This is a genomic window from Helicobacter magdeburgensis (assembly GCF_000765825.2).
Taxonomy (GTDB): Bacteria; Campylobacterota; Campylobacteria; order Campylobacterales; family Helicobacteraceae; genus Helicobacter_C; species Helicobacter_C magdeburgensis.
In genome coordinates, this window is record NZ_JRPE02000011.1 from 1 (window position 1) to 57671 (window position 57671).

Sequence of the window (57671 nt, forward strand, 5' to 3'; positions counted from 1 at the left end):
TAAAAACATCATATAGAAATAAAAACCTAAGAGAAGAGACTAGAAGCTCAATCAAATGGGAGTGAAATAATACAGATTTAAAGCTTAAGGGGGGCTTAAGTGAGTAAAGATTCTATGAAGCACGGCAAAAATAGAATCTAATGCGTATAAATCTCCTGATAGGCTGATTTAAAACGCTTATGAAACCAAAACCAATCCTGCGGTTTAGTCCTTATCGCCTTTTCAATCGCGTCAGCCTGTGCCTGTGTCGCCTCTAAAATATCCTGTGTGCTATCCTCACTTTTTTTACAATAAATAGGCGGATAGAATCTCGCCTCAAAAGATTTGTAGTTTTCTTTAATCTCTATCATCACCGGCACTATCCCTACATTAAAACGGCGTGAGAGCACTGAAGCAATGGTCGTATGCGTTGCCTTTTTGCCAAAAAACTCAACCCACACACCCTCACTCGCAGATATATTTTGATCCACCAAGATTCCAGCCAAGGCATTTTCTGCCCCATAAAGCTTGAGCAAATGTTTAAACGCACCTTTTTTATCAATAAACTTGACATTTTGCATTTCACGCCGCTGGATAATAAGCTCATTAATCGCGCTAAACTGCGTTAAACGCCCCAAAGACGCCATATTACACCAATGATAACGCGGTGGCAATACACTCGCCATAGCCTCCCAATACCCATAATGCGCAGAAATCAGCACCGCCCCCTTATCTTTTTCCAAAGTCTGTAAAATATACTCTTCATCAATGAATCTAAATCGCTTTGTATGCTTATCTAACGGGATAAAAGGCACTCGTATCGTCTCAAGCAGCACGAAAGCAAAGTTTTTATAGCAAGTTTGAATCAAAGTCTTTTTATCCACTTCACTCATCTGCTCCCCATACACAAAATCCAAATTCGCCTTTGCGTCCTTATACCTGCGTCTATCCACAGCTCTCATTATAAACGCCAACACCACAATATGCCATACAAAAAACCAATGTGGAATCTTGCTAAGATAAAAGCCTAAACAACTCACAATAGCTTTTAATATTTTTGTAAAAAACTTCATATATCCCTCTCACAAGCCAAACTATGCTGTTTTTGCAAAATCGTATCAATCTCTCCCACAATCGCACGAGGAGCAATCTTTGCAATAGAAAAATCATTCTTTTGATAGCGTGGATTCTCACTCCCACTTAAAAAGACATTTTGCTCCCCCACAAGAGCAAAACGCGAAGCAGGAGTATTGCCATAAAGTGTTACTGAAGGTTTTTGCATAGCCCACGCCAAATGCGTAATGCCCGTATCTCCACCCACTACAACACTCACTTTTTGTATTAATGCCTTTATCTCACTCATACTTAAACGCGGTAAAAGCACAACATCTTTACTTTCAAAACAAGCTTTAATCTCTCGTGCCTTATCCGTGCTATACCACAGCAAAAGCACTTGAATCTGCGATTGAGATAAAAGCATTGTAATCACTTCAACAAATAAATCCACCGGATAGCTTTTAGATTCTAAAGATGATTCAAGCACAAGTAGCACCAAATGCTTTTTGCTATCAATCCCGCATTCTCGCATCATTGTAACCACTTGCTCTTTTGCCTTATCATTTAGGCTAAACGCCTCTTTTCTCCTTGTATATACACGCTCTAGATTCACATCATCAAGCCCCAAAGCCTCACGCATAAGCACAAAATTCCGCTCTAAAATATGATTTTCATACGGAATCCTTACTTTTTTCTTGTAAAACAAGCTTGCCGCCCTCTCTTTGATAGAATCTTTATCAAATCCCCACAGCTCACCACTTTTAAGGAATCTCCCGCATACAGCTGACTTGATAAGCCCTTGCATATCTATAACCTTATCATAATAAGACAGAGCTTTTAGCCGATTAATAATCTTAGGAATCGCTCTTATTCCACCTTTTTTTAAAGGTATTACAACGAGCCTATCCACACAAGGACTATCCTGCAACACTTCCGCAAAGACATTATCCACAATCCAAGTAATCTCTACTTCCTGCCCCAACTTCTCTTGTAGTTTCTCTCGCACAAAGGGCAACACACAAGCCCCCACAATCACATCTCCTAGCGAGCTTAGCCGAATGATTGCTACTCTAAGCCCCACATCACACCTTGATAAACTCAATCTGCAAAGGTTCAGGCTTATGAAGCTTGGCTATATTCTCTCTAGCCAAATACAAATCCGCGCTTGTATAGATTCTTAGAATCTTAGACTTCACATACTCATAGCGTATCTGCAAATTCCCTTCACTCCTGCAAAGCATTTCTGCTAAGGCTAACATAAAGCTTAGCCATTGCAAACTTAAAAGCTTAGGCATAAAATCGCTGATATGTTCTATACTCCCATCTTGTGGGATTTTCTTACCACTATATTCTACAAGCAAACAGATACTTAAACGCTCTGTGTGTGAAAACCCATACTCCAAGGCATTAAGCAGCATATATGAGCCGTGCAGTTCAGCATTATAAAAATTTAAAATCCGCCCAACACTTGATAAGTATGACGCGATATTTAAAAGCTTCTTACATTGCTCATCAAGCTTATGCAGGGGGAATAGGGCATCAAAAATCTTTAAAGATTCTCTTCTTGTCATCTCTGCATAAGTCTTATCCAGCATAAATCTATCTTCAATCGCACTGATAGAAGGATTAAAAGCTTTTGGGAAAGTATTTTTATGTCCGCGTAATAAATCGCTCAAATACACGCCCTCACGCACCCCAACACCGCTTGTAACAATCTGCTTTGCCCCAAAGTGAGCCAAAAACATTTGCAAAATAAGGCAACCACTGCGGATATTATCAATCCTATCTTGTGGCACTCCCATAGATTCCAGTTTATCTTCACTTGCTTGAGAGATTTTTTCAAAAAACTTAAGATTCTGTGCGACATCTACTTCATAGCCGTGAAGCTCGGCAATAGGATATTTCTTATATTTCATAATCATCTTTGACAAAGCGCGTATCGTCCCACCAACGCCAAAAATGCGATTATGTTGAAAATGCGATGGCACACTTTTTAACTGCTCTTGGATAAATCTCCTTGCCCCTTCAATATTATTTTTCTTATCAAAAAACAGCTCTTTTAGCCGAATCGTGCCAATATCAAGTGAGACTAAATCTATAATTTTACCATCTCTAATAAACGCACACTCCGTGCTTCCACCGCCTATGTCCATTGTTATACCATCTTTATAATGCAAAAGATTAGCACAGGCTATACCACCATACAGGGCTTCCTTCTTCCCATCAATGACTTTTACAGACAAGCCACATTCTTTTTTTACCCTATCTACAAATATCTTTGAGTTAGGTGCATCACGCAAGGCAGAAGTCGCTACGCAAAACACCTTCCTTGCCTTGTGTGCTTTTGAAATTTGAGCAAACTCCTTCAGTGCTGACACCGCCCTATTCATCGGCACTTCACCCAAAACACCCCCAGATTCATAGCAGCCCTCTGAAATTCTCACCTTAGACTTAATCTCATAAATAAGATGAAAAGCAAAACGCGAAGTCTTACGAAAAATCGCCATACGCACAGAGTTTGAGCCAATATCTATAACGGAGGTAATTTTTGCCATTATTCCCCTTTTTGTAGGGTTTCAAACTTATATCGTAGCTCCTCCATCGTCTCCATATTATCAAGATCTGGCACAATCGCATCAACGGGGCAAACAGACAAGCAACTTGGCTCATCATAGCTTCCCACGCATTCTGTGCATACATCAGGGTCTATGCTATAAATGGGATCGCCCTCTTCAATCGCTCCATTTGGACATTCTTCAGCACACGCATCACAAGCAATACATTCATTATTTATCATTAAAGCCATCTTACCGCTCCAAAACTATTTTTACAGATAAAAAGCTTAGCCTTTTAACTGAATATTCTTTAAAAAGAGCTAAAATCCGCCCCGCTATCAAAAATCTGCACATCTACGCCGTAATCATTGTGGTGATTTGTAGCAATGATTTGGGAATTTGGCACAAGTGATAAAAGTGCCTCAAAAGAATCTTTATGTATAAATAACATACTTGCTCCACTAAAAATCGCCCTTTTTAGCTCATCTTTATCACACACTTCAACAAAAGGCTCTAAATTTAACCGCCTAGCAAATTGCAACAACTCACTTAAAGTCTTAGCCGAATGCAACCCACAAGGGATAAGCAGACTATCCGCCCCAAACAACGCCGATTCCAGAATCTGATACGAATCTACAAACAAATCCGCGTGGATAATAGGCAGAGTGCTATGACGGCGGAGCAAAGAGATAGATTCTAATGCCATACCCAAAGTGCTAAAATCCACTTTAGAATCTACACAATCCCCACTCACACAAGGCATATATTGCATTCTTAAATCAAGCAAAAACATCTCATTGCCCCCATTTTGCTTACCATTTTTAATGCTATTTTGCTCCGTCTCACTTGCCATTTCCAAAAACCCAACCTCATCAAAATTGCCTTGAATCTCAAACCTTATAGCATTTTTAGGCGGATTTGCCCTTGCACGAGCGAAAAATTCCCGCTCAAATCTTGGCAGAAAAGGGCTGTATGCTAATGTCCTGCCCAAAGTCTCAAAGTCAATCACGCTCTTGCGTTTGGCTAAATGTGCTTGAAGATTGCGTTTGCATTTTTCTGTAAAAATAACGCTTGATTGTAAAAAATTAGATTCTATACTCTTCACTTTTGCTCCCCACATCTTAAAGATAAGCCTATGAAAAACGCCGATTTTAGCATATTCCACATTTAAAAACACTTGCTACAATCCCAGCTTTCATTTTCTTAAACCACATCACACAAAGGACATTACACGATGAATAATTCCGCTTTGATTATGATTACAAGTGCGTGGAGCAATAAGATTCCAAGTGAGGCAGCCTTTATGCTTCAAGGGAGATTAGAAAAAATCCCTGAAGATAAGATTCAAGTCCTTAGCTTTATACCGCTCAAAGACCCTATAATCGGGCTTATTTTGGGGCTTTTCTTTGGTGCTCTTAGTGTAGATAGATTCTACAAAGGCGATATTGGACTTGGTATCTTAAAGTTCCTATCCATTTTTATTGTTATCGGCATTTTTTGGGCATTGGCAGATTTATATTTTGTATGGCAAGGAATCAAAAAAGATAATCTCAATAAAATCAACCAACAGCTTATGATTCTAGGCGTATAGCTAAATCTTCTATGCCCAAACAACTATAAAGGGAGTGATAAGTTCATTACACTGCACGAATAACAGATGATAATTCTCATATTTATGTTGAGATTCTTGATATACAAGATTAAAATATAATCATCTTAGCAACTTAGGATTCATCAAGAATCCTAAGTTGCATTTTAAGCTACATTTAATCATTTTCTTTATAATTGCGACTTTTAACATTATCCCAAAATCTCAAAAGGACAAAAATGTTCTCTAGCTTTATACGCAAACTTCAAAAATTTTTAGAATCTACTTCTTGGAGTGTGTTTATCACAAGTGTGATTCTTATTAACTCCGCGTGTTTGGGACTAGAGACGATTAAGTTTATTCATAAGCATTTTGGCGAGATTCTTAGCATTATTGATTATATATGCCTTGGGATTTTTATTGTGGAGTTGGGATTGCGGATTTTAGCTTTTAGGCTAAAGTTTTTTATCGGCAAGGATTGGGGCTGGAATTGGTTTGATTTTATCATCGTAGCAGTAAGTCTCTTTGCTGTTGGCGGACTAGCGGTGCTTAGGGCATTTAGGGTAATTAGAATCTTCCGTTTGCTTTCCGTCATTCCCACTATGCGTTTAGTTTCTGCGGCAATGCTTCACACAATCCCCTCAATGATAAGCATAATGGTGCTTTTAATCATCTTTTACTACATCTATGGGGTGCTGTGTGTCAATCTCTTTGGCGAGGCGTTCCCGCAGTGGTTTGGGGATTTAGGCGATAGCTTTTATACGCTCTTTCAAATTATGACTTTAGAATCTTGGTCTATGGGGATTGTGCGTCCTATTATGGAAGTGTATCCTTGGGCGTGGGCGGTGTTTGTGAGCTTTATTTGCATTGTGAGCTTTATCGTGCTAAATCTCGTTGTAGGTGTTGTGGTAGAGAGCATAGCTGAAATGAAGCAAATGCGTGAAGAAAACACTAAAGATTCTAAATCCAGCACAGAATCTAAAGCAAAGGATTAGCACAAATGCCAATGCGATGTGCGGTTATTGGCTATGGATATTGGGGGCGGAATGTCGCTAGGGCTTTGCATAATAGCACAGAGTTTGCCCTGCATACCATTTATGATGAAGATAAAGCCGCACAGGCAAAAGCAAAAGAAGATTATGAGATTGTGCCCTATGTCAGCTATGAGGCGATTTTAGCAGATTCTAAGATTCAAGCTATTTTTATCATCACTCCGCCACAAACGCACTTTGCCCTAGCAGAATCTGCGTTAAAACATCACAAACACACCTTTGTAGAAAAGCCCCTAACCACACAATACACACAAGCACAACAGCTTTATGCCCTAGCTAAAAAGCAAAATAAGATTCTTTATTGCGATCATATTTTCCTGCATTCCCCAGCGGTGCAGTATCTCAAAGAGCAGATAAAAAGCTTTGGCGAGATTGTCTATATCAACGCAAGGCGGATAAATCTAGGGCTATTTCAAAGCAATGTAGATGTGATTTGGGATTTAGCTATCCACGATTTAAGTATTATTGATTACCTTGTGGGGCTACATATCAAGGAGGTTTCTACCTTTAAGACACGCTATTTAGACTATCCTAATGACGCTCTGGCTAATATCAATCTACGATTAGAATCTGACATTATCATAACCCTTAGTGTATCGTGGCTAAGCCCCATTAAAGTGCGTGAGATGATTATTGGAGGGAGTAAAAAAACAGCCATTTATGATGAGACAAAGAAAGATAAAATCGCCCTTTTTGACACGGGCGTTGTGATTAAGGATACTTTTGATACAAATAGTCTGTATCAAAAAATGGTAGAATACAAGCTAGGAGAACAGCTAACGCCCACTCTGCCAAACACAATGGCACTTGATAATTCCATTGCCTACTTTGCTTCACTCATTCTTAGCGATAATCTTAGGCAATCTCAAAGCGTAAAATCTAAATGCGATGAAGGACATATCTTACGCGTGATTAAGGCTATTGAGATAATCCAAGATTCACATACACAATCATAGTCCTACATACTCTATTGTGTCATTCACAAACTTATTTTGCTAATAAGACAAAAACAGACTTTTTTCTTTAAGGGGGGGGGGTTTGAATTGCAAAACCCCCCCTCCCCCTTAAAAACCCCCCCCCCGATAACGCTTTATAGGTTTGCGTTTCACGCGATTTTATTTTAATCAGCTTAAGGACGTGCCTTAAGCGTAAGGCTACCGCCACTTTTCTTATAGTTTGCCACAACTACGCTAATATGAAATCTTGGAGTAACAAAACAGACAAAGGCAGATTCTACTCCACTACGCTAAAACTAAGCTCTAAAATCTCTTTATGCGACTTGATATAGGCATTTAGCTCTTCTAGCTTTAGCTCCTTAATCTGCTCCAGCTCTCGCTTGTGATTATCCAAAGGCAAATCCCTAAAGTAGTTTAAAAACTTCGCATTTAAGCGTTGCGATAAGCTCTCTTCACGCAATGGCTCACTCCCTAGCAGAAACGCCTTAGCCGCATTTAGCTCCTCCTCACTCACGCCATTTTCTACAAACTCTTTTATCACTTCTTTGACAACTTTTATTGCTTCATCTTTATTCTCAAGCTTTGTTTGCAGATAGCCGCTTGTATATTCCGCTGCACCGCCGACATTCACACGCATATACGCCGAGTAGGCTAAGCCCCGCTTCACACGCACTTCCTCCATCATACGCGAGCCAAAGCCACTACCACCTAGGATAAAGCTCATAACCCTTGCCATATAGTTCTTGCTCTTATCTGTATTAGTAAAGCGTGAGCCAAAATACACAAATGCCTGTTGCGTGGGCTTTTTGACACTTATGCTATCAGGCTTTTGAATGGCTTCAAATGATAGTTTCTCCTTAGATTCTCCCACAGGCAGAGTGCTTAGAGCTTTTATCAAAGTAGCCTTAAACTCATTCTCTTGTAAATCCCCACCAGCCACGATAATAAGCCTTTTTAACACGAGATTGCGTTGTAAAAACTGCTCCACATCTTGCAAACTTACAGATTCCACACTTTGCTTATCCCCAAGCAGTGGGATTGCCATAGCTGTGCCTTTGAATAGAATCTTATAGAGATTCTTTTCAGCAATGCTATCAAAATCATCTTCTTGTTGGGCTAGTTTATTAAGGGTTAGCGTTTTAACTTTAGATAGGGCTTCTTGTGTGAGATTTGGCTGTTTTAAAAGCTCATTAAGTAGCGTAAAACTCTCATTTTGAAACTCTTTCAAATAAGAAAGCTCAAGATTCAAAGTCTGCAATCCCACACTCGCATATAGACTAATGGCTTTGCTCTCTAGTCTTTTGGCAAACTCCACACTGCCTAAATCTTTTGTGCCTTCATTTAAAATCTTAGCACTCAAATTCCCTAGCCCAGCCTTAGCTCCATCGGCACTGCCACCGATAAACACAAGCTGCACACTCCCCACAGGCAGATTCTTACTTTGCTCAAAAAGTAATGGCACTGCCACGCCATTTATCTCTACGCTTTGTATTTTTGTCTCTGCGCTCATATTGCCTCCTACTAAAGCCATAAAAAATAATATACAAAAAAGCTGTGAGAATAACCCACGATTATTGAATCTAAGCATTGATTCTAGCTTTGGTATTATTTGCATTGCTCTAAGCATCAATACCGCTCCAAAATCTCATAAGCCGTGTTGCGTTTAGCAGGATTTTCGCCTACATCTTTAATCAAAGCTATCATCTCTTGTGCGTTTATAGAGTTACACACACCAGCGGAAGATACGACATTTTCTTCCATCATTGTGCTACCTAAATCATTTGCCCCAAAGAGCAAAGCTAACTGCCCGATATGTGAACCTTGCGTAACCCAGCTACTTTGGATATTCATAAAATTATCAAGGTAGATTCTGCTACACGCTAAAAGTCGCAAATAGCGGTTTGATGAAGCCTTTTGCAGGTTTGGAAACTCCTTTTGCAAGGGCGTATTATTAGGCTGAAAGCTCCACATAATAAACGCCCTAAAGCCTTGAAACTCATCTTGCAAAGAGCGGATACAATCCCAATGGGCTACAATATCTTCATCATCTTCCACGCTACCAAACATCATCGTAGCCGTGCTTTTCATACCAATTTTATGTGCTTCTCTATGCACTTCAAGCCATTCTTTTGTATCAAGCTTTTTAGGAGCGATAATATCTCGCACTCTATCACTTAGAATCTCAGCCCCTGCCCCCGGAATAGAGCTAAGTCCAGCATTTTGTAGTCTTTTTAACACTTCAGGGATAGAAAGCTTAGAGATTTTAGCAATATAATTTATCTCAATAGCAGAAAAGCCGTGAATGGTAATCATAGGATATTTTTTAGCAATATGCCCCACAAGCTCTTCATAATACTCAATCTTAAGCTTAGGATGCACACCCCCTTGGAATAGAATCTGCGTCCCGCCAATCTCCAAAAGCTCATCAATTTTCTTATCAATCTCTTCAAAGCTCAAAATATACACGCCCTCTTCGCCCAGTCTCCGCTTAAACGCACAAAACTTACAATCCACCCAGCAAATATTAGTGTAATTAATATTTCTATCAACAACAAAAGTTGTAGTCTTGCTTGGGTGAAGCCTAGCCTTAATCGCACTTGCCATCACTCCTAGCTCTCGCAAATCCCCATAGCGGATAAGATCTAAGATCTCACTATTACTCACGCGTTTTATTGTGCTTTGCGTATCTGTGTTTGCCGCTTGAGCTGTCATTTGCTATCCTTTCTTGTAAAATTAAAATCTTAGAATCTCGTCCCCATCGTAAATTCAAAGGTTGAAGTCCTATCTCCGGGCTGTGGATTGATAGGGCGTGGGAATACAAGCACAATAGGACCCATAGGGCTTATCCACTCAACCGCAAGTCCCCACGAAGCACGGGTTGTCTCATTAAAACTACTCACGCCTATCATACCATAATCCGCAAAAAGTGCTAAACGCATTTGTGCTTTTTCCAAGATTCCATAGCTAAGCTCCGCAGAATGCGTCATCATATAATTCCCCCCGATACGAATCTGACCCGATGGATCTCGCGGGGTAAGAGAGCTTATTTGATACCCTCTCACGCTTGAAATGCCCCCCATATAGAATTTTGAAGTAATCGGCACATAGCCTTGCTCAAAAATCGCTCCCACTTGGGTTTTATACCGAGCAATTAGATCAACTCCAAAAAGTGATTTAAGATGATAATACAATGCCATTTTTCCATAAAGCTTGGTATATTTTTCATCTCCGCCAAGTCCGGCATATTCCACATACGCCGAGATAATCGCACCATTTTTAGGGAAATAGTAGTCATCAGTATTGTCAAAATACAAGCTCGGGCTAATGGCTGATTTAAGCGGATTGTCCATTGTTAAATATTGTTTATACAGCCCCTCTAGCTTTGAATCATAAAAGTCCAAAACGCGTGTGGTAGAAATCGTATAGCCCAAAGAAGCACGAAGCGTATTTGTCAGCAATCGCCCAGCTGTGATAGAAGCTCCCGTTGTTTGCTCCCTATAATCCCAATTCCAATACAGCGAGTGAAACCCACTCAAAGATGCACTATATTTAGAATCTAGCACACGCGGATTGCTTAAAGTAAGATTCACAAGTTGGCGGCGATAGCTCCAATCCGCATAGAGTTGCCCACTTTGCCCCGTGCCAAAGAGATTTCTCTCTCTAATAGAAGCATTCACCATAAGCTTATCATAGCTCCCATAGCCTAGACCAAACATCAGCTCACCTGTGCGAGTTTCCTCCACATCTACAAGCAAATCCATAGAATCTTCGCTCACACGCCGCTCTTCAATCTTTACCTTACCAAAATACCCAAGCCTTTTGAGTGCATTTTCAGATTCTCTTAAATCTGTAAGCTTGTAGGTATCGCCCGGGGCTAAAAGCAACTCTCGGCGTATGATTCTATCTGCGGTGCGAGAGTTGCCAGAGATAATGACATCGTGAATCTTAACCTTCTGCCCCACTTGTATAAGATACACAACTTTAACTTCTGCATTATCTTGATCTTTATCCAAATCTGGACTTACACGCGTAAAGGCATAGCCTAAATCCGCAATTTTCTGGCGGATAGTCTCTACATCAGCCCGAACATCTTCTATATTGAAATACTCGCCCTTCTTAATCTTAAGCCCTTTTCTTAGCTCGGATTCTTCAATCACAGGCACGTGCAGAATGATTTTAATCCCAGAAACCTTATACCGCTCCCCTTCTTTTATCTTGTAATACAAATTCGCACTATAATCGCTAAAGTTTGCATCTACAAAGGCTTGAGACACACTCGCATCTAAATAGCCCTTACGCATATACGCATCTTGCACCCTAGCACCATCATATTCTAAATCAGCAAGTTTAAGCTTCCCGTCATTTCTTCCCCACATCCAGCCCATAAACTGCCTTGCCCTATTGGCACTAAGCTCTTCTAAATCTTTGACTTTGAGCTTCTCTCGCCCATCATAAGTGGCGTTTTTGATAATGATATTTTCCCCTTGATTGACATTAAAGGTAATCGCATACGCCCCATCATTGCCCACTTCTTTTATTTCAGATTCTACCACCGTGCCATAATAGCCCTGATATTCTAAAATCGTTTTTATCACAAGCTTTGCACGATTGAGCTTTGTCTCATCATAGCTATCGCCCTTTTTGATACCAAGCTGTGAGTATAAAGTCTCTTTTTCCTGCTCACTCCCATAGCCCTTAATCTCCACACTCGCCACTTTTGGCTTTTGCTTAAAATAAAAACTTAGCACCCCACGCTCAAAGTCCGCATAAATATCTTCAAAATACCCCTGTGCGTAGAGATTCCGCACAGCTTTATCTACCTTATCCACACTCAAAGTATCGCCAACTTTAATGCCTGTAATCTCATCGGCAAGCACACTTGAGATTGAGCTTAAGCCCTCATATCTAATTTCACTAATTTCCTTTGAAAGGGCAACATTACATAATAAAAGAGCAATAATACACCAAAATTTTTTCATATATTCCTTTTCCTAAATAAAAGCGTGATTATAGTAAAAAATCCTAACAAGCCCACAATGAGCGATAAATCACAAAAATTTCTGCAAAGTATTGGCATTTGCCATAAAAGATTCTAATCCATCAAAATCATCATTTTCTAACAACACTCGTGCTTTATCAAACTCCGCTTGAAAGTGTGCCATAGCTTCAAGCACATTATGTTTGTTTTGCTTAAAGACATCTTTCCACATCAATGGAGAGCTTTTAGAGATTCTACTCATTGAGCGAAAGCCCCCGCCAACAAGAGCGAGAATGGTTTGGGGATTTTCTTGTGCGAGTGTGGCATTTGCCAAAGCATAGCTTATAATGTGGGGCATATGCGAGATAAGGGCGATATGCTTATCGTGGGATTTTGAATCCATTTTTAGAATCTTCATTCCAAGGGCAATGAAAATATCTTTTGCTAATTCCGCTTGATACGCCCCACTTTGCTCTAAATCTGTCAAAATCACAATAGCATTTTCATACAACTCGCCAAATGCTGCCTTTGGTCCAAAAAACTCCGTCCCACACATAGGGTGTGCGCCCACAAAGTGAATCCTAAGCCATTGTGGCAGAGACTGCAATATCTTTACCTTTGCTCCACCTACATCAATAAGCGTAGTCTTTGGGTTTAGCTCTCCCTCTTTTAGATCCGCCATTAAGCTTATAATCCCATCAACAGGCACACATAAAAACACCACATCACATTGCCAAATCTCTTTGAGTTCCACACACTCATCAACAAGCCCAAGATTCAACGCTTGTTGCGAATGCAAGGGGTTTTTATCATAGCCAATAATGCGTGTGATATGCTTATTTTGAATCTGCTCTACTTTCTTTAATGCTAATCCCATAGAGCCACCCATTAGCCCAAGCCCGATAATGCCTATTTTCATTCCCTGCCCTTTGCTTTATATTTGAGATTCTGCGTGTGTTAAGGTTTAATGAAGTCTAGCTAAACTTGCTAAAAACACACTTGCACTTTCACTTCGCAGAATAAGTGTATCATTTAAAGTTATGATTTTTGCAAATCTCTGCCTTTCCCTTTGGCTAAAGCCCCCTTCAGCCCCCACCATTACACGCACACTTGCATTTTCTAAACTCTTAGAATCTTGCTTAAAAGGATTATGCTCCCTTACGTCCATTCCGCCAAAATCAAAAGCATAAAAAGGTGCGTATCGCTCACACACACAATCAAAGTCTTTTAGCACTTCTAATTCCATTAAATCTATCCTGCCACATTGTTGAGATGAAGAGATAAGAATCTTTTGCATTCTCTGCAAGTTAAGGCTAAATTGCCGTTGTGAAAATTCCGCATAAAAAAAGCTAATGCGGGGGATTCCAAGCTCGTTTAAAAAAGGCAGGGTTTTTTCTATCACCTTTGGGTCAATAATCGCCCACAGCAAATGCAGGGGGCTAGAATGGCTATTTTGCGAATCCTGCTCACTTATCTTTGTTAGCAAGGCGGATTTTTTCTTAATCTCCGTAATGGCATAGGTATAAAGCTTTTTGTCCTTTAGATTCCGCATTTTAACAACAGAATCCACCCCAAAACGCCGAGCCTTAATAAGATAGGTAAAATCATCATTAATAATCTCTACTTGAAAATCCCCAGCATTTTGCTGATATAAAAACTGCATACACTAACTCACAAAATAAAACAGCACAGCAAAAAAGGCTAAATCTAGAATATAAAGCATTTTGCAGAATCTCACATAGCTTTGCATTGCCTCTAAATTTGTGCGTCTTGCTACTTTTAAAATGCGTATGCGGTAAATCTCCCCCACAAGCACAAACACACAAAATGTAATCATCGCAATAATTTCTAAGCTCAAGCTCAAACTCCCAAATACCCAAATGTTTATACCGCTTAACACGCTTACAGAAAGCAAAAAGAAAATAATAGGAGCAATAAACCAAATCTTTTTATTCATTCTCACAAGATTCTTTGAGCCAAAAAACAGCACCAAAAGATTCAGCACAAAAGGCAGGGCAAAAAACGCCGCAAATATTTTATGATAAAGCATAAGGCTCATATAGGTATCTTGCAAAATGCTAGAATCAAACTCTTGCATATTCTCTCCTTAATTCCTTGGATTAACTTTAATAGTTTATTATCACTAAAAATTTTTAACCTAAAGGATATTTCATCAAATCTCAAGCTGTTGTATTACTCAATATGGGCGCACCGAGCAGTCTATTTGAAGTGGAGAGTTTTTTAAAAAATATGTTTAATGATCCGCTCATTTTAGGTATTAAAAACAACTTTGGGCGTAAAATGTTGGCTAGTTTCATTACCCACAAACGCCTGGAAGATACAAAAAAAAATTATCAAGCCATCGGCGGTAAATCCCCCCTGCTAGAACACACCGCAAATCTTGTAAAAACGCTAAATGCCCTAGATTCTAAACGGCTTTATACTTTTGCTATGCGTTACACCCCGCCTTTTGCCTATGGCGTTTTAGATGAGCTAAAAAGCCAAAATATACAATCTTTGGTGCTTTTTAGTCTATATCCGCAGTTTTGCACCGCAACGATTCACTCTTCTTTGCTTGATGCTAAGGCTGCTTTAAAGTCTTTAAACTTTAGCCCAAAGCTCCTTGAAATCTCACATTATCACGCCCACCCTTCATATATTGCCTGTATTGTGGAAAAAATCAAACAAGCGCTAAAGGGTGAAGATTCTAAGGATTTTGTGCTTTTACTCTCTGCCCATTCCCTGCCACAATCTCGCATAGAACAAGGCGATCCCTATCAAAAGCAATGTGAAGAAAACAAAGCTGCCCTAGAATCTGCCCTGCAACAACAAGGGATTATGTTTAAAAAAATCGCCCTTAGCTATCAATCTAAAGTCGGCAAAATGAAGTGGCTAGAGCCTAGCACAAGAGATGCTATTACGCATTTTAAAAATGAAAAGCTTATTATCTTTCCGCTTTCTTTCACGCTTGATAATTCCGAAACAGATTATGAGCTTAAGATTCTCTATGCCAATCACGCACAGAATCTAGAGATAAAAGATTATCGTGTGTGTGATTGCTTTAATGCTGATGTCAGCTTTGCTAACACCATTATTGAACTTATACAAGGAGTGAGTGATGAAAAAAACTAGATTCTCTATACTCTGTGGATTCATTTGTGTATTCACTCTTTTGGGTTGCAATGATGATAATGAAGTCAAAATCTCACAAGGCAATAATGCTGCTGCCATAGACCACGCTGAAAGCCTTGATAAACAAAGCTATGCGGGGCTAGAAGATGTATTTTTAGACACAAAAAACATCTCCACACAAGAAGATAAGGTTACGCTTTTAATCTTTGGTAAAAATAACTGCGTGTATTGCGATAAGATTAAAGATGATATAAAAGCAAATAGCGAGATTAAAAGCCTTTTACAAAGCCATTTTATCCCCTACTACATTAATGTCAGCTATACTAAAATCCATAACCTAAATTTCATAGATTCTAAAAAGGAGTTAAGCAGCACTGCCCTTATGGAATCTTATGTCAAATCCCCTATGCGTCCCACACCTACGCTTATCTTTTTAAATCCTAAGGGGGAAGTCATTTTTGAATTGCCCGGCTATATGAAGCCAGATTCTATACTCAAAATTTTGCAATATATGCAAAGCAAACAATGGCAGGATAAAGACCAAACGCAAGTGGCAAGTGAAATAAATAAGATTCTGTAAATTCCAAGATTTTATTACATATAAGGAGCAAATATGCAACTTCTTAAAACACTTTTTTGTTCTATGAAAATGGTTTTATTACTCATCGCTTTATACGCTACTGCTTGTGGCATTGCAACTTTTATTGAAAAGTTTGATGGCACACTTGCGGCACGATTTTGGGTGTATGATGCGTTTTGGTTTGAGATTTTACATCTTTGGCTTACTCTTTGCCTTATTGGCTGTTTTATCACTTCAAAAGCGTGGCAGAGAAAGAAATACGCTTCACTGCTTTTACACAGCTCATTTATCGTTATCATCATAGGAGCTGGAATCACGCGGTATTATGGATTTGAGGGACTTATGAGTTTGCGAGAAGGGGAGAGTGCTAATACTATCACTACAAACACACATTATATCTTTATACAAGTGAAAAATCCCCAAGGTGAAGTAGAGCATATTAGAATCCCAACTTACATTGATGATAAGATTAACCGCCCCATTAAGCAAACCTTTAGCTTTTTTGATAAACCTTTAGAAATTGCCACAGGCAGTCTAAGTAGGGAAGATTCTCCTATGGGACGCTATGTTTTACAAGCCAACATAAAGTTTTTAGATAAAGATTTTGAAACGCTTATCCTGCGTGATGGCGATAGCACCCCTAGTAAAGAAAGCATTACCTTGCTACGCGAAGATGACTATACCATTCTCCTTGCGTGGGGGACAGATGCTATTGCCCTGTCTTTTTCACTGAAACTTTTAAACTTTGAGCTTGAGCGTTATCCGGGCTCACACTCTCCAGCTTCCTATGCTTCACAAGTAGCAGTGCTTGATGGGGACAAACCGCCATTCCTATTTAGAATCTTTATGAATAATGTCCTTGATTATGGTGGCTATCGCTTTTTCCAAAGCTCCTATCACCCAGATGAAAAAGGCTCAATTCTATCGGTGAATAACGACCCGGGCAAAACGCCCACTTACATAGGCTATACAATGCTTATCCTTGGCGTTTTATGGCTACTTTTTGATAAAAATGGACGCTTTTTAAGCCTAGGGAGATTCTTAAAAACACAGCAATTTTTATCTATTGCTTTATTTTGTGCCTTTAGCTTTTTTACTTTGCCAACGCACACTTATGCCCTGCCTAATGCTTCAAATGCCGATGAGATAGCAACACAAGATTCTAGCTTTACTCCCAAACAAGCCCAAAATGAGAATCTACAAGACATTCCTACGATGATACAATCACTCAAAAATGCTTCAAGTCTAGCAAAGCAATTTGATAAGATTTTAGTGCAGGATTTTGGCGGACGCACAAAGCCCATTCACACTCTAGCTGATGAATATATCCATAAACTCACGCAAAAAAGCACATTTTTAGATTTAAATCCTACGCAAATTTTCTTAGGTATGATTTTCTATCCACAAGAGTGGCAAACTATCCAAATGATAGCGACCAAATCGCCTAAGCTTAGGCAGATTCTGGGCGTAGATGAAAATCAAAAATATATCGCCTATGTTGATGTCTTTAGTCCAAAGGGGCAATATATCCTCCAAAACTATGTAGAAGCGGCAAATCTTAAAAACCCAGCCTTGCGTGATACATTTGAAAAAGATGTTATCAGTGTAGATGAAAAAATTAACTATGCGTTTTTAATCTATACTGGGCAAGTGCTTAGAATATTCCCTGATAGCAAAACCCCAAACAATCAATGGCTCTACCCACTTGAAGCCATTAGCTCGGCTGTGGCAGAAGGCAATATGCAAAAGGCTAAGACTCTTATGCAGGTGTATAAGGGCTTTGCGGAGGGTATGCAAATGGGGCTAGATTCTAATAATTGGCAAGAGGCACACAAAGCCCTAGAAGAGATTGATAGAATCCAAAAAGAAAATGGTGGGGCAACGCTCATAAGTGAAACAAAGGTAGATTCTGAAATTTGGCTCAATACTTACAATCCCTTTCATCAGCTCACTTATCCCTATTTAATCCTTAGTATTGTGCTATTTTTCATCGTGCTGTATTCTATTATAAAAAATGCTCCACTCAAACCCCGCACACATAAAATCTTTTATACACTTTTATTCCTGCTTTTTGTCTTGCATACTTGTGGCTTGGCGTTGCGGTGGTATGTGAGCGAACACGCTCCGTGGAGCAATGCCTATGAATCTATGCTCTATATTGCGTGGGCAGCGATTACTTCTGGAGTGGTGTTTTTTAGGCATTCTAATCTAGCTTTGAGTGCGTCTAGCTTTATGGCTGGAATCACGCTTTTTGTGGCTCATCTTGGCTTTATGGATCCACAAATTGGCAATCTCGTGCCAGTTTTAAAATCCTATTGGCTTAATATCCACGTCTCTGTTATCACGGCAAGTTATGGATTCTTAGGATTATGCTTTATGTTAGGGCTTATTACACTATTTATGTTTGTGCTAAGGAGTGATAAATTTACACAGAAAAACAACACCAAAGAACGCATTGATAGCTCTATTTTATCGCTAAGTGCTTTAAATGAAATGGCGATGATATTAGGGCTATTTTTACTCACTGTGGGGAACTTCCTAGGGGGTGTTTGGGCAAATGAATCTTGGGGGCGATATTGGGGCTGGGATTCTAAGGAGACTTGGGCATTAATCAGCATTGGCGTGTATGCGATTATTTTACACTTAAGATTTGTGGTGAAAACAAATCTGCCTTTTGTCTTTGCAAGCGCTTCAGTGGTGGGATTCTTCTCTGTGTTAATGACTTATTTTGGGGTGAATTTCTATCTTAGTGGAATGCATAGCTATGCTGCTGGAGATCCTGTGCCTGTGCCATTGTGGGTAAAGATTATGGTGATTGGAATCTTTGTGTTTATCCTTGTAGCAAGTAGAAACAGAAAACTTGAAATGCCAAAGATATAAACACGGAGCTTAAAGATTCTGTTTTGGATTATTCACAAAGCAAAAGCTTACCAAACTCATTGTAGAATCCGCACTTTGCAATTTATGCCTTAAGGAGATGTGTATGAAAAAATTTGTCCTTTGGATTTTGGGGATTATCCTAGCTTTATTTGTGCTTATTTTTTGCGTGCTTTTCACACCACCGGGCAATGCTTTGCTTAAGCCCATTATTCAAGGGCAGATTGATAAATATGCACCTATCAAACTTGATTTAGAAAAGTTCTCGCTTGGAATCTCAAGTGTTGAGCTTAAAATCGCACATAATGATGCTATCATCATCACACTTGGTGGGGATTTTTCACTCTTTTCTCAAACGCTTGATGTAGCCCTCAAAGTTGATGCACGAGATATTGCCGTGCTAGGTGAGCTTGTAGATACGCCCCTGCAAGGCTCATTTGTGATTAATACAACGGCAAAAGGCTCCCTAGAACATCTTGAAGTCAATACTACAAGCGACATTGCAAAGTCTTTTACCGATATTCGCGTTACCTTGCAGGATTTTACACCTACAGCCATTTTGGCAAACATTAAAGACGCACAGATTAAAGAGTTTCTTGCAATGGCTGGGATAAAGCCTTATGCGAGTGGCTCACTTAGCCTTGAAGCGGACATTAAAGGCGATCAAAATATGAACTTTAATGGCAATGCGCTTTTACAAATCGCTCAAGGCTTGGTGGATAGCACACTGATTAAAAAAGATTTTGATATAGATGTGCCAAAGACGACTTTTGTAACTACACTTAATGCCCTTTTTGATATGGATAAGCTTAATCACGACTTTAGCTTCAATGGCAATATTGGCAATATCCACTCAAGCGGACAAACGCTCCTTAAAACTCTTAGCACAAATACAAGCTATGCAGTAGATTTGAGCGATTTATCCGCTTTTACGCCGCTTTTTAGTATGCCTATACGCGGGAGCTTTAATACAAAGGGCGAAGTGAAAGGTGGAATGGAATCTTTAGAGATTAAAGGCAACTCAAATATCGCAAGTTCAAACACAAGCTATGAAGCCCTGCTAAAAAACCTAGCCCCAGATACTATTAAAGCACAAGTAAGTAATTTAAAGCTTGATACATTGCTTTGGATGATTTATATGCCACGATATGCGGATATGAGATTAAATCTCAATGCGGTTGTAAGTGAGCTTGATAAAGGCTTGAGTTCAAAGACAGATCTTACGCTTACAGGCACAACAAATAATGCGGTGATGAAAAAGGAATTTGACCTTGATATGCCAAATACGAAATTCAATCTCACTTCAGGCGTGGTGCTAAAACAAGGCATAGGAGAGGCAAACTCAAAGCTAGATTCAGATATTGCTAATCTTAATCTTGCTAAAACCCAAATCAACCTTAAAGATTCTAGCTTTGTTGTCCCCTATGTTGCCACTATCCCAAATCTTAAAAAGCTTAAATTCCTTACCGGTATGGAACTCGCAGGGGATTTTAAAGCTCAAGGCACAGCAAAGCTTAAAGACACGCTATATGCGGACTTTAGCACACAATCCCTTGGCGGAAGCATTGATGCTAAACTTGATCATAATAAGCTCATAGCCTCGCTCAAAGATGTCAATACGCTCAAGCTTTTTAGTATCGCTCAACTTAAGCCTGTGTTTAGCTCAAATATGAGTGGGGATTTTAACTATGACACGCTTACAGAAAAAGGCACACTTAAAGCGGTTTTAAGCAATGGTAAGCTTATGCCAAATGAAATTACACAACTCGCAGAAAAATACCTTAAAACTGATATTACAAAAGAAGCATACGAAGATGCCGGACTTAATGCCACCATTGACAAAAAGCTTATCACCACAGATATAGGGCTAAAAAGTAATAATACCGCCATTTACGCACAAGGGGCGAGTATTGATACAGAAAAGGGCAAGATTAATGCGGATATAAAATTCCAAATCAAAGATAAATATATTTATCTTAAAGCAAGGGACAATCTCGCCTCGCCAAGTCTTAGCATTGATGCGAGTGATTTGATCAAAGCTGAAGCGAGTAAGGCTCTAAGCAAGGGAGCAGAACAAGCCATAGATAAATATATAAAAGATGATAAGATAAAAGAGGGTGCGGGGAAACTACTCAACAATCTTTTCAAATAAGATTCTAAGGGGGGCAAACTTAAAAGTGATACCCCACAAATGGGACAATAAGATGAAGTATAAGCAATTTTTCAAGGCTTTTATGTTTGCTTTTCTTATCTCTTTTGCTATAAGTTGTATGTATTTTCTTTTTCAAAAAATACATACCATCTAAATGCCAAAAACCGATAAAAGAGCCTAAATAAAATTACGGAATATCTTTTGCTTTTTTACTTTAGATTCTCTATAAAAGGCTAAAGTATGCAAAGTGGATATTACAACACCACCGGCGGTATGGTAACGCAATTCAGTAGGCTTGATCTCATCTCAAATAACCTTGCTAATCTCAACACCACAGGATTCAAACGCGATGATGTGGTTATTGGTGATTATTTGCGATTGTTTGAAACACACAAAGAACAACTCCCTATTGAAGACCACACACGCAAAGCCGCTAAGTTTCTTAACCGCACGATGAATCGTGTGCCAATTATCAGTGAAGAATATACCGATAGAAGTGTAGGCAGCCTAGCCCAAACGGACAATCCGCTTGATTTTGCCCTGCAAAGGGATAATGCCTTTTTTGTGATTAAAACGCCTGATGGTATCCGCTACACACGCGATGGCAACTTTAATATAGACAATGATGGACACTTAGTCAATAAAGATGGACACCTTGTGCTAAGTCGCGATGGGCTAGATTCACAAGAAGGCATTATTATCCCCACAGGAATGCACTTAGAGAGCGACAACAATGGCAATCTCTACTTGCGAAATATCAATAATGATGCTATTGCGGAGCAAATCAACATCGGTGCGTTGGCCGTTGTGGGCTTTGAAAATCCGCGTTATCTTAAAAAAGTTGGCAAAAATCTTTATGAATATCCACAAGATAGACTAGATGAACGCGATATTATGCAAAATAGTGCTATGATTGCACAAGGATTTTTAGAAAAAAGTAATGTCAATGCCGTGCTAGAGATGAGTTCTCTCATAGAGACAAATCGCCTTGTAGATATGTATTCTAAAGTAATGAAAAGTCATATGGACGATCTTAATACTGAAGCCATTACAAAACTTGCTGTGCGTGCTTAGATTCTAAAAATATATTTTCACACCACTTAGGAGCATATATGCCAGATTCTCACGCGTCAAAAGAGCTGCTAAATTGTTTTGAATACATCAAACGCTATCACACTGATATGCTAGATTCTATCGCGGTTATGCTTGAGTTTTTTTGGCTGAAACGCTACTCTGCCCCATTTATAGAATCTCTTATCATTCTTGCTAATAAACGCAAGCCTATTTATGAGAGCTTCTCTCAAGCTCTGCAAGAAGCCTTTGGAGCAGAGCTTTACACCCCTCTTAATCCAAATGCGAATCTTTTAAAGATTCTCAAAGTCATTCACGCACAAACCATCACAAATAGCGTTATTGAAGAGTTTTTGCATATCATTACGCAAAAAAAGACAACCCACAAGCTTTTTTCCTACTCTACGCCACTAGAGATTAATGAACTGCTTGTAGGAATCTTAGATATTAAAGAGACAGAGAGCGTATATAATCCCTGCTATGGTATGGGGAGCTTGTTTTTTGCCATTTGCAATCACGCCAAAAATGTAGAACTTTATGGCGAAGAGCTAGAATCTACTTTAGCAAAAATCGCCAAAATTACTTGCAAGATTCTAAGTCTTAGCCCCCAACATCTCGTGCTAAATAATATTCTCACAAACGCACAATTTAAACATCATAAGTTTGATAAGATCATTTGCAATCCCCCGCTTGATAGCCACGTAGGCACAAAATTTCTCAAAGAAGATGAACGCTTTTCTTCTTATGAAACACTCATTAAAACCTACCCAGAATTGCTTTTCCTTATCCATTCTCTCTCGCACCTTAAGGATAAAGGCGTGTTTATTCTCCGCACTCAAACCCTGCTTAAGTCCTCGCTTGAAGGGCGTTTGCGTGAAAAGCTTTGTGAAGATAGGCTGATTGAAGCCATAATTGAGCTGCCTAAAAACATCTTTCCCCACCAAACGCAGGATTTTTCAATCATTGTGCTTTCACAAAATAATGATTCTATTTTGCATATTAATGCCAACACACCACATTTCTACCGCAGAGATGGCAAATATAACCGCCTTATCAATCTTAGCTCACTCCTTGCCCTTTATAAGCACAAAGCTACAAGTGAGCATTCCACTCTAACGCCATTAAAGCAGATTAATCCGCACGATTTAAGCGTGGGATATTATCTGCATAAGCCAAAGCAAGAAGTGGCAGATAGCTTATATCTTAAAGACTTGCAAGTAAGCATTTTCCGCGGACAGCGTGTCTATGGTAGTCCAAAAGATGAAAAAATCACCTTTTTTGATTTGGGCGTGGCGGATTTTGCGGAGTTTGGATTTTGCGATGAGTTTTCCACTCAACGCTTTAAAGGCGATAAAACTAAGATTCAAAAATATGCTTTAAAGCCCTATGACATAGCCATTTCTTTGCGTGGCAATACGCCAAAATTCACCATTCTTAGCCCTGAAGCTAAAAGGCACATTATCGTGGCAAATGCAGGCATAGTCGTACTTCGCGCTCCAAGCACGGATATTGCCATAGGGATTTATTGCTATCTTTTTTCGCATAAAGGGCAAAAGGCTCTAGGCAACATTTATGAGCGACTTGGCGCACTTAACCCAAATGATTTAGAGAATCTCCCCATTCCGCGTGATTTCACACAAAATAGTCAAAAGACTTTTACTAAGATTCAAGACTACGCCTTGCAATTAAGAGAGATAGAATCTCAACTTCAAAAGCTAAGGGACTAAATGCAGATTCTACACTCCGGGCTTAAAAATGTAAGCTATGGTAAAAATGTCAAGGTTGTTAGCCCTAGCAATTTGTATGACTGCACACTAGAAGATGATGTGTTTGTGGGACCATTTTGTGAGATTCAAAGCCAAGTTAAAATCGGCAGGAGAACGCGGATTCAATCACATAGCTTTATTTGCTCCCTTGTGGAGATAGGGCAGGATTGCTTCATAGGACACGGGGTAATGTTTATAAATGATAGATTTACTGAAGGCTTCCCAGCTCAAAGTAAAGATTTGTGGGAAGGCACACGCATTGGTAATAATGTCAGCATTGGCTCAAATGCCACAATTTTACCTGTAAATATTTGTGATAATGTGGTGATTGGGGCAGGAGCGGTTGTTACACGCTCTATCACACAAAGTGGAATCTATGCGGGCAATCCCGCCTCCTTACTCCGCAAACTCCCACAAGAAAATACAGCAAAAGGACAAAATAATGAATCTTAATAATGCCCTGCCCCAGCATATCGCCATTATAATGGACGGCAATGGGCGTTGGGCAAAGCAGCAGGGTAAAAAACGCACACAAGGACATAAAGAGGGTGCAAAGGTTGTGCGGGAAATCACGCAATGGTGTGCCAGCCAAAAGATTCCATTTCTCACACTCTATGCCTTTTCCACAGAGAATTGGAAGCGTCCAAAAATGGAGATAGACTATCTTATGAAACTTTTAGAAAAATATCTCAAAGAAGAAAGGGCAACTTATATCAAAAATAACATTAGATTTCGTGTCATTGGCGACATTGACGCCTTTAGCACGCCACTTAAAAATGCCATTTTTGAGTTGGAGCATTTAACGCAAAATCATACAAATTTAACGCAGATTCTAGCTCTAAATTATGGCTCACATAATGAAATTGCCCGCACTTTTCTTAAACTTGCTAACTCCCAAGCTCAAAGGCTAAGTAAGCTTACCGCACAGGAAGTTATAGAGCTTATCAATGCCAACCTTGATACCGCCACACTCCCTAATGTAGATATGCTTATCCGCACCGGCGGGGAAAAAAGAATCTCAAACTTTTTACTTTGGCAGGCAAGTTACGCCGAGCTATTTTTCACACCCACACTTTGGCCAGATTTTACTGCTAATGAGCTAGATTCTCTTTTAAGCGAGTTTAGCCAACGACAAAGGCGTTTTGGCGGATTGTAAGTGGATTATAAAGATTCTAAAAGAAAAACTCAAAAATCGTAAAACTTTATGCTTTATTTGTAAAAAAGTGCTAAAAATTGCTTTTTACATTGATATTCTCCCAAAGGATCTCCTATGAATTTACAAACTCTCAAAGCAGCCTATCCAAAAGCTCTTCCCTACCATATCGGCGGTAAAGTTACCACACAACCACGCAAACGCTTACGCTCCATTGATGAGCTAGGGCTTGCCTACACGCCCGGTGTCGCTGTGCCTTGCAAGCAGATAGAAGCTGAACCTTTAAGTGCGTATGATTACACATCAAAGAGCAACCTTGTAGCTGTTATTAGTAATGGCACAGCGGTGCTTGGGCTTGGCGATATAGGGGCAATGGCAAGTAAGCCTGTAATGGAGGGCAAGGCGATTTTATTTAAAACTTTTGCCGGAGTTGATGCCTTTGATATTGAAGTGAATGAAAAAGATGTGGATAAGTTTGTGAGCGTTGTCAAGGCGATTTCCCCTACTTTTGGGGGCATTAACCTTGAAGATATTAAGGCTCCGGAGTGTTTTGAGATTGAAAGGCGTTTGATTGAAGAGCTTGATATTCCTGTAATGCACGATGATCAGCACGGCACAGCAATCATCTCAACCGCAGCGATTATTAATGCTTTACACTTGGTGAATAAAAAGGTAGAAGAGATTAAAGTCGTTGTCTTTGGTGCGGGGGCAGCGGCAGTGGCTTGTGCTAAGATGTATAAAGCCCTTGGGGTTAAGAATCTTGTGATGTTTGATTCTAAAGGGGCGATTACAGAGGATAGAACTGATTTAAATGCGTTAAAAAGAGAGTTTGCTTGTAAGGGGCATTATAGCTCTTATAAAGATGCGTTAAATGGGGCAGATGTGCTACTTGGGCTATCAAAAGGGGATTTGTTAAAGGCAGAAGACATTATGGGTATGAATGAATCTCCGCTTATCTTTGCTCTCAGTAACCCCACACCCGAGATTATGCCAGAAGTTGTGAAAAAAGCAAGACCTGATGCGATTGTTGCTACTGGACGCAGTGATTTTCCAAACCAAATTAATAATGTGCTAGGCTTCCCTTATATTTTCAAAGGTGCGTTAAAAGTGAGAGCAAGTAAGATTAATGAAGAGATGAAATTTGCCGCTGCTAGAGCGATAGCAAATCTTGCACGAGAGCCAATCACACAAAAACTTGAAGAACTTTTAAAGCAAAAAGTGAGCTTTGGCAAGGAATACATAATCCCCTCAGCCTTTGATGAGCGACTTGATGAAGTAGTAAGCAAAGCCGTAGCAGATGCGGCAATCGCAAGTGGCGTGGCAAGAATCTAATCTTAACAAATTTCTTCATTCAGGATTCTAGGACAGCAAATATAACCTAGAATCCTGCTTGAGCAAACAATAAAACATCAACCCTACTCCTCCAAAATAACAAACCTTTCTCTATCCTTACTTTCTATGCTTTTGTGATTTTGCCTAAAATCTGCCACAGAATCTTTGATTTTGGCGTTTTTCTCGCTCAACACAGCTTGTGTAGCGGTGTTTAGAAACTCTACTGCATAATCTTTCTTAGCAAGGCGTGCTGTACTTGAACTCACTTTTGGAATATAGCCTTGCAGCTCCTTTACTCGCTTTGCGACATCTTCAAAATACGCCTGTGCCATTTTATCCCGCTCCTTGTCCTTTTCCCAGCTAAAGCCTTTGTTATAAGACTTTATGACTTCATACCAATTCCCCTTCCGCACCTTATGCCAATAGCTTAGCTCTTCTAATGCGGTTTGTGAAGCAAACTCATCATCTCGCATAAGTAGCTCTCCTACCATATTCCGCATAAATGCAGAATCCTTTTGCTTATGCTTTTTGATAATGCCCGGAATATGTGCGTGGTAGATTCCCGCTGATGGATCAGCAAAATTTACCCTATATTCCCCCGCACAAGATTCCTTCCACGCAATAGCCGCCATTGTGTAGCCAAAGCCACTTTTTGCACCATATTTGAATGCCTTTAAAATCACTTGCTTTTGATTTTTATTAAACTTCTTTGGCTCAACGCATTTACCCTCTATCTTATGCAATGGCAAAGCACTCATCTCACCCAAAAAAACGCATAAACAAAACATACAAAACCAAACTTTTCTCACAGAATCTCCCTTATTTTCACACTTCTTTTCACAAAATTTGCCGCTTTTAAATCACTTTTTAATAACAATGCCGTTACAATCACGCAATCATATCTAAAAAAAGGAATATCCTTGAAATCACACTTACCCTTGCTTATTGAGATTCTTACCGAAGAGCTTCCCGCACTGCCTTTGCTAAAAGAGCTACCACATATTATTCAAAAATGGCAGAATATCGCTAAAAAACATAATATCAGCTCTACTCCTACATTGTATTATACGCCTAGACGCCTTGTGTTGTATGAAGAGGGCTTTTTAGCTCACACGCCAGATTCTCTCATAGAATCTTATGGTCCCCCTTTAAGCATTGCCTACATTGATGGGGATAAAACAAAGGGCTTAAGCAAAGCCGGAGAGAGCTTTTATAAAAAAAATAATTTGCCCCTTGATTATGAGCTTGAGACAAGAATAAAAGATAATAAAGAAGTGCTGTATTATGCTATTACGCAAAAGGGTGTGAAAACTTCTAGCCTTTTAGAATCTATGGTGATAGAATGGCTTCATTCATTGCAATTTGGCAAAAGTATGTTTTGGGGCGATGTGGAACAGAGCTTTATCCGCCCTGTGAGAAATATCCTTATTTTACTAGGGGAGCAAAGCATTTGCGTAAATGCCTTTAATCGCCACTTTGGCAAAGTAGCACAAACTTTTGTGCATAGAGATGTGAGCTTTGAGCCTTTTAATATTGCTTCCATAGAGCAGTATTTTGATACGCTAAAAAATAATTTTGTCATTCTTAATCAGCACGAACGCAAGGAGCTTATCCTTAGCCAAATCGCTACGCTTGAATCTACTCATAAGATTAAGGTTGAAATTGATACAGATTTGCTAAATGAGATTGTAGCTATTACAGAATATCCGCGAGCGGCGTATGGGAGCTTTGATTCTAGCTTCCTTGCCTTGCCTAGTGAAGTTATCATTACTTCTATGAAAGAAAATCAACGCTACTTTGCGACTTATAAAGATTCTGTGCTTCATAATGGCTTTGTGCTTGTGTCTAACTCCACAGCTAAAGATTTAAGCCCCATCGTGCAGGGTAACCAAAAGGTGCTAAAAGCACGACTTGCTGATGCGATGTTTTTCTATGAAAATGACTTGAAAAAGGGCTTTACACCCGAGCTTTTAGAGCAGATTGTTTTTGTTGAAGATCTAGGCTCTTTGCTTGATAAATCTAAGCGTGAATCTGCCCTAGCTAACGCCCTTTTAGAATCTTTTGCCCCTGCTTTAGATTCAATGGATACGCCTAAAGATGAAGCAAGGCAGATTCTCACCCAAGCCACGAAATATGCTAAGGCTGATTTGCTGACTGAAATGGTATATGAATTTACCGAGTTGCAGGGCGTTATGGGCTATTACTATGCAAAAAGTTTTGGTATGCACCCACTTGTTGCTCTTGCCATTAAGGAGCAATACCTGCCCACAGGTGAAGATTCTGCCCTACCTAGCCATATTCTAAGTGCGATTTTAGCCCTAAGCATTAAGCTTGATAATATTTTTGCCCTTTTTAGTATTGATAAGATTCCAACCGGCTCAAAAGACCCCTTTGCCCTAAGACGCGCAGCAAATGGTGTGATAAAAATCATCACACATTATGATTTAGACTTTGACTTACTCTATGATATACCAAGGCTTTATCAAGCAGGGGGCTATAAACCAAGTGATATCAAACGCATAGAGCAGTTTTTCATTGAACGCTTAGAGGGGGCTTTGAAAATCAATCCTTCAATTATCCGCAGTGTGCTAAAGGCACGTGTGAATAACAAAAGGGTGCTAAACCTTAAAAACATTATCCGCAATGCCAAGGCGTTAAATGCGTTTTTTGAAAAAAGTGATAAACAAGCTTTGGTAAGTCTCTTTAAGCGTGTGGCAAATATTTTAAGCGATGAGATTAAGCCCACACATATTGATGAATCTTTACTCAAACTCCCCGAAGAAATCGCCCTTTTTCAAGCCCTAAAATCGCTTAAATCTCAAACATTTACCGCAGATGCAGATTCTCAAATCACGACACTTTTTAGATTAAAAGAGCCTTTGGAAGCGTTTTTTAACTCTGTGCTTGTCAATGATGAAAACAACGCCATAAAAACCAATCGGCAAATGCTTGTCTTTAGTGTGCATAGCGAGTTTCTCCGCATAGGTGATATGAGAGAAATCACATTGTGAGACATTTTTATTCCATATTTTTGCTTGAAGCAAAGAGCATTTTTACTTCGGTATCGGCAATGCTCATTATTTTTGGTGGCTCACTCTTTTATCTTTTTCTCTACCCTACACCTTATTATAATGATGTCGTGGCTAAGCAAAAAATCGCCATTATTGATTATGATAGCTCCACTTCATCGCGAGAGCTTATCACCTTTTTTAGAGCCTCGCCGTATTTGGAGGTGGTGGAGATTTTAGATAATCCTAGCATTGCCCAAGAGATGATAGAATCTAATCAAATCTATGGGCTTATCACCATACCGCATAATTTTGAAAAGCACCTCTATCAGCAGATTCCACCCACTCTATCCATTATGGCAAATGCGTCATATTTACTGATTTATGGCTCTATTGCTAATGCGGCGGCTGATGTGATAAGCGCGTTTAATGCTAATCTTACAATCAAAATAGAAGAACACGAGATTTTATCCCCACGCCTTATTCCACTTTTTAACCCATCAATGGGTTATATTAACTACACTTTAGCTCCCGTGCTTATTTTTATCCTACACCAAACGCTTGTAGCTGGAGCTGGAATCATCGGTGGGACGCAAAATCAGCAGTATAATCAAGGAGTGAGAAACTACTATGCAAGTGCCAATCCACTTATCATTGTGCTATCAAAGATTTTTGTATTTTTCTGTATTTATGTTGTGCTTTTTACATTTTATTTTGGCTTTGCGTATGAGTTTTATGGCGTGAATGTCAATGCGCATATTCTTGATTTTTGGCTTTTTAGCATAGGTTTTATTTTATCCACCGCCTCATTTGGTGTGTTTTTTGGCACACTCTTACCCAAGCGTGCTTACTCAACGCAAATCATTATGTTAGCCTCAATGCCTATTGTCTTTTTGCTAGGATTTATATGGCCCAAAGCCCAAATTGCCCCTTGGGCGAGTGATATTATCGCTTTTCTCCCAGCCTATCACGGCATTAATGGACTTTTAGAACTCAATCAAATGGGTGCGAGTTTTAGCAGTATTTGGGGGTATTTTTTAAATCTGCTCTTTTTGTGTTTATTGTATATTGGTGCGAGCGTATGGGTGATTTACAAAAAAAACAAAGCGAATTGAGTGAGATTCTAAAATAAAGAAAGCACAAGTGTCTTAACTTCTTGTGCTTTTATAAATACGAAGTTGAAAGCTTACTGCATTTGGGCGGCGACTTCAGCAGCAAAATCCTCTACTTTTTTCTCAATGCCTTCACCTAATTCAAAGCGGACATATTCCACAATCTCTATGCTATCATCTAACTCTTGCGATTTAGAATCTAGCACTTGAGCAATGGTCTTTTTATCGTCCATTACATAAAACTGCCCCAAAAGCGTCATTCTTTGATCAAGCAAGGTGCTATCAGCGATAAATCGCTCCATTTGACCGGGCAAAATCTTATCCCAAATCTGCTCTGGCTTACCTTGAGCTTTTAAATCCTCGCGTAATTGTGTTTCCTTAGCTTTCAGCACAGATTCATTTAATTCACTACGGCTAATGTATTCTGGAATCTTATGCAGTGGCTTACCAAGTCGTTGGAGCTCTTCATTCTCTTTTTTCAATTCAGCGATAATAGCAACCTTTTCTTTTTGGATAAATTCACTATCAAGCTCTGTATAGCTTAGCACTTGAGGCTTCATCGCTGCTGCGTGCATACAAATACTTTTAGCGAGTTCCACACAGGCATTTTTTGAAGAATCTTTGCCATATTTCATAGCAATCAGCACACCCACACGCCCATTAGAATGCACATAGCCATTCACAATGCCATTGCCCTTTGCTTCTAGCGTGGTAACACGCCTAACAACGATATTTTCACCAATCTTAGCGATATTTTGCTGGAGATACTCTTCAAACTTCACGCCCTCAACGCTCATACTTTGCAAGCTCTGTGTGCAAGAAAGTGTGTTCTCATACACCACCTTTGCTGTCCTATCCACAAGCTCTTTAAATGTATCGTTTTTAGCCACAAAGTCAGTTTCAGAATTTATCTCAATCATACTTGCTTTGCTAAAATCACTTGCTACTTCCACACTCACAACGCCTTCACTAGCCACTCTATCCGCTTTTTTAGCCGCTTTACTCAAACCTTTTTCACGCAGATATTCTACGGCTTTTTGTAAATCGCCATTGGTCTCCACAAGTGCCTTTTTACAATCCATCATTCCCGCGTCAGTCATCTCGCGGAGTTGCTTTACAAGCTGTGCTGGAATATCTGCCATTTTACGCCTCCTCTTGTGTGCTGCTTTCTTCGGCTTTCACTTCATCAAGCAGTTCTTGCTTTTCAGATTCAGTTGCTGGAATCACCTCGCCTTGCTCATCTTGCAAGTCTTTGTTTTCAGCCCTGCCCTCTAAAATCGCCTCACTTATCTCTTTGCAGAAAAGCTGGATTGAGCGAATTGCATCATCATTGCCCGGAATTGGATAATCCACCATATCAGGGTCGCAGTTTGTATCAAGCGGTGCAACAACGGGAATCCCAAGCCTTCTAGCTTCCGCCACAGCGATTTTTTCCTTCGCCGCATCAATGACAAAAATCATATCCGGGGCTTTTTTCATATGACGCACACCGCCTAAGTATTTATCAAGCTTTTCTTTCTTGCGTTGGAGCATTAGCTTTTCTTTCTTAGTCAGCAAGTCAATCTGCCCACTATTTTCCATCTCTTCAATAATCTCTAGCTTGCGGACTGATTTTTTAATCGTGCTAAAGTTTGTAAGCATACCGCCAAGCCAACGATAATTCACATAGGGTGCATTCACAGATTCAGCATAAGCTTTGAGCGTCTCGCTTGCTTGTTTCTTTGTGCCTACAAACATAATGACTTTACCTTCACTCGCGGCTTCTTTGACAATATTGTAAGTGTAGCGGAAATAACGCAAAGTCTTTTGTAAGTCAATAATGTGGATATTTTTTCTCACGCCAAAGATAAAGCGTTTCATCTTTGGATTCCAGCGGCGTGTTTGATGCCCAAAATGCACACCGCACTCTAATAAATCTTTCATCGTTACCATAGGTTCTCCTTAAAGTTTTGGTTTGTCCTCCATACCCCTTAGCAAGATTCTCACAATCCGCAGAATCCCACAACCTAACAAGGATTGGTATGTGTGAATTTTGTTGCCTTATTTTTAAACAATCTTAAAAGTAAGGGCACACAAGAGAGTGAGATTGTAACTCTTTTTGGCTAAAAGTTGGCTTATTTTGCAGCTTAAATCCGCGACACACCACAATTTAAGCTTTATGCAAAATATGAAGATACTCAGTAGTTTTACTCTGCTTTTGCTGACGCATAGAATCTGCTTTAAAGCGTTGGTAATCCTGCTTGACACAAGCATACCGCCCATATTTTTTCATAAGCTTTTCTATTTTTTCTAAACTCAAAAGTCCCTCATCGTTGTAGCTTAAAAATATCCATTCAAACTGTGCATTTTGAAGCAAAAAATCAAGCGCATTCTCCACGCAGCCCTTTTTGCACCACGCTGACTTTTCATACGCTCTAAGCCCTGTTTTACCCTTTGGAATCAAGTCATCATACAACGCAATGGTATTAAGCAAATGATAATTTGCCCCATATTCCCTAGCATTATAGGGCGGGTCAAGGTAGAGTATATCGCCACTAATTTGCGTGATAAGATTTTGAGAATCTTCGTTAAAAACCTTATGGCTATTGTGGCTAGATTCAAACACTGCAGGGCTTAGCACAAGCTCTTTTATCGCACTTTTTTTAAGGCTTTTTAAAAACGCCCCATACACACAAGCTGTGTTTGCCACGCTATCGGCAGATTCTAGCAGTGAAGCAAGGAGAAAATAAAACTCCGCCTCATTGATAAACCCACTTTGTCGCCACGCAGCAATTCTCTCCCTTATCCCATCAATTTTCATCGCATTTTCATCGCTAAAATACTGCCTCCCACTCCCGCTACCAAGGGCATAATGTGTGAAAATCTTTCCCTTTTTTAAGGGCGTGTTATTTAGCATTGTTAGTAGCTCATTTGCACGAATAAGGGGAGTGTGATTAGCAATATAGTTTTGATTAAGCACGAAACTATAATATTCTTTATCATTGCTTATCACTTGCTTGACTTTTGATTTAAAAGCCCTACCCACAGCCCCTGTGCCTGCAAACAAATCGCAAAAAATAGAATCCTGCAAAGATTTAGCATTATGCTTTTTGAGCGTAGATTCTATATTTTGTTGCAAAAATGGCAGTAGCTTAAGCTTTGAGCCGATGTAGTTCATTCTAATCTTTATAAAGTTTCTTTGAGATAAAGTCTGCCGCTTCTTTCGCGATTTTTTTCACACTTTCCTTGCGATATGCCACAGGATCATATTGATAGTAGCCCACACAGCCTAGCCCACCTTCACTTTGGGCAATATATCGCTCATTACCAGCATAAAAGTCATAAGGATTACCTTTGATATTTTTCGCACTCCAGCGGGTATTTGTCTCCTTGCAGGTTTTGCAAATTTGGCGTTTTATATCATTTGCTGCTTTGCATAAAGGCTGAAAATCTTGTAGGTTTTGGCTTTGCAAATCACTCACTCTAGCAGAATCTTTCCGCCCATCTTTGTGATCAATCTCAATTGTCGTGTTTTCACTCTTACCGCAAACGCCTAGCATTACGCATTTTTGCGTTTTGTAAAAATCTTTAATATCTTTTCGTATAGCTTGATTAAAGGCTTTTTGCGGATTGAATCCTTGCAATCTTATAGCATCAATGGCATTGCCACTTGTGAGCGATTTATCAAACTCTACAATATATGTTTTAGCTAGAGTGCTACTCGCCCGACACCAGCTTCCGCCATTGCCAAGCCGCAAAGTCTTGTATGCTCCCACAAACTCACTTACTCTAACCCACCTTGAAAAGCCCTTGTCATCAGGCTTAGCAAGTTCTAAGAATAAATCTATCTTGCTCTGTTTCATTCTTTTTATCCTAACCTACTCTCACACACTCATTTCATACAATCTCTTACGCTCACTAGAGCTTGCGATATTAAGCTGTTGGCGGTATTTCGTAATGGTGCGTCTTACCATTTTTAGCTCAAACTTCTCTTCTACATTTTTTAGAATCTTCAAATCACTCAAAGGCTTTTTTCTATCCTCATTTTTCACAAGATTCAAAATAAAATCCTTGATTGACGCATTTGAAGTATCCCCATCAATAGCAGCGGTAAAAAAGCTTTTTATGGGGAAAATGCCCCTGTCGCATTCCAAATATTTATTCGCTATGGCACGAGAAATCGTGCTTGGTGCATAGCCCAAATCTTGGGCTATATCTTTTAGCTTCATCGGGCGAATCTCCCCGCCCATAAAGAAATCATACTGATTTTCACGCAACGCAATGGCAATTTTTAAAATTGTAGCCTTACGCATATCTAACGCATCGACTAAATCCTTAGCTTCCTTTAGCTTTGTTCTTAAAAATTCCGCCCCCTGCTTATCTTTAAGCTTTAAATTCTCTTCAATCACAATCTTAGGATAATACGCATCATTAATCGCCACTTCAAGTTCATAAGTGGTATTTTTCAAACTATCACTTTTTAGGCGTTCAAAAATAAAAATATCAGGGATAATCTCCGCTTCCCTTGGGCTAAACTCAATGGCAGGGGGATTTTTAAAACTCTTAATGGTTTTCATCACAAGATTATAATCTTTGTGATTTTTATACCTGCTGTGATTATGCAAGTCCCTAATCACCTTTGTTGCAAGTTCATAGCTCTCCCCCTCTAAATCAGTATGATTAAGCTGAAAAAGAAAAGATTCTAGCACATCTCTTGCCCCCACACCATAAGGCTCTAAATACGCAAATCGCTGTCTTACTCTTTCAAATTCACCTTCACTCACCCCCATTTCTAAGGCAAGTTCAGCCACAGCCACATCTAAATAGCCCTCATCATTGATATTTTCTAGAATCTTAAAGGCAATGCTTTGGGAAAAGCTAGTAGGAAAAAGCTTAGAATCTATTTGAGATTCAAGCACTTCATACAGGCTTTGCTCACTGATATGATTTTGCTCAAATCGCTCATTAGATACGCCACCAGATTGAGCTTTATTCCTTTTAGGTGTCTTGGCATTCAGGCTTTGTGTCATTTGACTTTGCACACTTGCATAAGGATTTTCATCTGCAATGGCATTAAGTGTCTCTTCAAGCTCTGTAACACCACTTTGCAAAATCGGCAACCAGCTTTTTAAAGTCGTAGAAAGCCGAGTTTTAACCTGCAGATTCCCGCGTAATTTCCCTCCTATACTCATACTTTAAAATGCTCTCCCAAATAATATTTTCTCACAAGCTCATTGGCATAAATCTCTTCCGCATTCCCACTTGCCAGCAACGCCCCACTTTTAATCACATAGGTGCGGGAGCAAACTGATAGCGTTTCTCGCACATTATGATCTGTAATCAGCACCCCTATACCAAGCTCGGTAAGCTTTAAAATAATATTTTGAATATCACTTACCGCGCGTGGATCTACCCCAGCAAAAGGCTCATCAAGCAAAATAAACTTTGGATCTTTAACTAACGCTCTAGCAATTTCTACGCGTCTTCTCTCCCCACCACTTAGGCTAATGCCCTTTCTCGCACGGATAGGCTCAATATTAAACTCTTCTAGCATACTTTCAATTTTCATCTGCCTATCTTTAGGGCTTTTAATGCTAATTTCAGCCGCTAACATCAAATTTTCCTCAACGCTTAAATCCTTAAAAATGCTAGATTCTTGTGGCAGGTAGCCAATACCCAGATTTGAACGCTTATGCAAGGGAAGTTTTGTAATATCTGTGTGATTAAGCATTACTTTGCCTTCGCTTGGGTGCAAAAGTCCCGTAATCATATAAAAAGTTGTCGTTTTCCCCGCACCATTAGGACCCAAAAGCCCCACCACTTCACCACTACTCACTTCAAGTGAGACATCTTGCACGATTTTTGTTTTTTTAATCTGTTTGCTAAGATTGTGTGCTGTAAGCTTATTCATACGCCCGCCTTGTAGATTCTGTAGATTCTATTGTTTTGCCCTAGCTTTATGTCTATGCTTATGGGCGTAAAGCCATTTTGTCTAAGCAGTGTTTGCAAGTCATTTCCCCCCCATTCCACAAAATGCACCCCTTGAAGCTCTAAGCATTCTAACAATCCTAGCTCAAGCATTTCACTTAACTCCTTGCGATAAATATCATAATGATAAATCACGCCATATTTTTGACATTCGTAGCCTTGTGATAGGCTAAAGGTAGGGGAGCTTACCTCGCTTGTATCCCCACCGCAATAGGCTACAAAAGAGCGAACGAGCGTTGTTTTCCCACTGCCAAGCTCCCCACGCAAAAGCACAATAGGCGATTTAGCTACATTCTCTTGCAGAATCTCACACAGACTAAAAAGCTCATCTTCTTGGAGTTGTAGCTCACGCATTCTCATCGCCCTTATCTTGTTTGTCATTTTGCACGAGAACTTCCTTTATCCCCACACTATCGCGAATAGCTTCAATCACATCACGATTTTGACTTGTAAATTTTTGTAGCCCTTCTTGTTGATTTTGTGGGCTTTGGGCTTGTGGATTCTGCAAATTTTGCGGACTTTGCGAATCTTGTGGAACTTCAACCTGCGTTTGTGAATCCTGTGTGGCTTGTGAGTTAGAATCTTGGATATTGTCTTGGACTTGCTCTATATGCGTATTTGCTCCAAAAATCTCCCGCACAAGACTTACAATAATCTTGCCAAACTCACGCAATTTTTCCTTATGCTCCCCTTGGGCTACACTCTGCCAACGCAACAGCGATTTTTCTCTGCTGAACTCCACAAATTTTACATTTTTTTCAAAAATCTCGCCTAGCTGGGCATTACGATCTGTAATCTTTTGTATCAAGGTTTGAAAATGCAAAGCTCCTAGCGTTTTTTGTGAATCTAAAGAAGGTGTTTGGGCGGGAGCTTGTGTAGCTTCAAAAGCTTGGGGGCTTGGCGGTGTGGGAATCATAGCAGAATCTCCACTTTGAATCTGCGGATTCTGCACTGCTAGATTCTGTGGCGTTAGAGTAGGATTTGCCGCCTTATTTTGATTTGCTCCAAAAATCTCATTTTCTAGCTCTTCAATCATAGATTCTATATCTTTTACCTTTATGGCTTCTTGCATTTTCATCGCACAGAGCAAAAGCACAAATGCCCCATCGGTGTTAAGATTTAACAAACTCTTAGATTCTGTGAGAATCCTAGCAAACCTATCTAGCAGCAAAGGCGGAAAGTCGCTATCTCTTTGTAAAAGCTTCTCTTTCAAAAAGAGCATCATCTCATCAAGTATCATCTCGCATTCATATTCATACAGCACTTGTAAAATCTCACTGACTTTATCGTGCTGATGGTGCAAAATGCCTTGAAAATACTCCTTCAAAACCTGCGGATCCACTATGCCTAGCATATCACTCACACTTGCAACTTCAATATGATTTTTACAAAAAATAATAGCTTGATCCAAAAGCGTAAGCGTATCTCGCAAGCTCCCAGAGCCGCTCCGTGCGATCATCTCAAGAGCTTCTTGCTCATAGCTCACGCCTTCTTTATTTAAGATGCTTGTGATATGTTCCACAACAAGCCTATGGGGAATCTGCTTAAACCTAAAATGTTGCGTTCGGCTAAGGATAGTCGCAGGGAGCTTAAGTGGATCAGTTGTCGCAAGGATAAATTTTACAAATTCAGGTGGTTCTTCAAGCGTTTTTAATAGGGCATTAAACGCTTCTTTGCTTAGCATATGCACCTCATCTATGATAAAAATCTTATAGCGTCCAAAGCTTGGGCGGTATTTTGTCTGCTCAATAAGCTTTTTAATATCATCAATCCCCCTAGAACTCGCCGCGTCCATTTCAATAATATCTATATGCCGATTTTCTAATGCCGCTACACAACTCGCACAACTCCCACAAGGTGTGCTGATAGGACCACTCTCGCATTCCAATGCTCTAGCAAAGATTCTAGCCGAGCTTGTTTTCCCACTCCCACGCAGTCCGCTAAAAAGATACGCGTGAGAGATATGCTTAGAATCTAGGGCAAGGGAGAGCGTTTGAGAGATAGCATTTTGCCCAACTAAGTCGCTAAAACTCGCTGGACGATACTTCAAGGCAAGGGCGATTGAACTCATAGTGCATTCCTTATAAAAAAGTCGGTATTGTATAAAAAGAATCCAAAAACTAACATTACACCGCTCTATTCTTGTTTTTTCTGCTCATCTTGCTTTTTTTCGCCCTCATCTTGATAGCTAAAAACCGGCAATGAAAGCTTATAAAAAATCGCCAAAAGTCTAGCTGATACGCCCACAAAAAGCGTTAAGATTGTAACTAGCATAATATCCATTTTCGCATATTCAAGCAGGGCGTAATACATTCCCCCAGCAATAATAGCAACGCCTGCATAAATCTCTTTTTGAAACACAAGGGGAATGCGCATACATAAAATATCACGCAAGATTCCACCAAATACGCCTGTTATCACCGCCGCACTCACCGCGATAATAAAGCCATATTCCTTATCAATGGCTACTTGTGCGCCTAAAATGCTAAAGACCACAAGCCCCACCGCATCAAGTGTGAGAAACACAGATTCAGATTTGCTAACAACGCGTGGGACTTGTGTGGTAAGCAAAGCCGCCACACAAATAAGAATCACATATTCAGGGTGGGCTACCCAAGTGAGCGGATAGTGATTGAGCAAAATATCGCGGATTGACCCACCGCCAATAGCCGTAACAAGTGCAATAAACATCACACCAAACAAGTCCATTCTATGCTTTCCAGCCGCAAGCGCACCAGTCATTCCCTCTGCGGTAATAGCAATGATATAAAGCGTTGTTAAAAGCATAAATTCCCTTTTTGAAATCTCATATATTTTGAATCTCAATGGGGCTGAAACCAACCCTTAGAGCAGAACTAAAAGCCAAACTATATTAGAATCTAGCTATAAAAATCTTTAGTGTGGAATCACTTTTGCTTTTAAACCCACAAATTGCTTCATAAAAGTAACAATTCACGAGATTAAGAAAAGGATAGCCCTATGATGAGATCGCTCTACACAGCCACCACCGGTATGCTAGGACAGCAAATGCAAATTGATAATACTTCAAACAATATCGCCAATGTCAATACCACCGGGTATAAAAAGCAAAGGGCGGAGTTTGCGGATTTATTTTACCAAGTGTTGCAATACGCTGGGACAAGCACGAGTGAGACGACTATTTCTCCCACAGGCATTGAAGTGGGTATCGGTGTGCGACCTGTGGCGGTGCAAAAGATGTTTTCACAAGGACACCCAAAAGAGACGGAAAACAACCTTGATGTAGCCATCACCGGCAATGGATTTTTTCAAATTGAGTTGCCTGATGGCAATATCGCCTACACAAGAGCAGGGAGCTTCAAGCTTGATAATAACGGCAATGTTGTGAATGCAGAGGGCTATCGGCTTATCCCCGAGCTTACTATTCCAGAGGGAGCGACACAGATTAATATCGGCACAGATGGCACGGTCAGCGTGATTGAAGGCAATCAAACAGAAGTGAATGTGCTAGGGCAAATTGAGATTGTCAATTTCATTAATCCTGCTGGGCTTCACTCTCTAGGCGATAATCTTTTTATCAATACAAACGCTTCAGGCGATCCCGTAGCTGGAGTGCCCGGATTAGAGGGATTTGGGCAGTTGCGACAGGGATTTTTAGAGCTTAGTAATGTTAAACTTGTAGAAGAGATGACAGATCTTATCACGGGGCAGAGAGCCTATGAAGCCAACTCAAAAAGCATTCAAACCGCAGATTCTATGCTACAAACCGTCAATGGCTTGAAGCGATAGGTTGAGTAAAAAGCAAGTAAAAGGAGTGGGTAATGTTTGATAATTTTCCAAAGACTAGAAGTCCATTGCCACAAGCTTATCAGGCTATCTATGAGCAACATTATAAGAACAATAGAGATGGACAAGGAGCGGCAAGTGGCTTAGCCCAAAAGCTAGAGCGTTGGCTACATTACAAAGTAGCCAATGACACACAAGGCATTAGCGGGCATAAAACCCTAGAAATAGGTGCAGGAACGCTTAATCAAATCTCATACGAAAAAGATTTTAGCCATTATGACATTATAGAACCATTTGAAGCCCTTTATAAAGATTCTCCAAAACTCCAACATATCAATGCCATATATAAAGATATTGCAGAAGTAGCACAAAGCAGTGATATTAACGGGGGGGGGGGGGTAAATACAAATGCCGATAAAATAAGTGCATTTGCCAAATCCCACATAGAATCCACCAAATCCCTTAAATCCACACAAAAATCCCAAATTCAAAGCCTATTTTATGACAGAATCATCTCCTGTGCGGTTTTAGAACATATTGCAAACTTGCCTGAAGTAGTAGCACACTCGTGCTTGTTACTGAAAGATGATGGCGTGTTTTCCGCTGCTATCCCAAGCCAAGCTAGATTCCTATGGACTTTGGCTTACAAACTCTCAACCGGCATAGAATTTAGGCTTAAATACAAGCTAGATTATGATGTCATTATGAATTATGAGCATATCAACACACAAGCTGAAATTATTGAAATATGCGATTATTTTTTTGATTCTGTGAAAAAGTCGCTTTTTGGCGTGTGTGATGAGCTTTCAATCTACACGCACCTTTCTTGCAGGAAGCCAAACAGACAGAGGGCAAAGGATTATCTCGCTTTGCTTAAGTCTTAGCTCAATTTTTAGAATCCCGCTTTATATTAGTGTGTTGTTTTTAGAAAGATTTCATTTTCTGCAACTCATAAAAAATCTTATCCGCTACAAGCTTATAGCCATTTGGCAGTAAATGCACATCAGCCTTGGCTAAGGCGGCTTCCTCCCACTTTTTCTTACCCCCACTTTGATTGATAAAGCCCTCTAAATCAAAGAGCATTGTTTGCTTTTGCTTTGCCACTTTGATAACTGCCTCCCTCACGCCCTTAGCGTTTTTACTCATCTTATACACCACTTTTTTACGCCTTGTAGCATTGCTTACCTTTTGCACCACAGGGGGCGGGGTAAGGAGCAAAATACTCGCATTAGGATTAGCCTCCCTTATATTATCAATCAAATCGCTGTAATTTTTCACAAAAAGCGATTCATTAAAAGTATCATACAACGCGTCATTTGAACCATAGCAAAGGATAATTAAATCCGCAGGGAGAAAACGCATTTGCTGTATAAAAAGTGCCTTATCCCATTTCAGCCATAAATTTGAACGCGCCCCATTTATGCCGAGATTTTCAACAATATTATTGTTTTCATCTGTAAGGAAAAATCCGCCAAGTAGCACCTTTTCATTTAACGCACGGATTGTGGCGGGATAGTGTAGGCTAAGGCTCAAAAACTGCCACACAAAAGGGCGTTTAGCATTGATAATAAAGCGTTGATTATGAGAATCTTCCACGATTAGAGCAGATTCTTTGTTGGGGGATTTAAAAATGATTTTTGTCTCTATGGGGTTTGTGGATCTTTGCGGACTAAGTGTGATGGAAGCGGGAAGCTCAAGGGGTTTAGCCACCACGCCACCTAGCGGATATTCATCAAGCTCATCAATGCGGGAGTTTAGAATCTCAAAATTTTCACTCTCATATTTTAGGGCGATATTTTGATGATAGTTTGGGTAAAGCGGATACACAAAGCCTAGCGTATAATCCTTAAAAAGCAACCCCCGCAACCGATGAGAGAAGAAATCCCCCGCAATGTGAGAATCCCCCAAAACACGAATGCTAAGATTCTGCCTACTTTTAAGCTTTTGCTGCAAGGATTTGGGAATTTCACTTTGATAGCTCACTATGCCCTGCGTGGATTCTAAAAGCTTCTTGCTCACATTAGCAATCTTAGGCTCACTCTGCTCACTTATAGCCTTTGCAATGGACTTTAGCGGATATTCTTCACCCATACATACATTCACACACGCACTCACGCAGAGTATAAGGGCAGTGATGAGCTTTTTCATTCCATTACCCCCATTTGCTCCTGTGTAGGCTCACTCTCTTGCGGGGCATTCTCAAGCGGCAGCACTTCAAGGCTATTTAGCAAAATATTTGCCATTATTTGATAGCCCCTTGTGGTGAAATGCACCCCATCATCAGCACGCACCTGCACACTCTTGCCCTTAGCATTTTTGATAAAGGCGGAATATTTCCCACCTTGCGTAACAATGCCATTACTTTGTAAGAAATACTCTCCGCTTTGCTTAACTGATTCTTCATACAAGCTATTAAGATACATTATCTTATCATTGAGCGATTTTTCACGCACACTTGGCACTTCATACCACGCCACACGCACACCATATTCCCTAGCCACCTGCAAAATCTCATCAATGCGTTGCGTGTAAATCTCCTCCCACAAAGGGCTTTTAAACGCTATACCTTTTTTCATACTCCACGGGTCATTTGCCCCCAAAAGCACGACTATAAGCGAAATGTGCGGATTCTTTTCTAAAGCGTCTCTTGTAGCCAACTCCCAATTAAAATAATGCTTATAAGTTAGCCCTGTGCTGTGTTTGCTAAGATTTATCCCTTGAATCTTTACCTTTTTAAAAGTCCTTAGCAAATAGGGTGCAACGCCCTGCATCATAGAATCCCCAATGAGCAAAACACCATCTCCCTCGCTCACTTGGATTCTAGGATTGTTAATACTTCTTAAAGGCGTGTAGCTTTCTTGCAATGGTGGTGGCGTAGGTTGCGGGGGCTGTGTAGGCGGAGTGGGCTTAGGTAAATCTTGTGGGAAAGGCTTTGAAAAATCTAGCGTAGATTCTGTTTGTGGGTTTGATGTAGGCAAGTTAGATAAATCTTGCAAATCTTTAGGTAATGTTGGAGCAGAATCATCTGTGGTAGCGATATTTTTTAGCACCGCTTCTATGGGGTTAGATCCTTGCAGACTAGAATCTTGGGAGTTAGAATCTAATGTATGACTTTCTTGGGAAGCCAAATCTTGTGGATTAGAATCTAAATCGTGGGGTTGAGATTCTGTGTGAGATTCTGCCCTTTTGTCTAAATTTGTATCACTAGAATCTTTTTGTAAATCTCTCCCTTGCAAAGCAGAATCTTGCTTAGAATCTAGCTCTTCTTGATTCTGCTCTATCTGCCCCACTTCAAGCAAACCAAAGACTTTTGAACGCAGAGATTCTAACTCGCCCATTAGCTTGTCACTTAGAGCAAAAAGGGTATTATCTTGCAAATATAAGGCATTATACACACTTCCCACAAACTCCATAAACACATTTTCACTCTCACTAAAGTTATGATACTGCTGCTCTACATAGCTCACAATGGAACTATGCAAATAAAAAAGTAGCTGCAAAAAGGTAAAAAGAGCGATAAAAACAAACTGCCACGCACGCATTAAAAACTCGCATAAATAAAATTAGGAATCCCACTAGGCATAAAGCCCACAATGAGCGTGAAAATCACCGCTAAGACAATGGGCTTTAGCACAAGGGGCATAAGGCTAAAAATGCGTTGTGTAGATTCTAAAGTGTGAGCCATAAAAGGATAGAGTAAAAAGAGTGCTACAAAGCCCATAAGCACACCATAAGCATAAACAGGCGGTGTGAGTGAAAAATTTTGATACATCGCTAGAAAAAAGTTTATCGCCTCTTCAAGCGAATGGTAATAAAAAAATATCCAGCACAAACTCACAAATAAAAATGTCAAACTCGCCCCTCCAAAAGGCAGTTTAGGTAGTCCTAGCTGTTTGTAGCAGTTTAGCACCACAAGCCCAAAGCCGTGTAAAAGCCCCCAGATGAGAAAAGTCCAAGTATCGCCGTGCCAAATGCCGGATAGCCCAAAGGCAAAAAGCACTAGAATCTGTGTCATCAAAAAGCCATTTCTATTGCCCCCAAGCGGGATATAAATATAATCACGGATAAAGGTTGAAAGGCTGATATGCCACCTATTCCAAAAGTCTTTGAGATTTTTTGCCATATAGGGCATATTAAAATTTAGCGGCAAGGTAAAGCCTAGAGCTAGCCCAAAGGCACACACAAGATTCACATATCCGCTAAAATCACAATAAATCTGCACACTATACGCAAACATCGCACAAAGCAATTCAAGGCTATGGTAGGAAAAAGGGGCGTTTAAAATGGGGGTGGCATAGATTTGTGCGTAATTTGCGATAAAGACCTTTTTTACCACGCCAAAAAGTATTAACGCGATAATCAAATCAATGGAGCCAAGCTCCCGCTTTGCGTGATATTGACGAAAGAAAAAATGACTTCGCATTATAGGACCAGCTAGAAAAGTAGCAAAAAATGAAAGATAAGTTGCCAAGGCTGTAAAGCTTTGCAAGGCGGGGTTTTGCTCTTCATAATACTCCCCATCATCTTCATATCGCATAAGATTCTTACCCTCTTCATATACTTGACGCAGGTAGGTAATGGAATTAAAAGTATAAAAGCTTAATCCCAAAGGAAAAATAATATCAGATTCTAAAAAATCAAGCCCCAAAAGCACAAGTAGGGCGTCAAACTCATCTTTGATATTTGCATAATATTTAAAAAAGCACAAAAATAACACACATACGCTAACACAGCTTAAAAACACAAACCGCAACCTTGTAGTGTCAATAAAAAAAGCCAAAACATACACAAGACAAGTGTAAATCCCAACAATAAGTGCAAAATATGGGCTAAAAAGATAAATCACAAGGTAGTTAAAGCCTAAAAGCAAAAGATTTTGAATCTTAAAGGGCTTTATGCTCCAGTAGAGTGAGAAAAACACAAGCAACAGAATACTAAATTCAATGGAAAAAAAACTCATATCTCTCAATTACCTTTTTTGCTTTTTTGTGTGAAATCTGTGATTTTAATTTGGGACAGCATTACAAGCAAAGCCATTATGGCAAAACTTAGACTACACAACGCAAACAACTTCTATAAGGGGTGTTGCCTTTAAATTTAAAGTTAAGATTCTAAGCGGTAAATGCGGTTATGAAACCCAAAAACATCATACGCCATAGTGTGAAACACAAAGCCAAACTTCTCGTAGAATCCACACAAATCACTGCAAAGATGGAGATTTTCAAATTCTGCTTTTTTGCAACAAGCATTCTAGCAATGCCCTTTTTGCGATATGAATACAAAATCTCTAGCTTTATCAATTAAATGTGGATTCTCTTTGAGTGAGCATACACACTTGCAAATCCATATATAACCCCCCCCCTTAAAAATCTACAATGTCTTTTTGACTTTTTTAGACACTTGCGAGATGATAATAAAGAGCAGAGCCATAAGCCCAAGTAGCACAAAGGGCAGGACATAAGAGTGCGTGTCAATCTTTTCTAATAGGGCAATCACCCCACTACTTGCATAATACCCAACTACACCCACAATAACCGCCCACAACACGCAAGAGAGTGCATTAATGAAATAGAATCTAGAGAGATTAAAGCGACTAAAGCCAATGGCAAGGGGGACTATGGTTTTCACCCCATAGAGATATTTACTTAGCACAATCAGCCACGCGTCATAGCGTTTAAGCCAGATTTGTGCGAGTGCGATTTTGCGTCTGTGCTTTTGAAGCAGGGCGTTTAAATCTTTTTTTTGATACCTTGCAAGATAGGCTAAAAGCGAACTGCCAATAATATTCCCCACACACGCAACAGGCACAGCAAGCCATAAATCCATCTTACCCAAAGCACTCATCACCCCAGCCGTGATAAGCCCCACATATCCCCCACCTAGCGAATATACAAATAAAATCACATAACCCCATTCCTCAAGTGAATCTATCATATCTTGCATTGTTTTGCCTTTATGCTTGTTTTTGTTGATGTGGTAGGGATTTTAACATAATTATAATAATAAATCTCATATATAATAGCATTATGCTTTGAAATTTAAGGCTTATCCCCTATTTTACGCACTCACGCTATGCAATGCCTTATCATACAAGCGATAAGTTTTATTGCAAAGCCTTGCAATTTCCTCATCGTGTGTTGCAAGGATAAGGGCTGCTCCTTGTGTGCGGATATATGAAAAGAGAATCTCCATCACACGCAAAGCCGTTTGCCTATCAAGATTCCCCGTTGGTTCATCGGCAAAAATAATCTTTGGCTTTTTTGTCAGCACCCTTGCAATAGATAGTCTTTGTTGCTGTCCGCCGCTTAACTGCCCGATAGGCTGATGCACGACACTAGCAATATCAAAAGCCTCTAAAAGATTTTCATCAATGCTTTGTTGGGATAAAATGGAGGCGACTTTGAGATTCTCCACTCCGCTAAATCCGCGAAACAAATAATGCGACTGAAACACAATGCCAAGCTCAAGCCGCCTTAGCAAAAGCTGTTTCTTAGCCGAAATGGCATAAATATCTTCAATGCCTAGTAGGCTCACTTTCCCAGCCTTTGGGGGCAGCAGAGTAGAGAGATTATTTAAAATGGTAGATTTGCCACTCCCACTTACACCAAGAATGGCTATGCTTTCCCCCGCATTCGCACTTAGACTTAGATTCTCATACAGGGTTGTTTCAAAGCTATGGGCTAGAGATGTGGCATTGAGCAGATTCATAATTATCCTTTTGTGTCGCATTTAAAAGGGCGTATTGTAGCACAAAAAAAAGCTTTTATTCTCAAACCCTATTTGCTACCAAGCATAGCCACACAGGCAAAATTTACCCACAATTTAGAATCTAGGATTACAATCAAATCAGCAAGAGATTCTTGCTTAAATCATAAACAAGGAGCCTTTATGAGAAAGATTATTGTTGCTACTGCTTTAAGTGTAGCGTGTAGTGCGGCGTTGTTAGCAGTGCCTTATGAGATTGATGTGAGCCATTCATCAGTGGGCTTTAATGTCAAACATATGTCTGTAAGCAATGTAAAAGGGAGCTTTGATAAATTTAGCGGCACACTTGATGTTGAAGGCAAAACTATCAAAGCATTAAGCGGAGAAGTAGAAATCTCTTCAATCAACACAAATTCAAATGCGCGTGATAAGCATCTTAACGCTCCAGATTTTTTTGATTCTAAAAAATTTGGCAAGGCGACTTTAGAGCTTGTAAAACATAGTGGCAAAAAGCTTGAAGCAAATATCACAATGCGTGGTGTTACAAAAAAGGTGGTATTTGATGTAGAGCTTAATGGTCCTGTAAAGCACCCAAAAACAGGAAAAGATTTGGTAGCACTCACATTGCAAGGCAAACTTAATCGCAAAGATTTCGGTGTAGGCACAGACACGGGCAATGCAATGGTAAGCGATAATGTTGATGTGCATATTGAGCTTGAGGCTATGCAAAAATAGCGTTCTTACTTTGTCTTCCTAGCCTTAAGTGGCTTTAGGGAGATGAGATTCTATAAGTCCTTTTGAAAATATCCTACTTCTTTGTCTTGCATCATTTTAAATCTTATTTTTAAAGCATTAGACTTATAAGCACACTTTGTTTAGAGATTTGAAAGAATTAGCATTAGCAGATTTTAAAAGATTCTAGCAGATTGAGAATCTGCTAGATAAGTAAAGATTAGTGAATCTCACTCCAAATGCGTCTTTTCCAAAGATACGCAAGGATACTAAGCACACCAAAGAAAATCATCAAATATGTACCTAGAGATTCTCTCTCCGCCTTTTTAGCATCACCTATGGATTCTAAATACGCTACAACTCGCTCTTGAGCTTCGTGTGTCAAGCCTACGCGTGGCATAGAAAGTCCCACAGGCATTACACCAAGCTCTTTTGCTAGATTGCTATAATCTTTGTCATCTTGCCATTCACTCTTTTTATCATTGGCTGGAAGTGAGCCTTCTTTTTTAATGATAGCTTCTTGAATAGCCTTGTAAGACACTTTTTGCGGGTCATTAATGAAGTATTCTAAATAATGTTCTCCCTTGCTGCAAATCATCGTTGATAAATCAGGTGCAGCAGAGCCAAGATACACACCTAGAGATTCTGGAGTCGTGCGAGAGCTAACACCATCATACTTCATCGTGTGGCAGCGAGAACAAGCATTAAGGAAAGTGGCTTTATTTGTAAGGCTCTCTTCAAGCTTGGCAATCTCATTTTGCTTTTGCCCTTCACTTAGCGTTGAGTTTTCAATATTGCCCTTTTTAGCAACAAACTCTTGAGATTCTAAAACTTGCTTTTTCAAAGATACAGAGCCAACAGACTTAAGATACGCCACAATGTCGGCTACCTCTTGATTCAAATCTCCATCTGTTACATAAGGCGTCATAGGAAAATCGCCATTAGGGAACTTATGGGCTAAATGCAATGTATTTGCAGGATCAATGATGAGATTTGCTAAAAATTTCTCATCATAAATCGCCCCAGCCGTTGAAAGATCAGGTGTGAAAATAGTCGCTTCCTTATCATCGCGGAAATACACAGCCATATCCCCACCAGCAATACCAACATCATTGAGCGTATGACAAGCCACGCAATTTGCTTCTACAAGAACTTTTCCACGCTCTGCATTACCCTTGCTTACATCAACATTATGAGATAAATCTTTAAACTCAAAGTCCGCCTTTGCTACTTCAGGGTGAAAAGTGGCGTGTGCCAAAGGCTCAACACCCCAATACAGCACACCTACGATAACTACAATAATGCCTAGAATCTTAATCTCTCTCATTAGTGTGCTCCTTTCTTGTTTTCAAGTATAGTTACAATCGGCAATGCCACAAAGATAAGGAACAAAAATCCAATAGACGCTACAAAACCGATGAAGTTATTTGCCCCTTCGGGTGGGAGCTTTCCAAAGATTGTAAGAACAATCATATCTACAATAAGCAGACAGAACCACACAAAATAGCCCGGACGCTTATGTGCAGGTGCTATAACAGAGCTTCTATCAAGCCAAGGCAGGAATAAAAATGCCACTTGTGCGATACCAAAAGCAATAAGCCCCAAATCCGCACTAAAGAAGAATCCCCTTAACACCTCATAGCTCCACAAGAAATACCACTCTGGGTAAATATGAGCTGGAGTTTTCATATTATTTGCAGGATCAAAGTTAATAGGATCCATAGCAAAGTCAAAATGGAAGCACACAAGATAGAAAAAGCCTATCATAAACAAGCACACAACAAAAATGTCTTTTGATAAGAATACAGGCCAAAAAGGAATAACCTTAGATTCTTTTTTTCTGCCCTCTTCGTATTTTTTTGCTTCCGCTTCAAAGTCAATATGCTCACCATCTTCGTTATTTACGTGTGGCATTCTAAGTGTATAGAAGTGCAATGCAATCACGCCAATAATCACAATCGGCAACAAACAAACGTGAAGCATAAAAAAGCGTGTCAAAGTAGAATCTGCAACGACAAAATTCCCCCTCACCCACTCAACCACATCAGGACCGATGAATGGAATCCCGCCAAAAAGATTTGTGATAACCGCGGCCGCCCAATAGCTCATCTGCCCCCAAGGAAGCATATAGCCACTAAAAGCTTCAGCAGAAAAAAGCACAAAAAGCAGCATTCCGCCAATCCACACCATTTCACGCCCTTTTTTGAAAGAGCCATAATAAATAGCCACAAACATATGAATATAAATAATCAAAAATATCATACTTGCCGCCACAGCGTGGATATGCCGCCACAACCAGCCAAATGCCACTTCAGTCATAATCGTATGATTGACACTATCAAAGGCAAGATTCACATCAGGCTTATAATACATCAAAAGGAAGAATCCAGACACCACAAGTAACGAAAAGAGTGTGAGTAACACAACGCCCATCGCCCAAAGGAAGTTGATGTTTTTAGGGACCCAATACTTAGTCATCATCACTTCCATTAATTTCCTAATGGCAAGGCGTTGATCAAGCCAATCTACCAAGCCTTCAGCTTTTTTCACTTCCATACTTTCTCCTTATGCTTGTTTTGTTTCAAGCAGGGCTTTATACTCTTGCCCCTCTTCACCTAGCACCATTTTTGTCCCATCAATCTTAAAAGGTGGAATATCCATAGGACGCGGTGGTGGAGTACCTGCTTCATTGACGCCAGAAGAGTCAAATCTCCCGCCGTGGCACGCACACGCAAATTCTTGTGCACCTTGATTAAAGCTTGGGATACAGCCCAAATGTGTGCAAATCTGAATCCCAACGGTATAAACCGCACCATTTACTTCAAAATCCCTGCCCGGCGTCTTTTGGCTACCTGCTTGTTTTTTAAGAATATACACAGGCTTACCTCGCCATTCCACCGTTTGAAGCACGCCCTCTTGCAATGCACTCAAATCAAATGTTGTGAATCCAGCCGATACAACGCTAGGCAACGGGTCCCAAGAGCGTTTCATCGCATACAAGGAAGCCACAGCTCCCACAGCAGCAACACCACCTAGAGCCATTCCCAGAAAATCGCGTCTTTTTGTGTCTTGCATCTTTTCTCCTTTCGTGTTTGTTTGAAGTTAAAAAGCTAGTATCGTATGCAAAAAAGGCTTAAATATTGTTTATTTTTGTTAAACTTTTTGTTTATTTTTAGAGTATGTTATAATGTGCGACACGAAAATAAATGACATCATAAAAGGGCATAACAAAAGGGATATGATGAAGAGTTTTGTAGATTCTTGTGTGTTTTTTTTACAAAAGGAGTTTAGCCAACGCGGATTTAAAAAAGGGGTTTTAGGCTTAAGCGGTGGGATAGATTCTGCTGTGGTAGCAGCTCTTGGCGTTTTGGCTTTGGGGAGTGAAAATCTAAAAGTTTTGCTTATGCCCTCTTTTAGTTCAAGCCCTATGCACTTTGATGATGCACTATATCTTGCTAAGATTCTTAATCTCACTCAGCAAGTGATAAAGCTTGAAAGCTTTCAAAGCCATTTTGCCTCGCATTTGGGATTTGAAAACGACTTACTCAAAAGCGATTTAGATGATAGGCAAAAGTTGCGTATGGGGAATTTTTGCTCTAGGCTTAGAATGGCATTGCTCTATGATTATGCAAGTGCGGAAAATGCCCTTGTGCTAGGCACAAGCAATAAAAGTGAGCTTATGCTTGGCTATGGGACGATTTTTGGTGATTTAGCCTGTGCGATAAACCCCATCGGCAGCCTGTATAAGACACAAATTTTTGCCCTAGCCAAACATCTCAATCTTCCGCAGAATCTCATAAATAAAAAGCCAAGTGCAGATTTATTTGCTAATCAAAGCGATGAGAGTGATTTGGGATATAGCTATGAAGAGATTGATTCATTTCTTATGTGTTTTGAAAATCTAGGCGGTTTGAAGGCAGGACAAAAAGATGAACGAGATTGCATTCAAAATGCTTTAGAATCTCAAGGCTTTGAATCCCAAATGGTAAAATCACTTTGCACAAGAATCTGGGCAAATGCCTTTAAACGCACTATGCCAAGCGTGTTTGCCTTTAGCAACCCCTTTTGTATCACACATCAAGATTAAGGAAAACAATGCGTTTTATTGACTCATATTTTTATAACCCAAGCTTCTTGCAAAAATGTCTAAGTATTACTCTTTTACCTATTTCACTCCTTTATGCCATAGGCTCAATTGTAAGGCGAAGATTCTCTAAATTCCAAGATTTTCATATCCCCATTGTGAGTGTGGGGAATCTCATCGCCGGGGGCAGTGGTAAGACACCTTTTATCATTGAGATAGCAAAAGATTTTCAAAATGCCTGTGTCATCTCTCGTGGCTATAAACGCTCATCTAAAGGGCTTGTTGTAGTGAGCTTAAATGGTGAGATTCAAACCTCACAAGAAGAAGCCGGAGATGAGCCTTATCTCATCGCAAGAGAGCTAAAAAACGCAAGTGTGATTGTGTCTAAAAACCGCATAGAAGCTATACATAAAGCAAAAGAGCTAGGGGCTAAGGTTATATTTTTAGATGATGGATTTAGATTTAGATTTAAAAAACTCAATATCGTGCTAGAGCCACTTTTAAAGCCTTTCTTTCCATTTTGTTTGCCAAGTGGGATTTACCGCGAAATAAGAAGTGCGGCAAAGGAAGCCGATATACTCGTGCGTGAGGGGATAGAATATGAAAGGGAAGTGAGTATAGAATCTCCTAGTGAGCGAATGCTTTTGCTGACTGCTATTGCTAATCCTTCAAGGCTTGATGCGTTTTTGCCAGATTCTGTGGTGGGGAAGATTACCCTTAGCGATCACTCACGCTTTGATATAAACGCTCTGCAAGATTCTATGAAAAAGCATAATGCCACTTCACTACTTGTAACAAGCAAAGATGAGGTTAAGCTCATAGGTAGTGAGCTGAGTTTAAGCGTTATGCGACTGCGTTTGAAAATAGATTCTAAAGTTTTAGGGCAGATTCAGGGCTATGTGAAAAGTTTTGAAACGCAAACACAAGTAAATTAGCATTATTGTAAAAATGCTAGAATCTTGCCTTATGAGTTAAAAGACTTGGTGAGCTAAATTTGTATAAAGGAGATTTAAAAATGAAACTTCAAGCAGGAGATAAAGCCCCGCTTTTTAGGCTAAAAAGTAGCGATGAGACAGAGTTTGCCTTGCAGGATTTATTAAGCAAAAATGTGATTGTGTATTTTTACCCCAAGGACAATACGCCCGGCTGCACGATTGAAGCAAAAGACTTTAGTGTGCTTTTGGAATCTTTTGCCGCCAAAGATTATGTGATTGTAGGCATTAGCCCAGATAGCCCAAAATGTCATCAAAATTTTATTGCCAAACAGAATCTTAAGATTTTACTCCTTAGCGATACGGATAAAAGTGTGGCAAGTGCGTATGGAGCCTATGGCACAAAAATGATGTATGGCAAGGAAGTGCAAGGGATTATCCGTAGCACATTTATCATTGGCAAAGATGGTGTGATTAAACAAAGCTTTTATAATGTCAAGGCTAAAGACCACGCTCAAAAGGTGCTAGAGAGTCTGGAATAATGCGTGAGCTTGGGGGAAACAAACCCCATAGCACATAAAACTATTAGGGCTATAAGAATAAAATTTACCTTTAGATTCTATCTCGCTCAAAAAATCTTAGAATCTTACATTTAGCCCTAGCATAAGATACATTGGAGCATCTAAGTCAAGATTTTGAGCTGTAATAGTCCCAGCACCTGCACCATTAGGGAGTCTCACAGGATTTACCGCTTTGTTATTAAAATATTCAGCCACAATAAACTTCATACGCAATTCTAGCTCAACATAGTCGTTAATCACATACGCACCGCCCACATTAAATCCAGCACCAATGCCATCTATATTGCCTAGATTTGTTTTACCCATATTATACACCGCACCAGCTCCAGCAAACACGCCAAAGCCACTTGCAAAATCATAGCGATAATCCACATTTACACCGATATGATTAAGATTCATTCTGCCTAGAATCTCATCTTTATTAAAACTCGCCCCAATATAATCAGCATAGATTCTAATAGCTTGTGTTGGCTTAAAATACACATCATAGCCTAGCCTAGCACTTCCACCAAAGCCACTAAGACTTTTATCACCATCAAATTGATCTATCTCCATACCCTGAGCATTGTAGTATTCTGATGACCGCTCCATAAAGCCAAAGCTCCCAGACGCACCGATCATAAACTTATTTTGCCCAGCCATTTCATCAGCCTGTGCAACACTCAAGAAGAAAAATCCGCATAAGATACAAGCTAACTTTTTCATTCTTTCTCCTTTTGTAAAAAGTGGGCGAGATTCTAATCAAAATAAGTAAATTTTCACAATCTTTACAAAGTCTTTGTTTTGGCAATTTCTTTGTAAGTTTCAAACACATCGCCCACTTTAATGTCATTGTAGTTTTCTAGCATAATGCCACATTCATAGCCTTTTGAGACTTCCTTAGCATCATCTTTAAACCGCTTGAGTGAGCTAATAGATCCTGTATGCACCACCACACCATCGCGTATAAGCCGCACTTTAATACCCCTTTGAATACTCCCATCAACGACCATACACCCAGCAATCACACCAACCTTAGGAATATTGAATGTCTCACGCACTTCAGCTTGTCCAGTGTTTTCTTCTTCAATCACAGGCGACATCAGCCCACCAAGCAACGCCTTAATATCATCAAGCAATGAATAAATAATAGAATATGTCTTAATCTCAACGCCAAGCTCTTTTGCCTTAGCTTTCACGCTCCCTGTTGGGCGGACATTGAATCCTAGAATCAAGCTATTTTCACTTGTCGCAGATAAGTCTATATCACTTTCACTAATCCCCCCAACGCCAAAACCGATAATATTGACACGCACTTCATCATTACTTAGCTTTTCTAAACTTGCTTTTATCGCCTCTAAACTGCCTTGCGTATCGGCTTTGACAATAAGTGGCAGACTTTTAAGATTCCCTTGAGCGACCATCTCGCCTAGCTCATCAAAAGTAACCTTTGTGCTTTTACTGAGTTCTTTTTGCCGCAGATATAAAGCGCGTTTTTGTGCGTGTTCTCGTGCAATCGTATCATTTTCCACACTTTGAAGCACTGCTCCCGCACTTGGCACAAGTGAAAGCCCAGTAACAACCGCTACACCGGAGGGATAAAGCTGTGTAATATTCTGCCCCCTATCATCAAGCAACGCTCTCACACGCCCAAAAGCCGTATCTGCCACGACAGAATCCCCGACATTTAGCACCCCTTGTTGCACGATGATAGTTGCCACTGGACCCCTGCCTTTTTCCAAACTTGCCTCTAATACGATGGCTCTAGCTTTACCTTGATGAGAAGCTTTAAGCTCTAACACTTCAGCTTGAATTAAAATCGTCTCTAGCAGATTTTCAACCCCTTCCCCACTCTTAGCAGAAATAGGGATAAACTCATATTCCCCACCCCACTCATTAGGCGTAAATCCAAGCTCCGCACATTCAGCCTTAAGCTTATCGGGGTTAGCATTTTCCTTATCCATTTTATTCATCGCAATGATGATTTGCACATTAGCAGCCTTGGCGTGATTGAGTGCTTCTATGGTTTGTTGCTTTACGCCATCATCAGCAGCAATAACAATAATAGCAATATCCGTAACCTGCGCTCCACGGCTTCGCATTTGTGTAAAGGCTTCGTGTCCGGGCGTGTCAATAAAGCTGATTTTCTTGCCATTTTTTTCCACCATATACGCCCCAATATGTTGGGTAATGCCCCCCGCTTCACCACTTGCCACGCGAGAATTACGGATATAATCAAGCAATGAAGTTTTTCCGTGATCCACGTGCCCCATAATCGTAACCACAGGCGGACGCTCAAGCTGTGGTGCATCTTCTAGCTCCATTTCTATTTCAGTATGTTCTTTCACATCTTGGATAGAAATCTCTAGCTCAAATTCATCAGCCAAAATCTCAATAGCATCGCGATCAAGGAAATCATTTTTAGTCGCCATAAGTCCAAGATTAAATAGCACTTTGATGACTTCTTTAAGTTCTACTCTAATGAGTTCAGCAAACTCATATACGCGTATCTCTTCTGGGATAGAAATCGCCCCTTTGACTTTATCTACATTTTTTACTACTTTTGGCGGTTTGCGTCTTTTACCACCGCGTTTAATGCTCCCTTCATTCATCCACGGATTCTTTCTGTGAATCTGCACCCTATCCGTGATAGCTTGGCGGATTTTATTTTCTTCATCTTCATCACGCACTTGTGTTTCATTCAAATCAAAAAGCATAATTTCATCTTGTTCATCATCATAATCAAAGCCAATATCCCTATCATCTAAAATATGAATCTTTTGATCCGTGTGCTTGTGGGCTACCTTTGGCTTATGTTTATCTTTTTTGTGTTTTTTATGCTCTTTATCAGCACTTTGTGCGAGAAGTTCTTTGTAACTTAGCGTTGGTTTTTTGCCCTCATCTTTTTTAGATTCAATAGGGCTTTGCTCTTTACCTTTTGGCTCTTGCTTGTCATTCTTGCGGACAATCCTTAATCCCGGCTTGGCTTTTGGCTCTATACTCACAGCCTGAGTAGAATCTCCGCTCTCTTTAGGGCTTAGTGCTTCAGTTTGTAGGCTATCCTGCTTTGCCTTTTTAGATTCTTGCTCTAATGGAGCTTCTTTTTTAGTTTTAGATGGCTTTTTCTCTTTTTCCACCATTTGTTTTTTTTCTACTTGGGCTTTTGTATCTTTAGCTTGAGATGAAGTCTTTTTAGCAGAATCTTTGCTTTTAGTTGCCTTTGACTTTTTAGATTCAGACTTTGGGGGCAGTGGATTTACACCTGTTGTCATAAACTCATAGAGCATTGCCGCCTCTTCTTGCGTAACCGAGCTTGAAGGCGTTTTGACACTTAACCCCATTTCCTTGGCTTTTTCAAAGGCAAATTTAGCATCCTTGCCAAATTCCTGCCCAATTTGTGCTAGTCTAATTTTTTCCATTGATTGCTTATCTCCTTTAGTCTTACAGCATAGTTCTCATTTGGTTTGAGCTTATTGATTTTGAGTATCACTTGAAGTGTTTTTGGCTGCCCTACGCACTCCCAACACACATAAAAACTTCGTCCTTTCCCGCTAAACTCACATAGGGAATCACCATCACATTGCAGTCTTAAAAGCTCCTTTTGATGAAATCTCTTGCGGCATTTGACACACATACGCGTTTGCTTGGCTTGTTTCATTCGTATTATACCTAATTTTTATGATTCTAGCAGTGTCGCGCCCATATTATCAAACTCCAGCTCAAACACGCGGAATTTTGGAAAACTCTTTTGCATTAGCTCTACAAGATTCTTACTCTCATCGGCATAGCAAATATTTAAAAATGATGAGCCACTGCCAGAGAGCGTGCTTAAGAGAGCATTATTCTCTAAAGCAAGTTTTTGGATAGCAAATAAAATCGGCAAAGCTTTCATACGCACATCTTGGTGGAATCTATCCCCACTTGCTTCCCTTAGCAGTTTATAATCCCCTTTTAAAAATGCTGCACTTAGCATACACGCGTGAGAAAGATTAAAAACCGCATCTTTTGTGCTGTATTTCTTAGGCAAAGTGCGACGAGAAAATTTTGTAGAAATAGTCGTATTTGGCACAACAACAACAGCTTTAATATCGCTAGAGATTGGCGTTTTCATACTCACAACCCTTGTTTTTTGACTGCCAAAAATAGAATCTTTACGGGTATTTTTGGTGGGCTGTTTGTTAGATTCTAGCATTGCGATGTTAAAGCCCCCACAGAGTGCAGGAGTGATATTATCAGGGTGATTTTCATAGCAAAGGGCAAGGTTTAGAATCTCATTTGTATCTAAAGGCTTTTGCATTATATGATATGCACTCACAATCGCCCCGATAATCACCGCCGAGCTAGAGCCAAGCCCCCTTGAGATAGGAATATCATTGTGAAAGCTAAATTTATAATGTCCCCGCGGATATTCATAAAATTCAAGCACTTCATTAAAAATCTTAACAAATACATTGTCTATCCGTAATTTTGGGCGATCTTCACCTTCCCCTGCAATATGGATACTGCTAAGTCGTGCGGGAGTAACGCTAAAAGTATTGTAAAGATTCAAAGCCAAGCCCAGCGTATCAAAGCCCGGTCC

General features: G+C 39.9%; 54 protein-coding genes (1 of these 54 running past the window's edge). 21 read left to right on the forward strand and 33 right to left on the reverse strand.

Annotated features, from left to right (window positions below; genetic code table 11):
- Positions 1-137: 137 nt before the first annotated feature.
- Genes LS74_RS07715 through LS74_RS07735 form a run of 5 tightly spaced genes read right to left on the reverse strand, consistent with a single transcriptional unit; the run spans position 138 to position 4767 of the window.
- Positions 138-1052 carry a lipid A biosynthesis lauroyl acyltransferase gene (locus LS74_RS07715; RefSeq protein WP_084584307.1) on the reverse strand — a complete coding sequence of 305 codons (915 nt, stop codon included), beginning with the start codon at positions 1050-1052 and terminating at the stop codon, positions 138-140.
- Complete coding sequence (waaC, locus tag LS74_RS07720) at positions 1049-2116, reverse strand: lipopolysaccharide heptosyltransferase I (RefSeq protein WP_201274718.1); 1068 nt, start codon at positions 2114-2116, stop codon at positions 1049-1051. The genes LS74_RS07715 and waaC overlap by 4 nt, the downstream gene beginning before the upstream one ends.
- Before the next feature lies 1 nt (position 2117).
- Entirely contained in the window at positions 2118-3590 is a 1473-nt protein-coding gene (locus tag LS74_RS07725) for a Ppx/GppA phosphatase family protein (protein ID WP_034588354.1), read from the reverse strand.
- Positions 3590-3841 carry a YfhL family 4Fe-4S dicluster ferredoxin gene (locus LS74_RS07730; protein ID WP_034588351.1) on the reverse strand — a complete coding sequence of 84 codons (252 nt, stop codon included), beginning with the start codon at positions 3839-3841 and terminating at the stop codon, positions 3590-3592. The genes LS74_RS07725 and LS74_RS07730 overlap by 1 nt, the downstream gene beginning before the upstream one ends.
- A 59-nt stretch (positions 3842-3900) precedes the next feature.
- On the reverse strand, positions 3901-4767 hold the full coding sequence (locus tag LS74_RS07735; protein WP_236096871.1) for a beta/alpha barrel domain-containing protein: 867 nt from the start codon (positions 4765-4767) through the stop codon (positions 3901-3903).
- 57 nt (positions 4768-4824) lie between these two features.
- Between LS74_RS07735 and LS74_RS07740 the strand changes: the two genes are divergently transcribed.
- From LS74_RS07740 to LS74_RS07750, 3 genes are all read left to right on the forward strand, one after another.
- Entirely contained in the window at positions 4825-5181 is a 357-nt protein-coding gene (locus LS74_RS07740) for a TM2 domain-containing protein (RefSeq protein ID WP_034588349.1), read from the forward strand.
- Between the two features lie 236 nt (positions 5182-5417).
- Positions 5418-6173: an ion transporter gene (locus tag LS74_RS07745; RefSeq protein WP_084584305.1), complete on the forward strand. Its 756-nt coding sequence runs from the start codon at positions 5418-5420 to the stop codon at positions 6171-6173.
- A 5-nt stretch (positions 6174-6178) separates the two neighbouring features.
- Positions 6179-7186, forward strand: a complete 1008-nt coding sequence (locus tag LS74_RS07750; RefSeq protein ID WP_034588347.1) for a Gfo/Idh/MocA family protein — start codon at positions 6179-6181, stop codon at positions 7184-7186.
- 277 nt (positions 7187-7463) lie between these two features.
- Here the strand turns inward: LS74_RS07750 and LS74_RS07755 are convergent, their stop codons facing one another.
- From LS74_RS07755 to LS74_RS07780, 6 genes are all read right to left on the reverse strand, one after another.
- On the reverse strand, positions 7464-8696 hold the full coding sequence (locus LS74_RS07755) for a M16 family metallopeptidase (protein WP_034589644.1): 1233 nt from the start codon (positions 8694-8696) through the stop codon (positions 7464-7466).
- 116 nt (positions 8697-8812) lie between these two features.
- A complete protein-coding gene (locus LS74_RS07760) occupies positions 8813-9898 on the reverse strand; it encodes a dehypoxanthine futalosine cyclase (protein ID WP_138128995.1) in 1086 nt (361 codons plus the stop codon).
- Between the two features lie 29 nt (positions 9899-9927).
- Positions 9928-12165 (reverse strand): outer membrane protein assembly factor BamA, encoded by a 2238-nt coding sequence (gene bamA, locus LS74_RS07765; protein WP_138128997.1) that lies wholly within the window; start codon positions 12163-12165, stop codon positions 9928-9930.
- 69 nt (positions 12166-12234) lie between these two features.
- Complete coding sequence (locus LS74_RS07770; RefSeq protein WP_034589475.1) at positions 12235-13083, reverse strand: prephenate dehydrogenase; 849 nt, start codon at positions 13081-13083, stop codon at positions 12235-12237.
- A 45-nt stretch (positions 13084-13128) separates the two neighbouring features.
- Positions 13129-13827 carry a 16S rRNA (uracil(1498)-N(3))-methyltransferase gene (locus LS74_RS07775; protein ID WP_138128999.1) on the reverse strand — a complete coding sequence of 233 codons (699 nt, stop codon included), beginning with the start codon at positions 13825-13827 and terminating at the stop codon, positions 13129-13131.
- 3 nt (positions 13828-13830) lie between these two features.
- On the reverse strand, positions 13831-14262 hold the full coding sequence (locus tag LS74_RS07780) for a hypothetical protein (protein WP_034584927.1): 432 nt from the start codon (positions 14260-14262) through the stop codon (positions 13831-13833).
- A gap of 74 nt (positions 14263-14336) precedes the next feature.
- Between LS74_RS07780 and hemH the strand changes: the two genes are divergently transcribed.
- The 9 genes from hemH (at position 14337) to LS74_RS07825 (ending at position 26227) form a co-directional block, all read left to right on the forward strand.
- Positions 14337-15296: a ferrochelatase gene (gene hemH, locus LS74_RS07785; protein ID WP_084584180.1), complete on the forward strand. Its 960-nt coding sequence runs from the start codon at positions 14337-14339 to the stop codon at positions 15294-15296.
- Positions 15283-15876 carry a SoxW family protein gene (locus tag LS74_RS07790; RefSeq protein WP_034584932.1) on the forward strand — a complete coding sequence of 198 codons (594 nt, stop codon included), beginning with the start codon at positions 15283-15285 and terminating at the stop codon, positions 15874-15876. The genes hemH and LS74_RS07790 overlap by 14 nt, the downstream gene beginning before the upstream one ends.
- A 33-nt stretch (positions 15877-15909) precedes the next feature.
- Positions 15910-18756 carry a cytochrome c biogenesis protein CcsA gene (gene ccsA, locus LS74_RS07795; protein WP_034584935.1) on the forward strand — a complete coding sequence of 949 codons (2847 nt, stop codon included), beginning with the start codon at positions 15910-15912 and terminating at the stop codon, positions 18754-18756.
- A 103-nt stretch (positions 18757-18859) separates the two neighbouring features.
- The gene (locus LS74_RS07800; protein WP_034584938.1) at positions 18860-20905 is read left to right on the forward strand and encodes a hypothetical protein; all 2046 of its coding nucleotides are present in this window, start codon (positions 18860-18862) and stop codon (positions 20903-20905) included.
- 240 nt (positions 20906-21145) lie between these two features.
- A complete protein-coding gene (locus LS74_RS07805; RefSeq protein WP_034584942.1) occupies positions 21146-21979 on the forward strand; it encodes a flagellar hook-basal body protein in 834 nt (277 codons plus the stop codon).
- Between the two features lie 38 nt (positions 21980-22017).
- Positions 22018-23703, forward strand: a complete 1686-nt coding sequence (locus LS74_RS07810) for an N-6 DNA methylase (protein WP_034584945.1) — start codon at positions 22018-22020, stop codon at positions 23701-23703.
- The gene (locus LS74_RS07815; RefSeq protein WP_034584948.1) at positions 23704-24195 is read left to right on the forward strand and encodes an acyltransferase; all 492 of its coding nucleotides are present in this window, start codon (positions 23704-23706) and stop codon (positions 24193-24195) included. It abuts the gene before it with no gap.
- Positions 24185-24898: a di-trans,poly-cis-decaprenylcistransferase gene (locus LS74_RS07820; protein WP_034584951.1), complete on the forward strand. Its 714-nt coding sequence runs from the start codon at positions 24185-24187 to the stop codon at positions 24896-24898. The genes LS74_RS07815 and LS74_RS07820 overlap by 11 nt, the downstream gene beginning before the upstream one ends.
- Positions 24899-25012: 114 nt before the next feature.
- Positions 25013-26227 carry a malic enzyme-like NAD(P)-binding protein gene (locus tag LS74_RS07825; RefSeq protein WP_034584954.1) on the forward strand — a complete coding sequence of 405 codons (1215 nt, stop codon included), beginning with the start codon at positions 25013-25015 and terminating at the stop codon, positions 26225-26227.
- An 83-nt stretch (positions 26228-26310) separates the two neighbouring features.
- Here the strand turns inward: LS74_RS07825 and LS74_RS07830 are convergent, their stop codons facing one another.
- Complete coding sequence (locus LS74_RS07830) at positions 26311-27036, reverse strand: hypothetical protein (protein ID WP_034584957.1); 726 nt, start codon at positions 27034-27036, stop codon at positions 26311-26313.
- Positions 27037-27147: 111 nt separating this feature from the next.
- Here LS74_RS07830 and glyS point away from each other — a divergent pair, with 111 nt between their 5' ends.
- Both glyS and LS74_RS07840 read left to right on the forward strand, forming a co-directional pair.
- Positions 27148-29238 carry a glycine--tRNA ligase subunit beta gene (glyS, locus tag LS74_RS07835; protein ID WP_034584960.1) on the forward strand — a complete coding sequence of 697 codons (2091 nt, stop codon included), beginning with the start codon at positions 27148-27150 and terminating at the stop codon, positions 29236-29238.
- Positions 29235-30350 (forward strand): ABC transporter permease, encoded by a 1116-nt coding sequence (locus LS74_RS07840; RefSeq protein WP_034584963.1) that lies wholly within the window; start codon positions 29235-29237, stop codon positions 30348-30350. Before glyS ends, LS74_RS07840 begins: the two co-directional genes overlap by 4 nt.
- 71 nt (positions 30351-30421) lie before the next feature.
- Here LS74_RS07840 and tsf read toward each other — a convergent pair whose 3' ends face one another.
- The 9 genes from tsf to LS74_RS07885 all read right to left on the reverse strand — a co-directional run bounded on the left by tsf (position 30422) and on the right by LS74_RS07885 (position 39101).
- Positions 30422-31489 carry a translation elongation factor Ts gene (tsf, locus tag LS74_RS07845; protein ID WP_034584966.1) on the reverse strand — a complete coding sequence of 356 codons (1068 nt, stop codon included), beginning with the start codon at positions 31487-31489 and terminating at the stop codon, positions 30422-30424.
- Between the two features lies 1 nt (position 31490).
- Positions 31491-32279 carry a 30S ribosomal protein S2 gene (rpsB, locus tag LS74_RS07850; protein WP_034584968.1) on the reverse strand — a complete coding sequence of 263 codons (789 nt, stop codon included), beginning with the start codon at positions 32277-32279 and terminating at the stop codon, positions 31491-31493.
- A 217-nt stretch (positions 32280-32496) separates the two neighbouring features.
- Entirely contained in the window at positions 32497-33504 is a 1008-nt protein-coding gene (locus tag LS74_RS07855) for a DNA adenine methylase (RefSeq protein WP_034584971.1), read from the reverse strand.
- A gap of 1 nt (position 33505) precedes the next feature.
- Complete coding sequence (locus LS74_RS07860; RefSeq protein WP_034584974.1) at positions 33506-34189, reverse strand: restriction endonuclease NlaIII; 684 nt, start codon at positions 34187-34189, stop codon at positions 33506-33508.
- A 21-nt stretch (positions 34190-34210) separates the two neighbouring features.
- The gene (locus LS74_RS07865; protein ID WP_034584977.1) at positions 34211-35518 is read right to left on the reverse strand and encodes an RNA polymerase factor sigma-54; all 1308 of its coding nucleotides are present in this window, start codon (positions 35516-35518) and stop codon (positions 34211-34213) included.
- Complete coding sequence (lptB, locus tag LS74_RS07870) at positions 35515-36237, reverse strand: LPS export ABC transporter ATP-binding protein (RefSeq protein ID WP_034584979.1); 723 nt, start codon at positions 36235-36237, stop codon at positions 35515-35517. Before lptB ends, LS74_RS07865 begins: the two co-directional genes overlap by 4 nt.
- On the reverse strand, positions 36234-36695 hold the full coding sequence (gene tsaE / locus LS74_RS07875; RefSeq protein ID WP_236096872.1) for a tRNA (adenosine(37)-N6)-threonylcarbamoyltransferase complex ATPase subunit type 1 TsaE: 462 nt from the start codon (positions 36693-36695) through the stop codon (positions 36234-36236). Before tsaE ends, lptB begins: the two co-directional genes overlap by 4 nt.
- The gene (locus LS74_RS07880; protein WP_034584984.1) at positions 36661-38385 is read right to left on the reverse strand and encodes a DNA polymerase III subunit gamma/tau; all 1725 of its coding nucleotides are present in this window, start codon (positions 38383-38385) and stop codon (positions 36661-36663) included. Before LS74_RS07880 ends, tsaE begins: the two co-directional genes overlap by 35 nt.
- Positions 38386-38450: 65 nt before the next feature.
- Positions 38451-39101, reverse strand: coding sequence for a trimeric intracellular cation channel family protein (locus LS74_RS07885; RefSeq protein WP_034584987.1), 651 nt, complete (start codon positions 39099-39101; stop codon positions 38451-38453).
- Positions 39102-39293: 192 nt separating this feature from the next.
- Here LS74_RS07885 and flgG point away from each other — a divergent pair, with 192 nt between their 5' ends.
- Positions 39294-40082, forward strand: a complete 789-nt coding sequence (gene flgG / locus LS74_RS07890) for a flagellar basal-body rod protein FlgG (protein WP_034584990.1) — start codon at positions 39294-39296, stop codon at positions 40080-40082.
- Between the two features lie 32 nt (positions 40083-40114).
- A complete protein-coding gene (locus LS74_RS11400; protein WP_236096873.1) occupies positions 40115-40963 on the forward strand; it encodes a methyltransferase domain-containing protein in 849 nt (282 codons plus the stop codon).
- Positions 40964-41003: 40 nt separating this feature from the next.
- Here the strand turns inward: LS74_RS11400 and LS74_RS07900 are convergent, their stop codons facing one another.
- Genes LS74_RS07900 through LS74_RS07910 form a run of 3 tightly spaced genes read right to left on the reverse strand, consistent with a single transcriptional unit; the run spans position 41004 to position 45039 of the window.
- The gene (locus LS74_RS07900; protein ID WP_034584992.1) at positions 41004-42227 is read right to left on the reverse strand and encodes a GDSL-type esterase/lipase family protein; all 1224 of its coding nucleotides are present in this window, start codon (positions 42225-42227) and stop codon (positions 41004-41006) included.
- Positions 42224-43621: an SGNH/GDSL hydrolase family protein gene (locus LS74_RS07905; protein WP_034584994.1), complete on the reverse strand. Its 1398-nt coding sequence runs from the start codon at positions 43619-43621 to the stop codon at positions 42224-42226. Before LS74_RS07905 ends, LS74_RS07900 begins: the two co-directional genes overlap by 4 nt.
- Positions 43621-45039 (reverse strand): MBOAT family O-acyltransferase, encoded by a 1419-nt coding sequence (locus LS74_RS07910; protein ID WP_034584996.1) that lies wholly within the window; start codon positions 45037-45039, stop codon positions 43621-43623. Before LS74_RS07910 ends, LS74_RS07905 begins: the two co-directional genes overlap by 1 nt.
- 170 nt (positions 45040-45209) lie before the next feature.
- On the opposite strand from LS74_RS07910, the gene LS74_RS10925 reads away from it, so the two are divergent.
- Positions 45210-45383, forward strand: coding sequence for a hypothetical protein (locus LS74_RS10925; protein ID WP_167480475.1), 174 nt, complete (start codon positions 45210-45212; stop codon positions 45381-45383).
- A gap of 66 nt (positions 45384-45449) precedes the next feature.
- Here the strand turns inward: LS74_RS10925 and LS74_RS07915 are convergent, their stop codons facing one another.
- Both LS74_RS07915 and LS74_RS07920 read right to left on the reverse strand, forming a co-directional pair.
- Positions 45450-46022 carry a DedA family protein gene (locus LS74_RS07915; RefSeq protein ID WP_034584999.1) on the reverse strand — a complete coding sequence of 191 codons (573 nt, stop codon included), beginning with the start codon at positions 46020-46022 and terminating at the stop codon, positions 45450-45452.
- A 114-nt stretch (positions 46023-46136) separates the two neighbouring features.
- Complete coding sequence (locus tag LS74_RS07920) at positions 46137-46787, reverse strand: ABC transporter ATP-binding protein (RefSeq protein WP_138129001.1); 651 nt, start codon at positions 46785-46787, stop codon at positions 46137-46139.
- Between the two features lie 180 nt (positions 46788-46967).
- On the opposite strand from LS74_RS07920, the gene LS74_RS07925 reads away from it, so the two are divergent.
- Entirely contained in the window at positions 46968-47519 is a 552-nt protein-coding gene (locus tag LS74_RS07925) for a YceI family protein (protein ID WP_034589461.1), read from the forward strand.
- 217 nt (positions 47520-47736) lie between these two features.
- On the opposite strand, the gene LS74_RS07930 is transcribed toward LS74_RS07925, so the two are convergent.
- Genes LS74_RS07930 through petA form a run of 3 tightly spaced genes read right to left on the reverse strand, consistent with a single transcriptional unit; the run spans position 47737 to position 50591 of the window.
- Entirely contained in the window at positions 47737-48843 is a 1107-nt protein-coding gene (locus LS74_RS07930) for a c-type cytochrome (RefSeq protein WP_138129003.1), read from the reverse strand.
- On the reverse strand, positions 48843-50072 hold the full coding sequence (locus tag LS74_RS07935) for a cytochrome b (RefSeq protein ID WP_002956159.1): 1230 nt from the start codon (positions 50070-50072) through the stop codon (positions 48843-48845). The genes LS74_RS07930 and LS74_RS07935 overlap by 1 nt, the downstream gene beginning before the upstream one ends.
- A gap of 9 nt (positions 50073-50081) precedes the next feature.
- Entirely contained in the window at positions 50082-50591 is a 510-nt protein-coding gene (gene petA, locus LS74_RS07940) for a ubiquinol-cytochrome c reductase iron-sulfur subunit (RefSeq protein WP_034585858.1), read from the reverse strand.
- 166 nt (positions 50592-50757) lie between these two features.
- Between petA and LS74_RS07945 the strand changes: the two genes are divergently transcribed.
- The 3 genes from LS74_RS07945 (at position 50758) to bcp (ending at position 53074) form a co-directional block, all read left to right on the forward strand.
- A complete protein-coding gene (locus tag LS74_RS07945) occupies positions 50758-51603 on the forward strand; it encodes an NAD+ synthase (RefSeq protein WP_034585860.1) in 846 nt (281 codons plus the stop codon).
- A gap of 8 nt (positions 51604-51611) precedes the next feature.
- A complete protein-coding gene (locus LS74_RS07950; RefSeq protein ID WP_034585863.1) occupies positions 51612-52535 on the forward strand; it encodes a tetraacyldisaccharide 4'-kinase in 924 nt (307 codons plus the stop codon).
- 80 nt (positions 52536-52615) lie between these two features.
- Positions 52616-53074, forward strand: a complete 459-nt coding sequence (bcp, locus tag LS74_RS07955; protein WP_034585865.1) for a thioredoxin-dependent thiol peroxidase — start codon at positions 52616-52618, stop codon at positions 53072-53074.
- 96 nt (positions 53075-53170) lie between these two features.
- Here bcp and LS74_RS07960 read toward each other — a convergent pair whose 3' ends face one another.
- The 4 genes from LS74_RS07960 to thrB all read right to left on the reverse strand — a co-directional run.
- The gene (locus LS74_RS07960) at positions 53171-53818 is read right to left on the reverse strand and encodes a porin family protein (protein ID WP_034585866.1); all 648 of its coding nucleotides are present in this window, start codon (positions 53816-53818) and stop codon (positions 53171-53173) included.
- A 62-nt stretch (positions 53819-53880) separates the two neighbouring features.
- Positions 53881-56511, reverse strand: a complete 2631-nt coding sequence (gene infB / locus LS74_RS07965) for a translation initiation factor IF-2 (protein ID WP_034585869.1) — start codon at positions 56509-56511, stop codon at positions 53881-53883.
- Positions 56493-56750: a DUF448 domain-containing protein gene (locus LS74_RS07970; RefSeq protein ID WP_002956152.1), complete on the reverse strand. Its 258-nt coding sequence runs from the start codon at positions 56748-56750 to the stop codon at positions 56493-56495. The genes infB and LS74_RS07970 overlap by 19 nt, the downstream gene beginning before the upstream one ends.
- 18 nt (positions 56751-56768) lie before the next feature.
- Positions 56769-57671: the 3' portion of a homoserine kinase gene (gene thrB / locus LS74_RS07975; RefSeq protein ID WP_034585873.1), read on the reverse strand. Its footprint extends 36 nt past the window's final position; the window shows 903 of its 939 coding nt (coding positions 37-939); its start codon lies off the right edge, out of view; its stop codon occupies positions 56769-56771.

Coding starts and splice junctions, on each gene's coding strand:
- LS74_RS07775 (WP_138128999.1), bottom strand. CDS start 13,827: ATGCAGTTTTTATATCAGCAAAATGCTGGGGATTTTCAAGTAGAGATT.
- LS74_RS07730 (WP_034588351.1), bottom strand. CDS start 3,841: ATGGCTTTAATGATAAATAATGAATGTATTGCTTGTGATGCGTGTGCT.
- LS74_RS07945 (WP_034585860.1), top strand. CDS start 50,758: ATGAAGAGTTTTGTAGATTCTTGTGTGTTTTTTTTACAAAAGGAGTTT.
- LS74_RS07825 (WP_034584954.1), top strand. CDS start 25,013: ATGAATTTACAAACTCTCAAAGCAGCCTATCCAAAAGCTCTTCCCTAC.
- LS74_RS07805 (WP_034584942.1), top strand. CDS start 21,146: ATGCAAAGTGGATATTACAACACCACCGGCGGTATGGTAACGCAATTC.
- LS74_RS07715 (WP_084584307.1), bottom strand. CDS start 1,052: ATGAAGTTTTTTACAAAAATATTAAAAGCTATTGTGAGTTGTTTAGGC.
- LS74_RS11400 (WP_236096873.1), top strand. CDS start 40,115: ATGTTTGATAATTTTCCAAAGACTAGAAGTCCATTGCCACAAGCTTAT.
- infB (WP_034585869.1), bottom strand. CDS start 56,511: ATGGAAAAAATTAGACTAGCACAAATTGGGCAGGAATTTGGCAAGGAT.
- tsaE (WP_236096872.1), bottom strand. CDS start 36,695: ATGACAAACAAGATAAGGGCGATGAGAATGCGTGAGCTACAACTCCAA.
- LS74_RS07920 (WP_138129001.1), bottom strand. CDS start 46,787: ATGAATCTGCTCAATGCCACATCTCTAGCCCATAGCTTTGAAACAACC.
- LS74_RS07800 (WP_034584938.1), top strand. CDS start 18,860: ATGAAAAAATTTGTCCTTTGGATTTTGGGGATTATCCTAGCTTTATTT.
- LS74_RS07820 (WP_034584951.1), top strand. CDS start 24,185: ATGAATCTTAATAATGCCCTGCCCCAGCATATCGCCATTATAATGGAC.
- LS74_RS07770 (WP_034589475.1), bottom strand. CDS start 13,083: ATGAAAATAGGCATTATCGGGCTTGGGCTAATGGGTGGCTCTATGGGA.
- LS74_RS07910 (WP_034584996.1), bottom strand. CDS start 45,039: ATGAGTTTTTTTTCCATTGAATTTAGTATTCTGTTGCTTGTGTTTTTC.
- petA (WP_034585858.1), bottom strand. CDS start 50,591: ATGCAAGACACAAAAAGACGCGATTTTCTGGGAATGGCTCTAGGTGGT.
- LS74_RS07810 (WP_034584945.1), top strand. CDS start 22,018: ATGCCAGATTCTCACGCGTCAAAAGAGCTGCTAAATTGTTTTGAATAC.
- flgG (WP_034584990.1), top strand. CDS start 39,294: ATGATGAGATCGCTCTACACAGCCACCACCGGTATGCTAGGACAGCAA.
- LS74_RS07930 (WP_138129003.1), bottom strand. CDS start 48,843: ATGAGAGAGATTAAGATTCTAGGCATTATTGTAGTTATCGTAGGTGTG.
- LS74_RS07725 (WP_034588354.1), bottom strand. CDS start 3,590: ATGGCAAAAATTACCTCCGTTATAGATATTGGCTCAAACTCTGTGCGT.
- LS74_RS07915 (WP_034584999.1), bottom strand. CDS start 46,022: ATGCAAGATATGATAGATTCACTTGAGGAATGGGGTTATGTGATTTTA.
- LS74_RS07755 (WP_034589644.1), bottom strand. CDS start 8,696: ATGAGCGCAGAGACAAAAATACAAAGCGTAGAGATAAATGGCGTGGCA.
- lptB (WP_034584979.1), bottom strand. CDS start 36,237: ATGAATAAGCTTACAGCACACAATCTTAGCAAACAGATTAAAAAAACA.
- LS74_RS07860 (WP_034584974.1), bottom strand. CDS start 34,189: ATGAAACAGAGCAAGATAGATTTATTCTTAGAACTTGCTAAGCCTGAT.
- LS74_RS07925 (WP_034589461.1), top strand. CDS start 46,968: ATGAGAAAGATTATTGTTGCTACTGCTTTAAGTGTAGCGTGTAGTGCG.
- LS74_RS07970 (WP_002956152.1), bottom strand. CDS start 56,750: ATGAAACAAGCCAAGCAAACGCGTATGTGTGTCAAATGCCGCAAGAGA.
- LS74_RS07750 (WP_034588347.1), top strand. CDS start 6,179: ATGCCAATGCGATGTGCGGTTATTGGCTATGGATATTGGGGGCGGAAT.
- LS74_RS07900 (WP_034584992.1), bottom strand. CDS start 42,227: ATGAAAAAGCTCATCACTGCCCTTATACTCTGCGTGAGTGCGTGTGTG.
- LS74_RS07935 (WP_002956159.1), bottom strand. CDS start 50,072: ATGGAAGTGAAAAAAGCTGAAGGCTTGGTAGATTGGCTTGATCAACGC.
- LS74_RS07905 (WP_034584994.1), bottom strand. CDS start 43,621: ATGCGTGCGTGGCAGTTTGTTTTTATCGCTCTTTTTACCTTTTTGCAG.
- rpsB (WP_034584968.1), bottom strand. CDS start 32,279: ATGGTAACGATGAAAGATTTATTAGAGTGCGGTGTGCATTTTGGGCAT.
- tsf (WP_034584966.1), bottom strand. CDS start 31,489: ATGGCAGATATTCCAGCACAGCTTGTAAAGCAACTCCGCGAGATGACT.
- LS74_RS07960 (WP_034585866.1), bottom strand. CDS start 53,818: ATGAAAAAGTTAGCTTGTATCTTATGCGGATTTTTCTTCTTGAGTGTT.
- LS74_RS07760 (WP_138128995.1), bottom strand. CDS start 9,898: ATGACAGCTCAAGCGGCAAACACAGATACGCAAAGCACAATAAAACGC.
- ccsA (WP_034584935.1), top strand. CDS start 15,910: ATGCAACTTCTTAAAACACTTTTTTGTTCTATGAAAATGGTTTTATTA.
- LS74_RS07880 (WP_034584984.1), bottom strand. CDS start 38,385: ATGAGTTCAATCGCCCTTGCCTTGAAGTATCGTCCAGCGAGTTTTAGC.
- LS74_RS07950 (WP_034585863.1), top strand. CDS start 51,612: ATGCGTTTTATTGACTCATATTTTTATAACCCAAGCTTCTTGCAAAAA.
- bcp (WP_034585865.1), top strand. CDS start 52,616: ATGAAACTTCAAGCAGGAGATAAAGCCCCGCTTTTTAGGCTAAAAAGT.
- LS74_RS07865 (WP_034584977.1), bottom strand. CDS start 35,518: ATGAGTATAGGAGGGAAATTACGCGGGAATCTGCAGGTTAAAACTCGG.
- LS74_RS07780 (WP_034584927.1), bottom strand. CDS start 14,262: ATGCAAGAGTTTGATTCTAGCATTTTGCAAGATACCTATATGAGCCTT.
- LS74_RS07745 (WP_084584305.1), top strand. CDS start 5,418: ATGTTCTCTAGCTTTATACGCAAACTTCAAAAATTTTTAGAATCTACT.
- LS74_RS07885 (WP_034584987.1), bottom strand. CDS start 39,101: ATGCTTTTAACAACGCTTTATATCATTGCTATTACCGCAGAGGGAATG.
- LS74_RS07740 (WP_034588349.1), top strand. CDS start 4,825: ATGAATAATTCCGCTTTGATTATGATTACAAGTGCGTGGAGCAATAAG.
- bamA (WP_138128997.1), bottom strand. CDS start 12,165: ATGAAAAAATTTTGGTGTATTATTGCTCTTTTATTATGTAATGTTGCC.
- LS74_RS07855 (WP_034584971.1), bottom strand. CDS start 33,504: ATGAACTACATCGGCTCAAAGCTTAAGCTACTGCCATTTTTGCAACAA.
- LS74_RS10925 (WP_167480475.1), top strand. CDS start 45,210: ATGAAACCCAAAAACATCATACGCCATAGTGTGAAACACAAAGCCAAA.
- LS74_RS07790 (WP_034584932.1), top strand. CDS start 15,283: ATGAAAAAAACTAGATTCTCTATACTCTGTGGATTCATTTGTGTATTC.
- LS74_RS07815 (WP_034584948.1), top strand. CDS start 23,704: ATGCAGATTCTACACTCCGGGCTTAAAAATGTAAGCTATGGTAAAAAT.